This window comes from Halofilum ochraceum, from assembly GCF_001614315.2.
Lineage (GTDB): Bacteria > Pseudomonadota > Gammaproteobacteria > XJ16 > Halofilaceae > Halofilum > Halofilum ochraceum.
Genome location: NZ_LVEG02000004.1, coordinates 114621 through 171226, shown reverse-complemented (window position 1 = coordinate 171226; position 56606 = coordinate 114621). Strand labels below are relative to the sequence as shown.

The 56606-nt window shown below is 66.7% G+C and carries 57 protein-coding genes (2 of these 57 cut by a window edge); 19 read left to right on the top strand and 38 right to left on the bottom strand.

Annotated features, from left to right (window positions below; all coding sequences use genetic code 11):
- The 4 genes from mltF to A0W70_RS04855 all read right to left on the bottom strand — a co-directional run.
- Positions 1–1311 carry the 5' portion of a membrane-bound lytic murein transglycosylase MltF gene (gene mltF, locus A0W70_RS04870; protein WP_067561032.1) on the bottom strand. The gene continues 60 nt to the left of window position 1, outside the view, so 1311 of the gene's 1371 nt are visible here — the first part of the coding sequence; its start codon is at positions 1309–1311; its stop codon lies beyond the left edge, outside the window.
- Between the two features lie 102 nt (positions 1312–1413).
- Positions 1414–3366 (bottom strand): HU family DNA-binding protein, encoded by a 1953-nt coding sequence (locus tag A0W70_RS04865; protein WP_067561030.1) that lies wholly within the window; start codon positions 3364–3366, stop codon positions 1414–1416.
- Positions 3363–3647, bottom strand: a complete 285-nt coding sequence (locus A0W70_RS04860; RefSeq protein WP_067561028.1) for an HU family DNA-binding protein — start codon at positions 3645–3647, stop codon at positions 3363–3365. Before A0W70_RS04860 ends, A0W70_RS04865 begins: the two co-directional genes overlap by 4 nt.
- Positions 3648–3922: 275 nt before the next feature.
- Complete coding sequence (locus A0W70_RS04855; protein WP_067561026.1) at positions 3923–4660, bottom strand: MHYT domain-containing protein; 738 nt, start codon at positions 4658–4660, stop codon at positions 3923–3925.
- A gap of 404 nt (positions 4661–5064) precedes the next feature.
- Between A0W70_RS04855 and A0W70_RS04850 the strand changes: the two genes are divergently transcribed.
- Positions 5065–6417, top strand: a complete 1353-nt coding sequence (locus tag A0W70_RS04850) for an ABC transporter substrate-binding protein (RefSeq protein ID WP_067561024.1) — start codon at positions 5065–5067, stop codon at positions 6415–6417.
- A gap of 520 nt (positions 6418–6937) precedes the next feature.
- Here the strand turns inward: A0W70_RS04850 and A0W70_RS04845 are convergent.
- From A0W70_RS04845 to A0W70_RS04830, 4 genes are read right to left on the bottom strand one after another with little or no spacing between them, the layout of a single operon-like run.
- A complete protein-coding gene (locus A0W70_RS04845; protein ID WP_067561022.1) occupies positions 6938–8209 on the bottom strand; it encodes a branched-chain amino acid ABC transporter permease in 1272 nt (423 codons plus the stop codon).
- Between the two features lie 3 nt (positions 8210–8212).
- The gene (locus A0W70_RS04840; RefSeq protein WP_067561020.1) at positions 8213–9319 is read right to left on the bottom strand and encodes a branched-chain amino acid ABC transporter permease; all 1107 of its coding nucleotides are present in this window, start codon (positions 9317–9319) and stop codon (positions 8213–8215) included.
- Positions 9320–9324: 5 nt separating this feature from the next.
- On the bottom strand, positions 9325–10032 hold the full coding sequence (locus tag A0W70_RS04835; RefSeq protein ID WP_067561018.1) for an ABC transporter ATP-binding protein: 708 nt from the start codon (positions 10030–10032) through the stop codon (positions 9325–9327).
- Entirely contained in the window at positions 10013–10819 is an 807-nt protein-coding gene (locus A0W70_RS04830; protein ID WP_245675811.1) for an ABC transporter ATP-binding protein, read from the bottom strand. Before A0W70_RS04830 ends, A0W70_RS04835 begins: the two co-directional genes overlap by 20 nt.
- A 219-nt stretch (positions 10820–11038) precedes the next feature.
- Here A0W70_RS04830 and ilvD point away from each other — a divergent pair, with 219 nt between their 5' ends.
- From ilvD to argA, 4 genes are all read left to right on the top strand, one after another.
- A complete protein-coding gene (gene ilvD, locus A0W70_RS04825; RefSeq protein WP_067561016.1) occupies positions 11039–12748 on the top strand; it encodes a dihydroxy-acid dehydratase in 1710 nt (569 codons plus the stop codon).
- The gene (gene argE, locus A0W70_RS04820; RefSeq protein ID WP_067561014.1) at positions 12745–13938 is read left to right on the top strand and encodes an acetylornithine deacetylase; all 1194 of its coding nucleotides are present in this window, start codon (positions 12745–12747) and stop codon (positions 13936–13938) included. Before ilvD ends, argE begins: the two co-directional genes overlap by 4 nt.
- A gap of 133 nt (positions 13939–14071) precedes the next feature.
- A complete protein-coding gene (locus A0W70_RS04815; RefSeq protein WP_067561012.1) occupies positions 14072–15235 on the top strand; it encodes a hypothetical protein in 1164 nt (387 codons plus the stop codon).
- On the top strand, positions 15232–16551 hold the full coding sequence (argA, locus tag A0W70_RS04810; RefSeq protein WP_067561011.1) for an amino-acid N-acetyltransferase: 1320 nt from the start codon (positions 15232–15234) through the stop codon (positions 16549–16551). The genes A0W70_RS04815 and argA overlap by 4 nt, the downstream gene beginning before the upstream one ends.
- 181 nt (positions 16552–16732) lie before the next feature.
- On the opposite strand, the gene trxA is transcribed toward argA, so the two are convergent.
- From trxA to A0W70_RS16720, 5 genes are all read right to left on the bottom strand, one after another.
- A complete protein-coding gene (gene trxA, locus A0W70_RS04805) occupies positions 16733–17125 on the bottom strand; it encodes a thioredoxin (protein ID WP_067561009.1) in 393 nt (130 codons plus the stop codon).
- A 393-nt stretch (positions 17126–17518) separates the two neighbouring features.
- Positions 17519–18103: an LON peptidase substrate-binding domain-containing protein gene (locus tag A0W70_RS04800; RefSeq protein WP_070988369.1), complete on the bottom strand. Its 585-nt coding sequence runs from the start codon at positions 18101–18103 to the stop codon at positions 17519–17521.
- Complete coding sequence (locus tag A0W70_RS04795; protein WP_067561607.1) at positions 18096–18713, bottom strand: flavin prenyltransferase UbiX; 618 nt, start codon at positions 18711–18713, stop codon at positions 18096–18098. Before A0W70_RS04795 ends, A0W70_RS04800 begins: the two co-directional genes overlap by 8 nt.
- 194 nt (positions 18714–18907) lie before the next feature.
- Positions 18908–20302 carry a UDP-N-acetylmuramate:L-alanyl-gamma-D-glutamyl-meso-diaminopimelate ligase gene (gene mpl / locus A0W70_RS04790; RefSeq protein ID WP_067561005.1) on the bottom strand — a complete coding sequence of 465 codons (1395 nt, stop codon included), beginning with the start codon at positions 20300–20302 and terminating at the stop codon, positions 18908–18910.
- Positions 20302–20826 (bottom strand): hypothetical protein, encoded by a 525-nt coding sequence (locus A0W70_RS16720; protein WP_067561003.1) that lies wholly within the window; start codon positions 20824–20826, stop codon positions 20302–20304. The genes mpl and A0W70_RS16720 overlap by 1 nt, the downstream gene beginning before the upstream one ends.
- A 132-nt stretch (positions 20827–20958) precedes the next feature.
- On the opposite strand from A0W70_RS16720, the gene A0W70_RS04780 reads away from it, so the two are divergent.
- The 3 genes from A0W70_RS04780 (at position 20959) to A0W70_RS04770 (ending at position 23870) form a co-directional block, all read left to right on the top strand.
- The gene (locus A0W70_RS04780; RefSeq protein WP_070988368.1) at positions 20959–22170 is read left to right on the top strand and encodes a phospholipase D-like domain-containing protein; all 1212 of its coding nucleotides are present in this window, start codon (positions 20959–20961) and stop codon (positions 22168–22170) included.
- 123 nt (positions 22171–22293) lie between these two features.
- Complete coding sequence (gene rnt, locus A0W70_RS04775; protein WP_067560999.1) at positions 22294–22950, top strand: ribonuclease T; 657 nt, start codon at positions 22294–22296, stop codon at positions 22948–22950.
- Complete coding sequence (locus A0W70_RS04770; protein WP_067560997.1) at positions 22947–23870, top strand: response regulator; 924 nt, start codon at positions 22947–22949, stop codon at positions 23868–23870. Before rnt ends, A0W70_RS04770 begins: the two co-directional genes overlap by 4 nt.
- Positions 23871–23888: 18 nt before the next feature.
- Here the strand turns inward: A0W70_RS04770 and grxD are convergent, their stop codons facing one another.
- Positions 23889–24212 carry a Grx4 family monothiol glutaredoxin gene (gene grxD / locus A0W70_RS04765; RefSeq protein WP_067560995.1) on the bottom strand — a complete coding sequence of 108 codons (324 nt, stop codon included), beginning with the start codon at positions 24210–24212 and terminating at the stop codon, positions 23889–23891.
- 242 nt (positions 24213–24454) lie between these two features.
- Between grxD and A0W70_RS04760 the strand changes: the two genes are divergently transcribed.
- Positions 24455–25633, top strand: a complete 1179-nt coding sequence (locus A0W70_RS04760; RefSeq protein WP_067560993.1) for an aspartate aminotransferase family protein — start codon at positions 24455–24457, stop codon at positions 25631–25633.
- Between the two features lie 4 nt (positions 25634–25637).
- Entirely contained in the window at positions 25638–26543 is a 906-nt protein-coding gene (argF, locus tag A0W70_RS04755) for an ornithine carbamoyltransferase (RefSeq protein ID WP_067560991.1), read from the top strand.
- Positions 26544–26995: 452 nt separating this feature from the next.
- On the opposite strand, the gene phoU (A0W70_RS04750) is transcribed toward argF, so the two are convergent.
- The 20 genes from phoU (A0W70_RS04750) to A0W70_RS04655 all read right to left on the bottom strand — a co-directional run bounded on the left by phoU (A0W70_RS04750) (position 26996) and on the right by A0W70_RS04655 (position 44566).
- Entirely contained in the window at positions 26996–27709 is a 714-nt protein-coding gene (phoU, locus tag A0W70_RS04750) for a phosphate signaling complex protein PhoU (protein WP_342670074.1), read from the bottom strand.
- A gap of 122 nt (positions 27710–27831) precedes the next feature.
- Entirely contained in the window at positions 27832–28713 is an 882-nt protein-coding gene (pstB, locus tag A0W70_RS04745; protein WP_083330782.1) for a phosphate ABC transporter ATP-binding protein PstB, read from the bottom strand.
- A gap of 34 nt (positions 28714–28747) precedes the next feature.
- A complete protein-coding gene (gene pstA / locus A0W70_RS04740) occupies positions 28748–29932 on the bottom strand; it encodes a phosphate ABC transporter permease PstA (protein ID WP_067560987.1) in 1185 nt (394 codons plus the stop codon).
- A 10-nt stretch (positions 29933–29942) separates the two neighbouring features.
- Positions 29943–31226, bottom strand: a complete 1284-nt coding sequence (gene pstC, locus A0W70_RS04735; protein WP_083330821.1) for a phosphate ABC transporter permease subunit PstC — start codon at positions 31224–31226, stop codon at positions 29943–29945.
- A 118-nt stretch (positions 31227–31344) separates the two neighbouring features.
- A complete protein-coding gene (locus tag A0W70_RS04730; RefSeq protein WP_342670072.1) occupies positions 31345–32364 on the bottom strand; it encodes a PstS family phosphate ABC transporter substrate-binding protein in 1020 nt (339 codons plus the stop codon).
- A 167-nt stretch (positions 32365–32531) separates the two neighbouring features.
- Positions 32532–33590, bottom strand: coding sequence for a PstS family phosphate ABC transporter substrate-binding protein (locus A0W70_RS04725; RefSeq protein ID WP_083330820.1), 1059 nt, complete (start codon positions 33588–33590; stop codon positions 32532–32534).
- A gap of 189 nt (positions 33591–33779) precedes the next feature.
- Positions 33780–34499, bottom strand: coding sequence for a phosphate signaling complex protein PhoU (phoU, locus tag A0W70_RS04720; RefSeq protein ID WP_067560982.1), 720 nt, complete (start codon positions 34497–34499; stop codon positions 33780–33782).
- Positions 34496–35833 carry a phosphate regulon sensor histidine kinase PhoR gene (gene phoR / locus A0W70_RS04715; RefSeq protein WP_067560979.1) on the bottom strand — a complete coding sequence of 446 codons (1338 nt, stop codon included), beginning with the start codon at positions 35831–35833 and terminating at the stop codon, positions 34496–34498. Before phoR ends, phoU (A0W70_RS04720) begins: the two co-directional genes overlap by 4 nt.
- Positions 35834–35928: 95 nt before the next feature.
- A complete protein-coding gene (gene phoB, locus A0W70_RS04710; RefSeq protein ID WP_067561594.1) occupies positions 35929–36615 on the bottom strand; it encodes a phosphate regulon transcriptional regulator PhoB in 687 nt (228 codons plus the stop codon).
- A gap of 104 nt (positions 36616–36719) precedes the next feature.
- Positions 36720–37052: a tRNA-binding protein gene (locus tag A0W70_RS04705; protein ID WP_067560977.1), complete on the bottom strand. Its 333-nt coding sequence runs from the start codon at positions 37050–37052 to the stop codon at positions 36720–36722.
- An 86-nt stretch (positions 37053–37138) separates the two neighbouring features.
- A complete protein-coding gene (locus tag A0W70_RS04700) occupies positions 37139–38821 on the bottom strand; it encodes a Na(+)/H(+) antiporter subunit D (protein ID WP_067560975.1) in 1683 nt (560 codons plus the stop codon).
- Positions 38814–39095, bottom strand: a complete 282-nt coding sequence (locus tag A0W70_RS04695) for a hypothetical protein (protein WP_070988404.1) — start codon at positions 39093–39095, stop codon at positions 38814–38816. The genes A0W70_RS04700 and A0W70_RS04695 overlap by 8 nt, the downstream gene beginning before the upstream one ends.
- A gap of 25 nt (positions 39096–39120) precedes the next feature.
- Positions 39121–40584 carry a proton-conducting transporter transmembrane domain-containing protein gene (locus A0W70_RS04690; protein ID WP_245675809.1) on the bottom strand — a complete coding sequence of 488 codons (1464 nt, stop codon included), beginning with the start codon at positions 40582–40584 and terminating at the stop codon, positions 39121–39123.
- Positions 40581–42068, bottom strand: coding sequence for a monovalent cation/H+ antiporter subunit D family protein (locus A0W70_RS04685; RefSeq protein ID WP_067560972.1), 1488 nt, complete (start codon positions 42066–42068; stop codon positions 40581–40583). Before A0W70_RS04685 ends, A0W70_RS04690 begins: the two co-directional genes overlap by 4 nt.
- On the bottom strand, positions 42065–42445 hold the full coding sequence (locus tag A0W70_RS04680; protein WP_067560971.1) for a cation:proton antiporter subunit C: 381 nt from the start codon (positions 42443–42445) through the stop codon (positions 42065–42067). The genes A0W70_RS04685 and A0W70_RS04680 overlap by 4 nt, the downstream gene beginning before the upstream one ends.
- Positions 42445–42903 carry a Na(+)/H(+) antiporter subunit B gene (locus A0W70_RS04675; protein WP_067560969.1) on the bottom strand — a complete coding sequence of 153 codons (459 nt, stop codon included), beginning with the start codon at positions 42901–42903 and terminating at the stop codon, positions 42445–42447. The genes A0W70_RS04680 and A0W70_RS04675 overlap by 1 nt, the downstream gene beginning before the upstream one ends.
- A complete protein-coding gene (locus A0W70_RS04670; RefSeq protein WP_217495388.1) occupies positions 42900–43442 on the bottom strand; it encodes a DUF4040 domain-containing protein in 543 nt (180 codons plus the stop codon). Before A0W70_RS04670 ends, A0W70_RS04675 begins: the two co-directional genes overlap by 4 nt.
- A gap of 8 nt (positions 43443–43450) precedes the next feature.
- Positions 43451–43789, bottom strand: coding sequence for a monovalent cation/H(+) antiporter subunit G (gene mnhG, locus A0W70_RS04665; RefSeq protein WP_067560967.1), 339 nt, complete (start codon positions 43787–43789; stop codon positions 43451–43453).
- Positions 43782–44075 (bottom strand): MrpF/PhaF family protein, encoded by a 294-nt coding sequence (locus A0W70_RS04660; RefSeq protein ID WP_217495387.1) that lies wholly within the window; start codon positions 44073–44075, stop codon positions 43782–43784. The genes mnhG and A0W70_RS04660 overlap by 8 nt, the downstream gene beginning before the upstream one ends.
- Entirely contained in the window at positions 44072–44566 is a 495-nt protein-coding gene (locus tag A0W70_RS04655) for a Na+/H+ antiporter subunit E (RefSeq protein WP_067560965.1), read from the bottom strand. Before A0W70_RS04655 ends, A0W70_RS04660 begins: the two co-directional genes overlap by 4 nt.
- Positions 44567–44810: 244 nt before the next feature.
- Between A0W70_RS04655 and A0W70_RS04650 the strand changes: the two genes are divergently transcribed.
- From A0W70_RS04650 to A0W70_RS04615, 8 genes are all read left to right on the top strand, one after another.
- Complete coding sequence (locus A0W70_RS04650) at positions 44811–47669, top strand: monovalent cation/H+ antiporter subunit A (RefSeq protein WP_067560962.1); 2859 nt, start codon at positions 44811–44813, stop codon at positions 47667–47669.
- 1 nt (position 47670) lies between these two features.
- The gene (locus A0W70_RS04645) at positions 47671–48018 is read left to right on the top strand and encodes a Na+/H+ antiporter subunit C (RefSeq protein ID WP_067560960.1); all 348 of its coding nucleotides are present in this window, start codon (positions 47671–47673) and stop codon (positions 48016–48018) included.
- Complete coding sequence (locus tag A0W70_RS04640) at positions 48015–49550, top strand: monovalent cation/H+ antiporter subunit D (protein WP_067560957.1); 1536 nt, start codon at positions 48015–48017, stop codon at positions 49548–49550. Before A0W70_RS04645 ends, A0W70_RS04640 begins: the two co-directional genes overlap by 4 nt.
- Positions 49550–50071, top strand: coding sequence for a Na+/H+ antiporter subunit E (locus A0W70_RS04635; RefSeq protein WP_083330781.1), 522 nt, complete (start codon positions 49550–49552; stop codon positions 50069–50071). The genes A0W70_RS04640 and A0W70_RS04635 overlap by 1 nt, the downstream gene beginning before the upstream one ends.
- The gene (locus A0W70_RS04630; RefSeq protein ID WP_067560955.1) at positions 50068–50337 is read left to right on the top strand and encodes a K+/H+ antiporter subunit F; all 270 of its coding nucleotides are present in this window, start codon (positions 50068–50070) and stop codon (positions 50335–50337) included. The genes A0W70_RS04635 and A0W70_RS04630 overlap by 4 nt, the downstream gene beginning before the upstream one ends.
- A gap of 12 nt (positions 50338–50349) precedes the next feature.
- A complete protein-coding gene (locus A0W70_RS04625) occupies positions 50350–50763 on the top strand; it encodes a Na+/H+ antiporter subunit G (RefSeq protein WP_067560953.1) in 414 nt (137 codons plus the stop codon).
- 150 nt (positions 50764–50913) lie between these two features.
- Complete coding sequence (locus A0W70_RS04620) at positions 50914–51906, top strand: quinone oxidoreductase family protein (RefSeq protein WP_067560951.1); 993 nt, start codon at positions 50914–50916, stop codon at positions 51904–51906.
- On the top strand, positions 51903–52679 hold the full coding sequence (locus A0W70_RS04615) for an endonuclease/exonuclease/phosphatase family protein (protein ID WP_067560949.1): 777 nt from the start codon (positions 51903–51905) through the stop codon (positions 52677–52679). Before A0W70_RS04620 ends, A0W70_RS04615 begins: the two co-directional genes overlap by 4 nt.
- Before the next feature lie 119 nt (positions 52680–52798).
- Here the strand turns inward: A0W70_RS04615 and A0W70_RS04610 are convergent, their stop codons facing one another.
- Together A0W70_RS04610 and A0W70_RS04605 are read right to left on the bottom strand one after the other, a co-directional pair.
- Positions 52799–53632 (bottom strand): anti-sigma factor, encoded by an 834-nt coding sequence (locus A0W70_RS04610; protein ID WP_067560947.1) that lies wholly within the window; start codon positions 53630–53632, stop codon positions 52799–52801.
- Positions 53629–54210: an RNA polymerase sigma factor gene (locus tag A0W70_RS04605; RefSeq protein WP_067560945.1), complete on the bottom strand. Its 582-nt coding sequence runs from the start codon at positions 54208–54210 to the stop codon at positions 53629–53631. Before A0W70_RS04605 ends, A0W70_RS04610 begins: the two co-directional genes overlap by 4 nt.
- Positions 54211–54816: 606 nt before the next feature.
- Between A0W70_RS04605 and A0W70_RS04600 the strand changes: the two genes are divergently transcribed.
- Positions 54817–55371: an EF-hand domain-containing protein gene (locus tag A0W70_RS04600; protein WP_067560943.1), complete on the top strand. Its 555-nt coding sequence runs from the start codon at positions 54817–54819 to the stop codon at positions 55369–55371.
- A gap of 30 nt (positions 55372–55401) precedes the next feature.
- Here A0W70_RS04600 and A0W70_RS04595 read toward each other — a convergent pair whose 3' ends face one another.
- Both A0W70_RS04595 and A0W70_RS04590 read right to left on the bottom strand, forming a co-directional pair.
- Complete coding sequence (locus A0W70_RS04595) at positions 55402–56307, bottom strand: NYN domain-containing protein (RefSeq protein WP_067560941.1); 906 nt, start codon at positions 56305–56307, stop codon at positions 55402–55404.
- Positions 56308–56327: 20 nt separating this feature from the next.
- Positions 56328–56606, bottom strand: partial view of an ATP adenylyltransferase family protein gene (locus tag A0W70_RS04590; protein WP_067560939.1) — the final stretch only. The gene runs 564 nt beyond the window's last position; only the last 279 of its 843 coding nucleotides appear in the window; its start codon lies beyond the right edge, outside the window — the gene reads right to left on this strand; the stop codon is at positions 56328–56330.

Sequence of the window (56606 nt, the reverse complement as noted above, 5' to 3'; positions counted from 1 at the left end):
GGGCTCCGTGCCACGCGCATACCCGTATTTCAGATCATTGTAGTACGCGGGATCGGCCAGCAGCGGGAGCACCTTCTTGATATCCCCCCAACGGTGCGGGTCGAGGCCCTGCTTGCGCGCCAGCGTCTGTGCATCGTGCATGTGCGCGCGCCCGACGTTGTAGGCGGCCAACGCGAGCCAGGTCCGGTCGGGTTCGGTCACCTCCGGCACGAACCGCTGCTTCATGCGGGCGAGGTATTTGGCGCCACCGAAGATGCTCTGGCGGGCGTCAAGGCGATTCTCCACGCCCATCGCGCGCGCCGTGTTCTGCGTCAGCATCATGATCCCGCGCACCCCGGTCGGGCTCCGTGCGGCCGCGTTCCAGTGGGATTCCTGATAGCCCTGGGCCGCGAGCAGCATGTAGGGCAAATCGTATTGCTCGGCCGCCTCCCGAAAGAAGGCATCGTATTGCGGGAAACGCTCCCGGATCCGCCGGATGTAGACCGAGGTGTCGACGTAGTCGAACAGCGCGAAGAAGCCATAGTAGCGCTCGCGCAGATCCTCCAGTTGCCCGCTGTCGCGGAATTCGGCAAGCCAGTCCTCGACGGCACTGGCGAGATCGTCCCGTGCCTGGGGCATGACCCAGCCGAGCTGCTGTTCGCTGGACAGATTGAACGGGGCGATCAGTTCCGGGAAATAGCGCCGGTTGATATCGACGATCGTGGAGTCGGCGACCGTGCAGTCGATCTCGCGTTCCCAGACTTTGCGCAGCAATCGCTCGGTGTCCACCTCGGCGTTGGTCCGCCATGCCAGATCCGGGTGTCCGTCGGCCTTGAGTGCCTCCAGCCGCTCTACATAGCTGCTGTCGGCGATGACCTCGATGTCGAGGCCGATCAGATCCTCCACGGACTCCGGCTGGACGTTATCGCGCCGGCAGACCACCTGCTGCGTCACCGGCTGATAGGCCGGTCCGAAGCGGAACCGGTCGCGGCGGGCCTCCGTCCGCGTGAGCCCGGCGGCCGCCAGGTCCCCCTCGCCGTTCTCGACCGCATCCAGCGCCGCGGCGACCGTGTCCCGGCGTTTGTATTCCACCGTCACGCCGATCGACTCGGCGAACGATTCCACCAGATCGTGCTCAGGCCCGGTGGGCTCGCCGTCGCGGTCGATGTACCACGTCGTCGGGGCATTGCGCGTAATGACGCTCAGCGTACCCACTTCGCGGATTTCCTCGAGCGAGCGCGATGGTGCCTGCTCGGCATTCGTTCCGGAGCGGTCGCAGGCGCTCAGCACCAGGGGCAGAGCGGCGGCGATAATCCAGTGACGGCGGCGCATCGACGGTCCTCCCGATTCAGTTATAGGTCGTCGTTCCATGCGAGCGGGTTCGCATAGCCGGCCGCGACGGATTGCACCGCCGGCCTGACTGCCCGGCGGTATTCAGTCGAGCGGGAATTCGGCTTCGAGCCGAGCCTGAAAGACTGCCGCCAGGGTATCACCCGGATACCCCGCGGCAGTACCGCGCAGCCGCTCGGGCAGGACCGATGCATCGAAATAACGCACGCCGACGAGGGCGTACTGCGGGTTCGCGTCCCCCTGCTCGCGGAAGAACCGGTACAGGAGCAGGTAGCCCTCGGCGATGCTGCGGCGATCGGCCTCGGTCAGCGATCGTGGTTCGCCTTCGAGCGTCGGCAGCCAGAGCCCCTGGCGTACCTCGAGCCGGTCGGGGTTTTCGATATCGGTGTTGTGGTTCCAGATGTGCGGCCAGTAGTACGGATTCACGTACTGACGGTCGGCCAGGTCCCACAAAGTATCACCGCTGCGCACGGTGTAATCACGCCCCTGGAAATACGGCCCGCTTTCGGCGGCGCCTTCGTCAGCGGCACGCGTTCCGGACACGGCCTGACCCTGGCTGGGCGCTTCCGCTGCTGGGCCGGTTGCCCCATCCCCGGCCACCGTCGCGGTTTGCGCGGCTTCGGTGCCGGCCGCGGGGCTATCACCCGCGTCGGGCGTGGCACCGGCATCCCGAGCGGCTTCGCCGCCCGGATCCCCATCCCTGGCCATCCCGCCAGCGGCTTTCGCGGGGTCAGAGGGGGGCGCCGCGGTCTCTTCAGCTGCCTCGGACGAGGTAGCCCTGACTTCGGCGTCAGCACCCGCCTGGCCGCTGGTCGGCCCCGTACCCGCCGCCACGGTTTCCCGGGCTACGGCGCCGCCTTCATCGACCGCACCGGCATCACCGGGGGATTCCGGGTCATCCCGATCGGTGGTTGCCGTCGAGGTCGCTTTCGCCATCTCCGGTGTCGCGGCGGTGGCGGCGTCGCTGCCGCCCGGATCAACGGCCGGCTTCGCCTCGGCCACGGTTCCGCCGACAGTCGCTCCGTCCCCATCGGTCGCGCCCGTATCGCCGGACGCTGCCGGCGCATCCCCGTCAGCGCTTGCCGTCGGGTCCGCCTCCGCCATCTCCTTCGCCGCCCCGGCGTCCCCTTCGACCGCGCCCGGGCCATCGGTCTGCTCCGTGGCGGTCGCTGCGGACTCCGGTTCCCGGGAACCGGCGCCGCCGGACATGGCGGCCGGATCCGGCGTCGCGCTTCCCGTGTTACCGGCCATCTGCCCGGAAGCGACTGGCTCGGGCTCTTCGGCCACGCGGGGAACGGGCGAATCAAAAGGTCGCAACAGCCAGGCGAGACCAGCGACCAGTAACACCAGCAGAAGCACAAGCGCGTAGCGGTAACCGATCCGACGGCGCGCGGTTACCGGGGCGGACGGCGGCTCCGTCGGGGCAGACTCCGTAGTGCGAACCTCTTCCGCCGCCGGCGGCTCATTCGCTGTCGGGGCGCGCATGAGCGCCGCCGGGGACCGGGTGACGCGAGAATCCCATTCCAGATCGGCCGGCACCTGGGGGACCGGGCCCTGGGCGGTGAACTTCCGTTCCGGCATTGCCGCCGCGGCGACCCGATCAGGCGCCATCGGTGGCGGCGCTGCAATGCCTTGCGCCGGGATCCTGCCCGCTCCGCTCCGGATGTTCCGTGCCGCGTCGGCGGCACTGGCGGCAAGCATCGCTTCCCGCGAGGCGTGGGGCTCTCCGATGGGGAGCGCCGGCGCCCGATCCGGTTCGATCCGTTCGCGCAGCGCCTTGGCCGGCCGAAACATGACGCGCCAGCCGGCCGGGATGTCGATCGGCTCGCCGGTGCGCGGATGGCGGCCGCGGCGCGCGGCGACCGGGCGCAGACGGAAGGTCCCGAAACCATGCAGGCGCACGGCACCATCGCGCACGAGACCATCGCGGACCGCCGTCACGAGCGCGCGTGCCGTGGCCTTCAGACGCTCCTGTCGCGCGCGGTCGTCAGGCGCGATCCCCTCGGCGATGCGGCCGTCAAAGACCCGGCCGCTCATTCAGACCGCTCACGGATGGCTGCACGTAGCCCCTCGGCGGGGCGGAAAGTGACCTGGCGGGCAGGGGGGATCTCGATACTCTGGCCGTCCGCGGGCCGGTGACCGCGATGCCCCGGGACTTCGCGCGTCCCGAATGAGCCGAGTCCACGGAATACGACCCGGTCGCCGACCGCCAGGTGATGCGAGATCGCTTCGATCCACGCATCGAGCAGTCGATGGGTCTCGGCCTTGCTGTAGCCCAGCTGGCCGGCGATGTGCGTGACGATGTCGGACTTGTTCATCGATCCCCCCTCCCCTCGGGGTGTGGATCGATTCGAGCCGATGGTCAGTATACCGGACTTCCGGCCAGGGGGCATTGGACTGCCGCCCGCGCCCTGTCCGCTAAAAAAACGCCCGGCAGTGCCGGGCGGAACGGCGGTTTGCAACCGCCTGCGGGAGGGACCATCAGGATACGGTGCACGCCCGCGCTCAGCGGCGGCGGGCAGGGCTGCATCGGATCCATTTACGGTTTCGGCGCATCCGTCGCCCCGGTTTCAGTGCACCCGTCCCGGCGCGATCAGACGCCGGACCCGGGCACTTCCTCGAGCTGGCGACCGAACAGACTGATGATCGCGACCATCGTCACGCAGACCACCGCCAGCGTCACGGCGATACTCATGACCGGTCGGGTCAACGCACCGCTGAAATAATCCGGTGCACTACCGGAGGGCTGGAGCCGCATCGCCGCCATGCCGGTGTAGTGCATGCCGCAGACGGCGAAGGCCATCACCAGTGAACTCGCATGGCGCAGCGCGCCGCGCCAGTGCACCGCGATGCGCAGCGCGGCGATCGAGGCGGCGACGGCGATGCCGATCGACACGGCCACGAGCGCCTGATCGTGGCTCATCTCGGCCGCGATCCGCACGGCGGCCATGCCGGTGTAGTGCATCGCGGCGACGCCGAGTCCCATGACCAGACCGGCCCCCAGCCATGCTGTTGTCCCGTGGAACCGGTGCACGACATACAACCCCGCCATCGTGAAACCGATCGACAACACCAGTGACAGCGCGGTCAGGTTGGTGTCATAGGTCAAGGCTACTTCGGGGCGCCACGCGAGCATGCCGATGAAATGCATGGCCCAGATCGCGCATCCCCCCATCACCAGCGCCGCGAGCGTGAGCCAGCCGAAGCGGATCTCGCCCTCTTCGGTCCGGATATGCCGCGAAATCATAAGCCCCGTGAAAGCGCCCAGAGCTGATACGAGATACGACACCACGATCAGCAACAGGCTGTAGTCGTCGAATGTGTTCGTCATCGAGTTATCCCCCGGTAAATGACGCGCCGCGATGAAACACGGCAGCGGTCGGGCAATGCCCACGGCCCGCACCTGAAGCGTCGGGCATTGCCAGCAAAGGTTGCGCGCAACCTGTTTAGATTGTGCGCAACTATATTGCTCCGGTCAATGCCCGCCCGATCCGTCGCCCCGATCCGGGCCAGCGGCGTGCGCGTGCTGGCGGGGCAGACGGTGCCCGGGCCGGAACCGGCGCGCCCATGAACATGGGGACAGGGGTAGCCGGTCCGGCCGGTTGCCGTACAGGCAGCCTTTGCTATAGTCGAAGTGCGAAGTTCGTCGAAACCACCCGGGTGCACCGCGGCCCGGCAATCGGCAGTCCGCGTGCATCCGGTTCCGCAACCAACTGCAAACCGGGGGGCGGAATCATGACCAACCAACGCAAGAATCCCGATACCCGGCAGGCATCCATCAGTCGCCGGCGTTTCCTGCAGACCACCGCCATCACCGGCGGCGTGCTCGCGGTCGGAGGTACGGCCTCCATCCGCGTGCTGGCGGCACCGCCCACGATCAAGCTCGGCCAGATCGCGCCGATGACGGGCTCGGCCGCCGAATTCGGTCCGTTCTACCGCGACGCCGCCCATCTCGGCGTGAAACACATCAACGCCGCGGCGGAGAAGGTGTTCGGCGGGCCGTTGATCTCCGAGATCATCACGGAAGACACGAACACGCAGCCGACGCCGGCCATCGAGTCGGCCCGCAAGCTGGTCGAGTCCGACGGCGTTCCGGCCTATGTCGGTGCCTGGTCGAGCGGCGTGACCACGGCGACCGCGACCTCCGTGGCGATCCCGAACAACGTGCTGCAGATCTCCAACGGCTCGACATCGCCGCTGATCTCGGTACTGCCCGAGGACGAGGGCAAGGATCTGCTGTTCCGCACGACGTCACCCGATACCTTCCAGGGCGTCGTCGTGGCACAGCTCGCGTCGGGCGAGATCATGGACGACTTCAAGTTCAAGACCGCCTCGACCATCTACGTGAACAACCCGTACGGGCAGGGGCTGTCGAACGCGTTCGCGCGCTCTTTCCAGCTGCGCGGCGGCACCGTCCATGCGCAGATCCCGCACCCCGAACAGGTGCAGCCGACATACAAATCCCAGCTCGCGGCAGCGCTCAAGGACGACCCGGATATCCTGTTCTGTGCCAGTTATCCGGGCCACACGGCGACGTTCTGCAAGGAGTCGCGTGACACCTTCGACTACACGAGCTGGCTGTTCTGCGACGGCAACAAGTCCACGAAGGTGATCGAGGCCGTCGGCGCCGACACCCTCGCGGGCAAGCTCGGCACCGCACCGGGCTCGGATCCTTCCATCCCGGCCTACAAGAACTTCGAGGCGTCGTACGAGAAGGAATACGGCCGCACACGCGTGCCGCCGTTCACCGCCTCGGCCTACGACGCGGCCGTCACGATCGGTCTCGCGGTGGCACGGGCCGTCGCCAACGGGGATACCGACCTCACCGGCCCGGTCATCCGCGACCATCTGCGCCCCGTGTCGAACCCGCCGGGTGACCAGGTCATTGGCGGCAATGCCGATGGCCTGGCCAAGGGCATGCAGATGATCAAGGACGGCACCGACGTGGACTACTCGGGCGCCGCCGGTGCGGTGGACTACAACGATGCGGGTGACGTGAAGACGCCCGTGGAGATCTGGGAGTTCACCGACGCGGGCGAGATCGAGACGATCGATCTGCGCAGCCCGGAAGACATACCCGCCGAATAAGGCCTCGATCGAGGCTGACTGCACGGGACGGGGTCGCGCCGCGACCCCGTCCTTTTTTGTGGCCACCCTGCCCGAGAATCACCGTTACGCAGTGAAACGCCTGAACCACGAATGGCGCTTCAGGGAGAGCGCACGTTTGTGCAGCTGGCGCTGATGGCGTGAGGACCCCGAAAAGGGAAAAGTCGGAACCACGAATGAACACGAATGAACACGAATGTTGTTTGTGGTTCGCAAAGCTCGTCGGAGCTCCGCTGAAACGATGTGGCGCTCAGACGCCGCCTGACGACAAAAAACCCTGACTGCAGGCGGTTTCTGCTTTCAGAGAGTCCGGCGCTATCACGGTTCCAGCGAAGCTCCCCGGAACGGTGCACGCCCCGAAAACCATTCGTGTGCATTCGTGTTCATTCGTGGTTCCGCTCTCGGAATCTAAGCTGGCTACACGGCATCAGCGCAGCTCCCCCAATCCCCGCGGATGATCCACCGATCGTCTCGACCATTCGCGGTTTGCCCCCGGTCGGGGCTACTGTCCGCTCCGCCCGGGTGGGCTGTCGGCGGTTTCGTCCGGGGACGGATTCCGCGCGTGGATGCGGCCGCGGCGGCGGGAGCCGAATGCGTAGCGGGACACGACGGTCTCTTCGGCCAGGATGCCCTGCGGGCGGAACAGCACGATGCCCGCGAGCAGCAGGGCGACGAACAGCCAGCGCAGGTAGTTGGCCCGTTCCGGGAGCTCGGAGTGGATGGCCGCGAGCACCGGTTCCAGCGCCCCGGCGAGGAAGGCCGTGCCGCTCCATACGCCCCAGACGACGAACGCACCCAGCAATGCGCCGCGGTTGTTGCCGCTGCCGCCGAGCATGAGCATCACCCAGACCAGGAAGGTGGCAAACAGCGGGCGGAAGTGGCTGTAGTCGATCGTGATGACGTAATGGGCATAGATGGCACCGCCGATGCCCATGATGATCGCGCCGAACACGAACGACTGGATCCGCACCCACGGCACGTTCTTGCCGCTCATGGCGGTCGAGGATTCCTCGTCCCGGGTGGCGCGCAGCATCCGGCCCCAGGGCGAACGCACGGCGCGCTCGGCCAGCCAGTAAATCGCGACGACGAACAGTGTGACAATGATCAGATAAAAGAAATTGTAGTCACGCTGCTCGAGCGGCCCGAGCAGCCAGATCAGCCATTCCGGTGACCAGCCGCAGCCGTCCTCGAACAGGCACCGCCCGGGCTGGGGGATGCCGCGCAGGGGCTGCGGGCCGTTGGCGAGCCAGCGCTCGTTCTGGAAGATGCGGCGAATGATCTCCGCGATCCCGATCGTGGCGATCGCCAGGAAATCCATGCGCAGACGCAGTACGGGCACAGCGATCAGGAGGGCCACCACACCACTGATGACGGCGGCGGCCGCGATCCCGACCAGAAACGGCATTTCCAGCCCGAACGCCTGCTGGGTGTACTGCGCCATGGTGCCGGTCGGTGCACTCGTGGTGAAAAGGGCCGTCGTGAACGCCCCGACGGCGAAGAAGCCGGCGATGCCGAAATTGAGGTGGCCCGTATAGCCCCACTGGATATTCAGGCCGAGGGTCAGGATCGCGTAGATCCCGGCCATGGTCGCGAAGGAGGTCAGATATGCCAGATTGCCCGGCGTCAGACTGACGGACAGCAGCAGCGCCAGCGCCGCGCCGAGCGCGAGCGCCGCCGCCACACGCAAAGCCGGCCGCAGCGGGATCAGCCACAGGCCGAGGATGACCAGCGGGAAAGCGACGAAACCGGCCTTGAGCAGCGTTTCATGGTCCATGATTCAGCTCCCCGAGCCCCCGAACAGCCCCTGTGGCCGCAGCAGCAGCGTGATGATCATCAACAGGAACGCCACCGCGGGCCCGTAGGCCGGGTTCATGAATGCCGTCGACACCTGCATCGTCACGCCGATCACCAGAGAGCCGACGAGCGCGCCGCGCGGATTGCCGATCGTGCCCATGATCACCGCGGCGAACATCGGCAGCAGAAGATAGAACCCCATTTCGGGGCGCAGCTGCGAGGCGAGCCCGTACATCACGCCGCCGGCGGCCGCCATCGCACCGCTCATGACCCAGCTCCACGCGATCACCCGCTCGGTGTTGATGCCGCGCACCTGCGCGAGTTCGGGATTGTTCGCGGTGGCGCGCATGGCCTTGCCCAGTTTGGTACGCCCCAGCAGCACGTAGAGACCGCCCACGAGCACGAGCGCGAATCCGAGAATGAACATCTGATCCGGCTGGATCCGCATGCCGAACCACAACTCGAGGGCGGGATGGGAGCGCCCCTGGTAATAGAAATGGAAATCAGAACCCCAGATCAGATAGATCATGCTGCGCACGAAGAACGCCATGGCCAGCGAGGCCATGGCGAACAGCACCAGCGAGGACTTTTTCATCCGCAGACGACGATACACGGCACGATCGAGCGCCAGCGCGACCAGACCGACCAGGGGCATGGCGATCAGCAGGCCGAGGACCAGATCCCAGCCGAATGAAAAAGGCCCGAGTTTCGGCGACTGACCCGGCCAGATCCAGACCACGGTCAGCGCGATATAGGCGCCGAGGCTGACGAGCGCCCCGTGCGAGAAATTCGGGAAGCGCACCACGCCGTAGATCAGGGTCAGCCCGATCGCGCCGAGCGCGATCACGCCGCCGAGCATCACCCCCCATGCCGTGAGCGACACCAGGCGCTGGTAACTCACGTCCTGCACCACCGCCGCGATCCAGATCAGCAGGAGTACGAGCACGATGGCGCCGACCATGGCGGCGCGCGTACGCAATGCCGCCTGGATGCGCTCGCCGGTACGCAGCTCGCTCCAGCGGGTCTTTACATGCTCATGCGCGGCCTCGTCCGCGAGGGCCGCCTCGGTATCCTTGTCGGACTGCGGCATTGCCTTCACCCTCCAAGGTAGAGTCGTCCGATCTCGGGATCGTTCAGCAGGTCCTGACCGGGGCCATCGATGCGGTTCTCTCCATTCGCCATCACGTAGCCGCGGTGGGCCATCCGCAGCGACGCCTTCGCGTTCTGCTCGACCATCAGGATCGCGATGCCCTCGCCATTGATCCGCACGATCCGATCGAAGATGACGTCGACCATCTTCGGCGAGAGCCCCGCGGAGGGCTCATCGAGCAGCAGCAGTTCGGGGTCCAGCATCAGGGCGCTGCCCATCGCCACCATCTGGCGCTCGCCACCGGACATCTTGCCGGCGGGCTGATGGCGGCGTTCGGCCAGGCGCGGGAACAGTTCGAAAATCCGCTCCTTGCGCTCGGCGAGACCGCCATCGCTGAGCACGTAGGCCCCCATCTCCAGGTTGTCCTCCACCGTGAGCTCCGTGAACACGTTCGCCACCTGCGGCACGTAGCACATGCGGAGCCGGACGATCTCGTAGGGCTCCATGTGGCTGATGTCGGTGTCCCGGAAGGTGACCGAGCCCCGCCACGGATGGATCTGGCCGAAGACGCACTTCATCAGGGTCGACTTGCCCGCGCCATTCGGGCCGATGATCGAGACGATCTCGCCCGGCTCGATGTGCGCGGAGACGTCGGTGAGCACCTCGACGTCGCCGTAACCGCAGGTGACGCCTTCAGCCTTCAGCAGCGGCATATTGACCACCCAGGTACGCTTCGAGCACGCGCTGGTCGCTACGCACCTCCTCCGGCGCGCCCTCCATGAGATAGCGGCCCTCGCTCATGACGATGACCGGGTCGCAGAGGCTCATCACGAGGTCCATGTCGTGCTCGATCACCAGGAAAGTGATCCCGCGCTCACGGCGCAGGTATTCGATATTGTCCGTCAGGCGCTGCATCAGCGTCCGGTTGATGCCGGCCGCCGGCTCATCGAGCAGTACACAGGCCGGGTCCGCCATCAGCGTCCGGGCGAGCTCGAGCAGTTTCTTCTGGCCACCGGACATGCGCCCGGCCGGTTCCTGCGCCATATGCGTCAGGTCGCAGAATTCGAGCACCTCGTAGGCCTTGTCCCGATTGCGGGCTTCCTGATCACGCACGGTCCCCGGCCGCAGCCAGGCATTCCAGATGTGCTCACCGGACTGGCCGTACGGCACCAGCATCAGGTTCTCGAGCACGCTCATGCTCTGGTGTTCACGCGGGATCTGGAAGGTACGGGCAAGCCCGCGTTCGAAGATGCGATATGGCGGCAGGTTGGTGATGTCCCGGCCGCGGAAATGAACGCGGCCAACATCGGGGCGGATAAAGCCGGTGATGATGTTGAACAGCGTCGTCTTGCCGGCGCCATTCGGGCCGATGAGGCCGGTGATGGTGCCCTGGCGTACGCCGAGCGAGCAGCCATTGATCGCCCGCAGGCCGCCGAAGTCCTTCGTCAGGCCCTGAATCTCCAGCAGGCTGTCGCTGTCGCGGTCCCGGTCGGCGTCCAAGAACAACACCTCCCCCGAGTCAGTCCGACGGGCATAGACCGTGCCCACCGACCCCGGCAATCGGGTGCGGGATCATCATACTAAATGGTTCCCCGGTCCTCATCCCCCTGCCACCACCCCGGCGGCGCGGCCGATGGGATATCCTTGCGCGCGCGAAAGCCCCCCACTACCCTTGACGGGTTTTTCCGTTCCCCCTTCGCCAGGTTCCCGGGAGTACCGATGGCTCAGCAGAAAAAAACGCGCCGCAACGCCGATCCGAGGCGTTTTTCGTCGATCGTGGTCGATGGCCCCGAGCGGGCCGCCAGCCGCGCCATGCTGCGCGCCGTCGGGTTCAGCGAGGACGATTTCGAGAAACCGCAGATCGGCATCGCCTCCACCTGGGGCATGATGACGCCGTGCAACATGCATATCGACGGCCTGGCGGATGCCGCGGTCGAAGGCGCCGACGAGGCCGGTGCGAAGGGCGTACTGTTCAACACGATCTCCGTGTCCGACGGCATCTCGATGGGCACCGAGGGCATGAAGTACTCGCTCGTCTCGCGCGAGGTGATCGCCGACTCGATCGAGACCGTCACCGGCTGCGAGGGCTTCGACGGCCTGGTCGCCATCGGCGGCTGCGACAAGAACATGCCCGGCTGCATGATCGGCCTGGCGCGCATGAACCGGCCGGCTATCTTCGTCTACGGCGGCACCATCATGCCGGGCTGTTACAAGAACAAGGACGTGGACGTCGTCTCGGTGTTCGAGTCGGTCGGCCAGGAGGCCAAGGGCCAGATCACCTCGGACGAGCGCCTCGAGGTCGAGAAGTGCGCCATTCCGGGCGCCGGCTCCTGCGGCGGCATGTACACCGCGAACACCATGGCCTCGGCGATCGAGGCGCTGGGCATGTCCCTGCCCGAGAGCTCCGCGCAGGCGGCGATCTCCGAGGACAAGAAAGCGGACTGCCGGCGCGCCGGCGCGGCCGTGCTTGAGCTCATCAAAAACGATATCCGCCCGCGCGACATCATGACGAAGAACGCGTTCCGCAACGCGATCACCGTCGTGATCGCGCTCGGCGGTTCCACCAACGCCGTGCTGCACCTGCTGGCGATGGCGCACGCGGCGGGCGTGAACCTCAAGATCGACGAGTTCACACGGATCGGCAAGAAGGTGCCGGTGCTGGCCGACCTGCGCCCGAGCGGCCGTTTCATGATGACCGACCTGATCCGCATCGGCGGCATCCAGCCACTGATGAAGATGCTTCTCGACCGCGGCCTGCTGCACGGCGACTGCCTGACCGTGACCGGAAAAACGCTCGCGGAAAATCTCGCGGACGTGCAGCCGTATCCGGAAGGCCAGGAAGTGATCGCCGACTTCGACCATCCGCACAAGAAGGACAGCCACCTGCGCATCCTGTACGGCAACTTGGCACCCGACGGCGCGGTCGCGAAAATCACCGGCAAGGAGGGCACGCGTTTCTCCGGCCGGGCGAAGGTCTATCGCTCCGAGGAGAAGGCGCTGCGCGGCATCCTCGACGGCAAGGTGAAAGCCGGCGACGTCGTCGTCATCCGCGACGAGGGGCCGGTCGGCGGCCCGGGCATGCGCGAGATGCTCTCGCCGACCTCGGCCATCATGGGCCGCGGCCTCGGCAACGACGTTGCCCTGATCACCGACGGGCGCTTCTCCGGCGGCAGTCACGGCTTCGTGGTCGGCCACATCACGCCGGAAGCGGCAGTCGGCGGCCCCATCGCGGCGGTAAAAAACGGCGACACGATCACGATCGATGCCGAGACCAACGAGATAAAGCTCCACATCACGCAGAAGGAACTCAAGGCGCGCCTGAAGGAGTGGACGCCGCCGCGGCCGAAGTACCGGCGCGGTGTACTGGCGAAGTACGCCAAGCTGGTCAACTCGGCCTCGCTCGGCGCGGTCACGGACGCCGACGAATGACCGCGAACGGCAACTGTCCGTCGCTGCGCTCGATGATCGAGCGGCTGATCGCCTGCGACACCGTCAGCAGTTCGGCCGACCCGAACCTCGATCACAGCAACCGGCCGGTCATCGACCTGATCGCCGAGTGGGCGGAGGGCCTCGGTTTCCGCACGGAGCTGTTCGAGGTCCGGGGCGAGAAGGACAAATACAACCTCGTCGCGACCCTCGGTGAAGGGCCGGGCGGGCTGGTCCTGGGCGGCCATGCCGATACGGTGCCGTGGGATGCGCATCGCTGGACCATCGACCCGTTCCGCGCCACCGAGCGCGATGGTCGGCTTTACGGTCTGGGCAGTTGCGACATGAAATCCTTCCTCGCGCTGTCGGTGGAGGCGGCGCGCCGGTTCGCGCCATCGCAACCGGCGCGGCCGCTGCACCTGGTGGTGACCGCGGACGAGGAGACCACCATGTCCGGCGCCCGCGCGCTGGCGGCCGGCGGCGTACTGGAGGCCGAGGCGGCCGTGATCGGTGAGCCCACGATGCTCAAACCGGTCCGCATGCACAAAGGCATTTTCTTCGACCGGGTCCGCCTGGTCGGGTGTGCCGGCCACTCGAGTGATCCGGCTTACGGCAACAGCGCGATCGACGGCATGCACACGGTCATGAGCGCGCTGTACGAACTGCGCGCGGAACTCGCCGCGAAGCATCGCAACGACGCGTTCCGGGTCCCCGGCCCGACACTCAACCTCGGCGCCATACACGGCGGCGACAACCCGAACCGGATCTGCGGCGAATGCGCGCTGTCCTACGATCTGCGCATCCTGCCGGACATGGATCTCGATGAGCAGCGTCAGGCCGTCCGCGACCGCATCCGCGCGGCCGTCGCCGACACAGGGCTCGACGTCCACTTCGAAACCCTGTTCACCGGCACACCGCCGGCCGAGACGGCAGCGGACGCGCCGATCGTGCGCGCGGCGGAGGACCTGACGGGCGAGACCGCGCGCGCCGTGGCCTTCGGGACCGAGGCCGCGTTCTACCAGCGGGCCGGCATGGACGTGGTGATCCTCGGGCCCGGGAGCATCGCCCAGGCCCACCAGCCGGACGAGTTCGTCGCGCTTGAACAGCTCGACGCGGGCGTGGAACTGCTCGGCGGGCTGATCGGCCGCTTCTGCGGGGATGCCGACACGACCAGAACCCGGCAAGCGGGCTGAACCCGCGGTCCGCGGAAGTGGCCAGCATGCCCCGCAGGCGGTGCGTGAAACCCGTATGGCCCACCAGCATATAGACGGAGGCGGGATGCCTGTGCCCGGACACTGCCTCCGGAGCGCATGGATCCTGCTCATCATGAGCCTGTTGTCAGCGGCCAGCGCGCACGCCGAGTCCTTCGCGCAGCGCCCGGGCTTCCAGACCTGGTTCGAGGCGAATCCGCCCGACCCGCAGCGCCCGGGGCCGGCCGAGCGAAGGCTGTTGCAGCGGTATCGCCCGGTACTGAAGGTCCCGGCGGACCATCCGGGGCCGATCGATTTCTATCGCGATTACGTCACTCACGGGACGCTGACCGTCGGTGAGCGGCAATGGCAGGCCGTCGATCGGGCCCTGCTGGCGCGGCATGCCAACGATCCGCGGGCCCGTTTTACGCATGATCCGCCGGCAAACCCGGACCCGCGTCCGGTGGCGTATGGACGTATCGACCGGGCACGACTGGAACCGATCGGCGAACTGGTTTTCCTCACCTGGCACTTCGTGTTCCGGACGTCCGGCCTGCCGGCCGAGATCCCGTTCTGGCAGTCCCTGCTCGCACACGCGGTCGGCGATCCGGACGACTGGCATCAGCTCGATCACTACACCGCGGCGACCCTCGTGCTCGGTCCCGGGCAGATACCGCTTGGCCTGATCCTCCAACAGCACAACACCGTGCGGGCGTACTGGTACGGCCGCGACCTGGATGCCCCCGAGTACGGCCGCCCGCGCATCGCAGCCGCGCGGCGGTCAAACGAACTGTATCCCTGGCGTGCCGAGCCAACGCGCCACCGGGTCGTGCGCTTCCTCGAACCGGACAATCTGCGCTGGCTGGCGAGCGGCAACGGCGATGCCCCGTGGACGGCCAGCCACGACGTCGTCACTGGCGGGCGGGAAGTCGATTACGCACTGCATTTCCTCCCGCAGACCGACCCGTTCTACCGCTTCCAGGGCCAGCTCGGTGCATCGCGCCTGCTCCCCGGCCGCGATGGCCCGCCCGGCGCCGACTACAACACCCTGCCCGCTTTCAAGGACCGGGCGCTCCAGTTCTGCGCCCTGCGCTGGTCCGGCGAGGCCGGGACGGAGCGGCTGGCCACGCTGGAGCGGCTGCTCGCGTCTCCCGCTGCACAGCCTCCACGCGAGCACCTGCTCGACGGCTGCCGGACCTTCATCGAAGCGCGGCTCGATCACGCCGACCCGGCAACGGAGCCGGCCCCGGCGATCGGTTACAATGCGCCGGCCGACCACCAGGGCCAGCCCGAGCAATGAACGACAGCGCCGACCCCAACGGCCACCTCGCGTGGTTCCGCAACGCCTCCCCGTACATCCATGCCCACCGTGGACGTACCTTCGTGCTCGCCTTCGGCGGCGAGGCGGTCGAGGAAACCGACTTTACCGCCCTGATCCACGACATCGCGCTGCTGGCCCGGCTTGGCGTGCGCCTGGTGCTGGTCCACGGTGCCCGCCCGCAGATCGAGCGCCGTCTCGCGACCGCGGGTATCGAGCCGCACTATCATGGCGGTCTGCGCATCACGGCCGAGGCCGACCTGCCACTCGTGTGCGAGGCGACCGGCCGGGTGCGTTACGAGATCGAGGCCACCCTGTCGACCGGGCTGCCGAACACGCCCATGGCGGGGGCCGGTATCCGCGTCACCGGCGGCAACTACGTGACGGCACGCCCGTGGGGCGTGCATGAGGGCGTGGATCATCAGCACACGGGCGTCGTCCGGCGGGTCGACGGCGAGGCGATCACGGGCGCCCTCGATCGCGGCGAGATCGTCCTGCTCTCGCCGCTGGGCTACTCCGCCACCGGCGAGATCTTCAACCTGCACGCCGAGGACATCGCCACCGAAGTCGCGGTGGCGCTGCGCGCGGAGAAGCTGCTGTTCCTGATGGAGGAGGCCGGCGTAACCGACGAACACGGTGATGTGGTCTCGCGCCTGACACCGGCCGGGGCCGACAGCTACTTCGCCGACGATGCGCTGTCGGCCGAGGTCGGCCGTCACCTGGCCAGCGCCGCGACGGCGGTGCGCCGCGGCGTACGGCGCGTCCACCTGGTCGCGCGCGGCGACGGCGCCCTGCTCGCCGAGCTCTATACCCGCGATGGCACCGGCACGCTGGTCACCGCGGAGACCTACGAGGGCCTGCGTCAGGCCCGCGTGGAAGACGTCGGCGGCATCCTCGACCTGATCGAACCGCTCGAGGCCGAGGGCGCGCTCGTGCGCCGTTCACGCGAGCAGCTGGAGCTCGAGATCGATCATTTCATCGTCATCGAACGCGACGGCACCATCATCGCCTGCGCCGCGCTCTACCCGCAGCCCGACGGCGTCAGCGCCGAAGTCGCCTGCGTCGCCGTGCACGACGACTACCGGGGCGGCGGGCGCGGCCGCCAGGTCCTCGACTGGATCGAGCAGCACGCCGCCGAGCGGGGCCTGCAGCGGGTGTTCGTGCTGTCGACGCGCACCATGCACTGGTTCCGCGAACGCGGCTACGAACCGGGCGATGTCGACACGCTGCCGGACGAACGCCAGGCGCTCTACAACTGGCAGCGGAACTCGAAGGTGTTCGTGAAAACGCTGGGCTGAGGGCCAAGGGCCAAGGGCCAAGGGCCAAGATGGCAGTGTGGGCCGGCTTTGCCCGGCGCCCCTGAAACTTCAGATGTACACCGGCATTCGCCGCCGGGGAATGCCGGCATTGCGCGGTGACAGATCCCGGGGTAGTGACGACGCCGCGGACCGCGCAAAGCCGGCCTATGTAGCCGGGGCCTTACCCGTTCGCCTGCTCCTGCTCCCTGGCTTCCTCGGCGCGCTTCTTCAGGTCGGCGCGGACTTCGTCCATGTCGAGATTGCGGACGGTGTCGATGGCCTGTTCGAGGGTGGACTCGGGCATGGCGCCGGCTTCGAGCATGATCAGTTGCTGTTCACGGAAGATCGCGAGCGTCGGGATCGAGCGGATGCCGAACATCTGGGCGATCGATTCCTCCTGCTGGATGTCGACCTTGCCGAACACGATGTCGGGGTGGTTCTCGGCGACCTTCTCGTAGACCGGCCCGAACTGTTTGCAGGGGCCACACCATTCGGCCCAGAAATCGAGCAGTACGATGTCGTTGTCGTTGATGGTGGCTTCGAAATTGTCCTGCGTGAGATCGACGACGGCCATTGCGGGCTCCGGTATGCGATGACAAAAATGGCGCCCCCGGGCGCCTCTGCCCCTTAGATAAGGGCAAGCCGCCCGAGTTCAACCCCTTCCGATCCGACGCCCGTCCGTCTGGTTCTCGCCGGGACGTCAGGCTCGCCAGGGGACGCGAAGAAAACACGGCGCCTGTAGGAGCGGGCTTGCCCGCGAACCGCTGTCCACGCCACCGGTCGTCCGATCGGACCCTCGGGGCAACATACACATCCCTCCCCGGGACGCGCGGGCCGCAGACATGCTCGGTACACATGCCGGGCGGTTCGCGGCCAAGCCCGCTCCTACAGTCCTGGTTTCTCTTTGCGCCCCTTGGCGACCTCCGCGCCTTGGCGAGAACCATCGGACGTGCGTCAGACGTGGCACCTACTTCAGCGCCTGCCGCAACTCCTCCAGCCGCGCGGTCGGGTTGTCGAGTTCGATCAGATACTGGCGCACCCGGTCGTTGAGCGGCAGCAACTCCGTCAGGCGCCCGCCCACCCAGGCGGCGTCGTCCCACTGAGGATCGTCGTACTGGATGATGCCTTCGAGCTGGCGCAGGAGCTGGCCGAGGATCTGCACCAGCGGCGCGAAGCGCTCCGGTACCGGCTCGGCGGGCTCGGGCGGGAGGCGTTCGGCGCGCCCGACCACCAGCTGATTCTGCTCCACCGCGAGTTCATGCACGCGGATCTTGTGGACGCCCTCGACGGTGATACCGAGCAGGCCGTCGGGCTGGCGATCCCAGTCGATGATGCGCACTTCGGTACCGGTGCCGTACGGGAGGGCCGGTTCGCCGGCCTCGCCGCCGCGGCGGATGAGGCAGATGCCGAAACCGCTGTCGTTGCGCATGCACTCACTGATCATGTCGAGATAGCGCGCCTCGAACACGCGCAGTGCCAGACGCCCGCCCGGCAACGCGGGGGTGGACAGCGGGAACAGCGGCAGGCGCTCGATCATTGCGTTGTCACTCATGTTCGAGGCCCCAGCGCGGCGTCAACGTCTGTTCGATGTCCAGGTGATCGAGGATACGGGCGACGACGAAATCGACGAGATCGTCGACGCTCTGCGGGTGATTATAAAACCCCGGATTGGGCGGCATGATGACCGCACCCATGCGCGCCAGGCGCAGCATGTTCTCGAGATGGATCTCCGAGAAGGGCATCTCGCGCGGCATGACGATCAGGCGCCGGCGTTCCTTGAGCACGACGTCCGCGGCCCGCTCGAGCAGGCTGGTGCACAGGCCGCCGGCCACCGAGGCGAGCGTCCCCGTCGTACAGGGGCAGATCACCATGGCATTGGGCGCACCGGAGCCGGAGGCGATCGGGGCGGTCCACTGCTCCATGCCGAGCACCTCGAGCGTGCCCGGGGCATCGGCATGGCGCTGCTCGAAAAATCGCTGCATGTCGGCCGCGCGGCCGGGCACGCTCAGATCGGTATCCATGCCGATCACGACATGCGCCGGGCGCGATACCAGCAGGTACACGTGGCAGCCGGCATCGAGCAGACAGCCCAGCAGGCGCAGGGCGTACTGCACGCCGGAGGCGCCGGTCAGCGCGAGGGCGATGCGGGGCGGCGCACTCATGCGTTCCGCCTGGCGGCACGCCGGATCGCGGGCGGACCAGGCCGGGACAACGGCGTCGGGGAAGGCATGCGGCAATACGGCAATGGCGTCTCCATGGGCGCGGGATCGATCAACGCTTCACGTACCGCGAGCGCGACCGCCTGCGTACTGTAGCAGCGAACCGGGCCATGCATCGGTCCGGTTGCCCGGCGTTTTCAGGCTCCATCGGCCCCTTCCCGCGCGTGCCCTGCCAGTTGTTCCGGCAGTGCCGCGGGCAGCCCCCCGAAGCCCGAGTTGCTCATCAGCAGAACATGATCACCGGGACAAGCCTCCGCGGCGATACGCGCCGCCAGCGCCGCGGCGGACTCGAAGATCGAGACCCGCTCGGAATCGCTCTCCACCAGGGTGCGCGGATCCCAGTCCAGCGGGCGCGAGGCCAGCAGATAGACACGGTCGGCTGCCCCGAGCGCGTCCGCCAGACCGGCGCTATGGACACCCATTCGCATCGAATTCGAAGCGAGATCCAGGGCGGCGATAATGCGCGCCCCGCCCACCCGGGCCCGCAGCCCCGACAGGGTCGTGGCGATCGCGGTCGGGTGGTGCGCGAAATCGTCATAGACCGTTATGCCGTTCGGGGTGCCCCGCACTTCCAGACGCCGTCGCACACCGCCGAAAGCCGACAATGCGGCGCATGCCGCACCCACGTCCGCGCCCGCATGCCGCGCGGCCGCCACGGCGGCGAGGCCGTTGGCCACATTGTGGCGACCAAGCAGGGACCATTCGACGCGCCCCCGCGCGCCATCGGGGCCGCGCACATCAAAGCCACTGCCGTCGGCCGTAACGTCCGCTGCCCGCCAGTCAGCGCTCCCTTCGAAGGTGTCCGGCGCGAACCGCTCGACCGGTGTCCAGCACCCCTGGTCGAGCACCGCTTCGAGGGCCGCATCGCCCGCATGGCTCAGGATCCGCCCGTTGCCCGGCACGGTCCGCACGAGATGATGGAACTGACGCTGGATCGCGGCCAGATCGTCGAAGATATCCGCGTGATCGAACTCGAGATTATTGAGTACGAGGGTTCGCGGCCCGTAGTGGACGAATTTCGAGCGCTTGTCGAAGAAGGCGCTGTCGTACTCGTCCGCCTCGACCACGAACGGCCGCCCCTCCCCGAGGCGGGCCGAGACACCGAAACCGGCGGGCACGCCGCCAATGAGGAATCCCGGCTCCAGGCCCGCTTCGGCGAGGACATGGGCCACCATGCTCGCCGTCGTCGTCTTGCCGTGGGTGCCCGCGACGGCAACCACATGGCGATCGCGCAGCACGTGCTCGCGCAGCCAGGCCGGGCCCGAGGTGTACGGGAGTCCGCGCTCGAGCACCGCCTCCACGGCCGGGTTGCCCCGGCTCAGCGCGTTACCGACCACGACGAGATCGGGCGCCGGCGACAGCTGGGCGGGATCCCAGCCCTCGACCAGATCGATCCCCGCGGCCTCGAGCTGGTCGCTCATCGGCGGGTACACGCCGCTGTCGGCACCGGTCACGCGATCCCCGCGGGCCGCGGCGAGCTGCGCGAGCCCGCCCATGAAGGTGCCGCAGATGCCGAGGACATGGACGTGCATCAGTTGATCTCCTTTGGCGGCGGCAACAGCATCTCCCCGATCGCGGTGGTCACCACGACGTACAGCAATGCGAACGCGAGGGCCGCGCTCATACGGACTTCGAGCGCATGACGCAGGATGTGACCGAGCACGGCCACCGCCCAGACGTAGATCCCCAGCACCAGCAGCACGGAGGCCCCCGCGAGCGGATGCGAGGGATCGCGATCGACCAGGATGGTGTAGAGCGGCCAAGCGAGCAGCGTGAAGATCACGCCGGTGCCGCAGATCGCGGTGAAGGTCTGGCGGAAACGCTCCGTGTGGCCGATCACGCGCAGCGCCCCCTGTACGATCACGAGTTGCAGCAGCAGATCGAGACCGACCCGCGCACTCCCGGTGGTCAGGGGATAAAACGGCTGCAGCGCCAGGGTCGTCGTCAGTGCGAGGGCAAGCACGCAGAGCAGCAGGAGCCCATCCGATGCGGGCAGATCCTGGGGACGCGCGCGCAACCGCACCAGATCTACGAACAGTTGCAGTACACTCGACACAGGCTTCGGGGCTCCGGCTGGATCCGCGTGGCGACGCAAGGTAACCGCCCTGAGGGCGGCGAAGGCGCCAGTGTAAGGAACCTCCGCGCCATGAGCCACGGGCCGAGGATGTACCCGTGCCGACAGGAACGGATGAGAGAACGCAGCGTGGTCAGTGCAGTCCCGCCCTCGACCGGTCCCTGGCGGGCGCGCAACCGCTTCGGGCTGTTCATCCAGGGCCACCGATTCTTCCCCGCCATGATCGAGGCGATCGCGGGCGCGCGCGAACGGATCGCGCTGGAAATCTACTGGATCGAGACCGGCTCGATCGCCACCCGCTTTATCAACGCGCTGAGCGCGGCGGCCGGCCGCGGCGTCGCGGTGTTCGTGCTGATCGATGATTTCGGCAGCTCCGATCTCGATGCGCGCGACCGCCGTCGCCTGACCGCCGCCGGCGTGCATCTCGCCCGCTACAACCCGCTGCGGTTACGGCGAGGCTGGGGCAACCTCGCCCGCGATCACCGCAAACTGCTGCTCATCGATGACCGCTACGCGTTTGTCGGTGGCGCCGGTATCAGTGATGCGTTCGATGGCCCTGACGGCTGGCGCGAGAACATGCTCCGCGTGGAGGGGGAGTGCGTGGCCGACTGGTGGACCCTGTTCGCGAACAACTGGCAGCGCTGGTCCGAGCGCGCCTGCCCGCCGCCGCAGCCCGTGCCGGCGGGCGCTATGCGCGGACGGGTCTTAGCGGGCCCCGGGCGCGTGGGGCGCCGCCCGCTGGAACACACCGCGATCCGCGGTATCAACGAGGCACGCCGGCGCGTGTGGCTGGTCACGCCGTACTTCCTGCCACCGGTCAGACTCCGTCAGGCACTGGTCCGTGCGCACCGCCGCGGCGCCGATGTCCGTCTGCTGATTCCCTCCGGCGAGCACTGCGATCTCCCCGCGGTACAGGCCGCCGGGCAGCGCTGGTACGAGTGGTTCCTGAGGCGCGGCGTGCGCATATTCGAGTACCACGCTCGGGTCTCGCACCAGAAACTCCTGCTCACCGACGAACGCGTGCTGATCGGCTCGGCCAACTTCGACCGCTGGGGCCTGCGCTGGCATCTCGAGGCCGACCAGGCCCTGCAGTCGGGCATCGTCGCCGGGCAGACCGCCGGGATGCTCGAGGGCGACTTCGCGCTCGCCCGTGAACTGCGGCTCGAAGACTGGCGTCGCAGGTCTTTCATCGCACGTCTGCGGGAACGTTTCTGGGCGCGGATCGAGGCACTGGCCGCCCGCTTCGCGCAGGGTCGACGCATCGTCCACGCCACGCGACGACAGACCGGTGGACACCGCGGTCAGACGAGCAGGAACGACCGCTGAATCGGGCTGCCGAATTGCCTTTTGACAGGCTTACCAGCAGACTCATGCGCGGACGCACTCACCCGAACGCGACGGCCCCTGAAGGCGATCGCCGTTCACCAACCACGGGACCGGAAATCACGTATGTACGAACCGGGCAAGGTCACGCCGATGGCCCAGCGATTCCGCGGTTTCCTGCCAGTGGTCGTCGATGTCGAGACCGGTGGTTTCAATCCGCGCACGGACGCCCTGCTCGAGATCGCGGCCGTGACCCTGCGCATGACGGACACGGGCGAGCTGGAACCCGACGAAACGGTCTCAACGCACGTCCAGCCGTTCGAGGGCGCGAACCTGGAGCCGAAATCGCTGGAAGTGACCGGCATCGATCCATGGCACCCGCTGCGGGCCGCGCGCAACGAGCACGATGCTTTGTCGTACGTGTTCCAGCCCGTGCGCCGGGCGGTCAAGGACAACAGCTGCACGCGCGCCATTCTGGTCGGCCACAACGCGTCGTTCGACCTCAGCTTCGTCAACGCGGCGGTCGAGCGCAGCGGCATCCGGCGCAACCCGTTCCATCCGTTTTCCTACCTGGACACGGTCACGCTGGGCGCCCTCGCCTATGGCCAGACGGTTCTCGCCCGCGCTTCGCGTGCGGCCGGTCTGGAATGGGAACAGTCGGAGGCGCATTCCGCGGTATACGATACACAGATGACCGCGCGGCTGTTCTGCGAGGTCGTCAATCGCTGGGAGGCGCTGCATGCGGACGCCAACCGATACGTCTCGACGGAAGAAGAGCAATGAACGCGTTACGGGACCTCCGCCACGAAGACCTCGCGCTCGTCGTCGTCGACGACGCCCGGACCGGGCGCATCTACTTCCTGCGGGCGCTGGAGCAGGCCGGCTACGATGACGTTCGCATCGCCGAATCGGCGAGCCGTGCACTGGAACTGCTAGCGGAGCGGCCGGCCGACGTCGTCATCGCCGATTGGCTGATGCCGGGCATGGACGGACTGCAGCTCACGCAACGGATCCGCGAACGCGACGAGGAGGCGGGGCGCTACACGGCGGTCATCCTGTCGACGGCGCGCGAGGGCGTGCAGGCACTGGTGACCGCGTTCCGCAGCGGCGTGGACGACTTCCTCCACAAACCCTTCGACGCCGAGGAACTGATCGCCCGCGTGTTCGCGGCGGGCAGCCACGCAAACGCGCAGAACATGCTGCTCGAGACGACGGAGACACTGGCCCGGAACCGCGAGGCGCGCAGCGAGCACTGGGCTTCGGACAACGTCACCGGCCTCGGCGGCGCGGATTACTTCGAGGCCCAGCTCACGACCCACCTGATGGAGAGCGCCATGCGCGGCGGCGCGGTCTGCGCGACCCTGGTCGACGTATCAGGGCCTGGCACGGATACCGACAATCCGGCGGTGGCGCTCAGCCGGATCGGCCGGCGTATCGTGCGCGCGGTGCGCCCGACCGATGCCGTCTGCCGGATCGGCGATCAACGCTTCGGGCTGGTCATGTCCGCGCCCGGCGCCGCAGGCTTCCGGGATGCCGTGTTCGCCCGGATCGAACGCGAAGTGGCGGGCCGCCCGATCGGGCGCCCACGCGGGAGCGAACCGGACATTGAACTGCGGATCGGGCACGCCATCTGGGAGGGACCGGGGACGCCGCTGTCCCCGGCCGAACTGACCTCGCGGGCCGAGCGCATGCTGCGCCACTGACCCGCGCGGCGGAGCGGCTCAGGCGGCGGTATCGGCCGCCTGCTGGACCATCTTCTCCAGCTCGCCCTGCTCGTGGAGCTGCATGGTGATATCGCAGCCACCGACCAGTTCACCGTTGATGTAGATCTGCGGGAACGTCGGCCAATCGGCATACTTCGGCAACTCGCTGCGAATCTCCGGATCGGACAGCACGTCAACCCACGCGAATGCGCGGCCGCAGGACTTCAGCGCCTCCGCCGTGCGCGCGGAGAAACCGCACATGGGCGTGTCCGGCGAGCCCTTCATGAAGATCACGACCGGCTGGGATGCGATGTGTTCGCGGATGCGTTCCTGGACGTCCATCAAGACCTCGATACGTTAAAAAGTGGGTTATCCGGGCGATCATCGTAGCACCTGCTCCCGGGTTCGTCATTGCGGCGCAACCGGTTTTTTGCAACCCGCGCGCGCCCCCGTATAATCCATCGTTTCCGCCCTTGACAGGCCCGGCGCGACCTCCAGCCCCGAGGTGCCCGGCCCGAGAGGCGAAGAACGGCGGCCGCCCGCGTGCGGCCGCTTTGCGTTTACGGACCCGCGAGGCTGAAACGATGTCCGACGCCCTGATGAACACCTATGGCCGCCTGCCCGTGACGCTCGTGCGTGGCGAGGGCGCGCGCGTATGGGACGACGGAGGCCGCGAATATCTCGACGCGCTCGCCGGCATCGCCGTCTGCGGCCTGGGCCACGCCCATCCGGCGGTCGCCGATGCGCTGGCGGATCAGGCGCGGACCCTCGTGCATGTCTCCAACAATTACCACATCCCGGCCCAGCAGGAACTCGGACGGCGGATCGCCGAACACGCCCGCCAGGAGCGGGTGTTCTTCTGCAACTCCGGCGCCGAGGCGAATGAGACGGCGATCAAGATCGCGCGCCGTTACGGCCATGATCGCGGTATCGAGACACCGCGTATCGTCGTCTGCGAGCAGGCATTTCACGGGCGCACCCTTGCGACCCTGACGGCGACCGGCAATCCGAAGGCGCAGGCGGGCTTCGGCCCAATGCTCGAAGGCTTCGACCGCGTCCCGTTTGGCGACGTCGACGCCATCCGCGCACTCGCCGGGGACCAGGACGGCATCGTCGCGGTCATGATCGAGCCCGTCCAGGGCGAGGGGGGCATCCGCCCGCTGCCTCCCGGGCGCCTGGCGGAACTGCGCGCGCTCTGTGATGAAAAGGGTTGGCTGCTCATCTGCGACGAGATCCAGAGCGGCATGGGCCGCACGGGCGCATGGTTCGCCCAGCAGCATGAGAGCGTGACCGCCGACGTGACTACCGTGGCCAAGGCACTCGGCAATGGCGTACCAATCGGTGCCTGCCTCGCCCGCGGCGATGCCGGGGAGACGCTGGTTCCCGGGAGCCACGGCACCACCTTCGGCGGCAATCCGCTCGCCTGCCGCGCCGGCCTCGCCGTGCTCGACGCCATCGAGCAGGACGGCCTCGTCGAACGCGCAGCCGTGCTTGGCGAGCGCATGGTGCGCGCCTTCCACCAGGCCCTGGGCGGCCTCGACGGCGTGCGCGAGATCCGCGGCCGCGGCCTCATGATCGGCATCGAACTCGACCGCGATTGCGGCGAACTCATGCGCCGCGCACTCGATGCCGGCCTGCTGATCAACGTCACCGCCGGCAGCACCGTGCGCCTGCTGCCGCCACTGATCATCACCGACGACGAGGCGGACCGCATCGTCGACGGCGTTGCCACTATCGTGCGCGATTTCCTCGCGGAGGGCTGACGCCATGACCGTACGCCACTTCCTCACGCTCGACGATCTGACACCGGACGAGTTCCGGGCCCTGATCGCGCGCGCCATCGAACTCGGCGAGATGCATCGCGCCGGCACGGTCCACCAGCCCCTGGTCGGCCGCGTACTGGCGATGATCTTCGAGAAATCGTCGACGCGGACCCGGCTCTCGTTCGAGGCGGGCATGTGCCAGCTCGGCGGCGACGCGATCTTCCTCTCGCCACGCGACACCCAGCTCGGGCGCGGCGAACCGATCGAGGACACCGCCCGCGTGATCGGCCGCATGTGCGATGCCGTCATGCTCCGCACCGGCCCCCACGGGAACGTCGAACGCTTCGCCGAGTACGCCGGCGTCCCGGTCATCAACGCCCTCACCGACCGCTGTCACCCGTGCCAGCTGTTGGCCGACATGCAGACGTTTTTTGAGCTGCACGGCGACATCGCCGGGCGCACCGCCGCCTGGATCGGCGACGGCAACAACATGTGCCACTCGTGGATCAACGCCGCCCGCCTGCTCGGATTCGAACTCCGCATCGCCTGCCCCGGTGACTTCGAGCCCGATAACGACATCCTGACTCGCGCGGGCGACGCGGCCCGGCTGGTCGACTCACCGGCCGAAGCGGCGGACGGTGCCGATGTCCTCGTTACCGATGTCTGGGCCAGCATGGGACAGGAATCGGAACAGGATCACCGCAGCGCCGCGTTCCGGGACTTCCAGGTCGATGGAATGCTGATGGCTCGCGCCAACGAGGACGCCGTTTTCATGCACTGCCTGCCCGCGCATCGCGGCGAGGAAGTCGCGGCCGAGGTCATCGACGGCCCGCAGAGCGTCGTCTGGCGCGAGGCCGAGAATCGCCTGCATGCGCAGAAGGCGTTGCTGGAGATGTTGTTGGCCCGGTGAGTACGGCGGCTCCTCCAACGTTCGGCCGTCCGCGCCGCACCGACACGGTGACGCTGCTTTTTACGCTGTCATTGCCTCTCGCCAAGGCGCGAAGGGCGCCAAGGGTCGCGAAGAAAAGCGAGCCCTCGCGGAGGCGCAGGGATCGCGGAGTTATGAAGAAAGTGAAAACGGTCCAGGAGAGGATCGGCAACGGTGGCGTTTAACCGGTGTAGGTCGGACTTCCAGTCCGACACGCCGAAGCCTTCGATCTGTCGGACTGGAAGTCCGACCTACGCCAGTTCGATGCCGCTATTACTCGCTTTTCTCCGCGATCTCCGCGATCTCCGCGGCTCTGCGTGAGGACGCCTTTCTCTTTCCTTTGCGACCCTTGCCGCCCTTCGCGCCTTGGCGAGAGGCAGTGACGAAGCCGGCTGGATCCGAAGAATCGAATCCAGCCCACCTCCCAATGGCACTCAGGACTCGTCGCTGTCGTCACCGCCCTGCAGGTCGCGGGTGGCCTTCTCGAGGCTGGTGTGGCGAATGTCCTTGCCTTCGACCATGTAGACGACGTACTCGCAGATGTTGCGGGCGTGGTCGGCGACGCGTTCGAGGGCGCGGGCGCACCACAGGACGGAGAGGACGCTGCGGATCGAGCGCGGGTCTTCCATCATGTGGGTGATCAACTGGCGCACGACGGCGTCGTACTCCTGGTCGATCTTCGATTCCTCGCCGGCGACGCGCAGGGCCGCCTCGGCGTCCATGCGCGCGAACACGTCGAGCGTATCGTGCAGCATGCGTTTGACGTGCTCGCCGAGGTGCTGGATGCCGAACAGCATGGCGCTGTCGGAGTAGCCACCGGACTCGGCGATCTCGACCGCGAAGCGGCCGAGTTTCTCGCCTTCGTCACCGATGCGTTCCAGGTCGGTGATGGTCTTGATGATGGTCACCACGATGCGCAGATCGCTCGCGGTCGGCTGACGCCGTGCGATCACGCGGGTGCATTCCTCGTCGATCTCGACTTCCAGCGAATTGACGCGGAAATCGCCGTCGATCACCTGCTGGCCGAGCGCGCTGTCGCTGTTGATCAGCGCGCGCAGCCCGTCACCGAGCTGCTTCTCGACGAGGCCACCCATGGTCATGACCTTGTTGCGGATATCGTCGAGTTCTTCGTCGAACTCCTGTGAGATGTGCTGGCCCAGCTTGAGGCTGTCGATGACACTGTCCTCCGATCATCGCGGGGCCGCCGCACCGGCCCGTTTCCGGAAATGGTTCGTTTCTGTCCGTTAGATTGTACGCGATCGGCGCGGCGTCAGCCGAACCGGCCGGTGATGTAATCCTCGGTCTTCTTCTCGCGCGGCTTGACGAACATCGTCTCGGTCTCGCCGTATTCGATGATCTCGCCCATGTGGAAAAACGCCGTGTAATTCGCGACGCGCGCCGCCTGCTGGAGGTTGTGGGTGACGATCACGATCGTGTAATTGCTGCGCAGTTCCGCGATCAGTTCCTCGATCGTCGCCGTGGCCACGGGGTCGAGCGCGGAGGCCGGCTCGTCCATCAGGATCAGCTCGGGATTCACTGCGATCGCACGGGCGATGCAAAGGCGCTGTTGCTGCCCGCCCGAGAGCGCCGTCCCCGGCGTGTCGAGACGATCCGCGACCTCTTTCCACAGCCCGGCGCGCCGCAGCGAATGCTCGACGAGCTCGTCCATCTCCGAGCGGTTGCGCGCGAGCCCGTGGATCCGGGGCGCATAGGCGATGTTCTCGTAGATCGACTTGGGAAACGGGTTCGGCTTCTGGAACACCATGCCGATTCGCGAGCGCAGCTGGACGACGTCGACCGAGCGGTCGTAGATGTCCTGACCGTCGATCTCCACCCGCCCGTTCACGCGCACCGATGGGATCAGATCGTTCATCCGGTTGAGGCAACGCAGGAAACTCGACTTGCCACAGCCTGATGGCCCGATCAACGCCGTGACCTGGCGTTCGACCAGTTGCAGACTGACATCGAACAGGGCCTGCGTCTCGCCGTACCACAGGGAGAGGTTCTCGGCGCGACCCTTGATCGCTTTGCCGCCGGCCTTCTGCGCGGATGCAGCGACCTCCGGCGCGGTTTCCGGGTTTGCGCTGTCGTGTCGTGTCACGGTGTCGTTCTCCTCCGCGGCATGCGGGGCTGCGTTGCTCGAAGTGTTCATCGGATATCTCCTCGCCGCAACAGCGTCGCGGACTTCACCAGCGCCGTTCGAACCGCCGGCGCAGGTACACCGCGGTCGCATTCAGGGCGATCAGGACCGTCAGCAGTACGAGAATCGCCGCGGCCGCGCGCTCCATGAAGGCTTGCTGCGGCATGCTCGCCCAGCTGTAGATCTGGGCCGGCATCACCGTGGCCGCATCGGTCACGCTGCCAGGAACGTCGGGGATATACGCCACCATGCCGATCAGCAGCAGCGGCGCCGTCTCGCCCATCGCCTGGGCGAGACCGATGATCGTGCCCGTCAGGATGCCGGGCAACGACATCGGCAGCACGTGATCGCGCACCGTCTGCCAGCGGGTCGCGCCCATGGCCAGCGCACCCTCGCGGATCGAGTGCGGCACGGCGCGCAGGGCCGCCCGCGTGCTGATGATCACGATCGGCAGGGTCATCAGGCCCAGGGTCAGACCACCGGCAATGGCCGACGATCGCGGCACGCCGAAGAAATTGATCATGATCGCGAGGCCGAGCAGCCCGAACAGGATCGAGGGCACGGCCGCGAGATTGTTGATGTTGATTTCCACCGCCTGCGTGAAGCGGTTGTCCGGCGCGAATTCCTCCAGGTAGATCGCGCTCAGCACCCCGATCGGGAACGCGAACGCCAGCGTCAGCGCGAGCACATAGATGCTGCCGACGATCGCGGCCTTAAGGCCGGCCATTTCGGGCAGCTTCGAGTCGCCCTCCGTGAACAGCCAATGGTTGAAGGAATCGCGGAACCGCCCCTGCTCCTCGAGGCGCTCGACACGCTCCCGCACCTCGGCATCGAGCGATCCCGTACCCTTCCGGTACTGGTCGATCTCGGCCTTGGCGAGCACCCACTCCTGGAAGCTTTCGCCAGCAAGTTCGGGATTGTTCTCAAGGCGTTGGGGCAGCACCCGGGTCACGCCCCGGCTGACGATCGAGTTCAGTTCGGGATCGATCGCCTGCCAGGCCTGATCCGGATCCGAGAAATCGATCTCGACCTTGACCTCGGTCTGCGTGAAAGCCGGCCAGGCCGCTGCCACCATGCTCGACAGGAACAGCACAAGGAAGGCGCCGGCCAGACCCAGTGCCGCGATGCAGATACCGCGGAACCGGCGTTCAGCCCGGTGGCGCCGGCGCAGGCGGGCATTGGCGGCCAGTTTGCCGCCGGCGCCCGCGGTGTCCGTATTTTCTTCGCTCATGCGACTCCCCTCACCCGCCGTACTTCTGCTTGAAACGCCGGATCATGATGGTCGATACCAGATTCAGGCCGAGCGTGATGATGAACAGCGCGAGGCCGAGGGCGAATGCCGAGAGGGTCTCGGCGCTGTCGAACGAGGTATCGCCGGTGAGCGCGGCGACGATGCGCACGGTCACCGTGGTCATGCCCTCAAGCGGGTTCCAGGTCATATTCGCCCGCATGCCGGCCGCCATGACCACGATCATGGTCTCGCCGAGTGCCCGCGAGACCGCGAGCAGGAACGCGGAGATGATCCCTGGCGCCGCCGCCGGCAGGAGCACCTGGCGGATGGTCTCGGCGCGCGTGGTGCCGAGCGCGTACGAGCCCTCGCGCATCGCGTCCGGCACGGAGTTGATGACGTCGTCGGACAGCGAGGAGATGAACGGGATGATCATCACGCCCATCACGAGGCCCGCCGCCAGGGCGCTGTTGTAAGACGCCTCCAGCCCGAACAGGCCAGCGGAATCGACCACGAACGGGGCGACATAGATCGCCGCGAAGAAACCGTAGACGACCGTCGGTATACCGGCGAGCACCTCGAGCGTCGGCTTGGCGATGCCGCGGATCCTCGAGGTGGCGTACTCCGCCATGTAGATCGCGGACAGCAGTCCGATCGGCAGCGCAACCAGCATCGCGATGATGGTGATCATGAAGGTGCCGGCGAACAACGGCACCGCACCGAAGCTCGCCTCCGAGGCGCTCTCGGCGCCACGCCCGGCACTCTCGAGGAAGGCCGATCCCGGCGCCCAGGTGGTGCCGGTAATGAACTCCCAGATACTGACCGTGCCGAAGAAACGGATCGACTCGAACAGAATCGAGAGGATGATCCCGAGCGTGGTCAGGATCGATATGAGGGCCGCGCACAGCAGGAAGCGGCGCACGAGCAGATCGAGCGCGTTGCGTGCGCGCAGGCCGGGCCGCAGTGTCCGCCGGCCCCACCAGATACCCACGCCGGCCACGGCGCCCGCGGTCGCGACGATCGACACCTCGACGAAGTTGACCCAGCCGAACAGCTGGATGAATGCGGCGCCCACCGCGACCAACAGGGCCGGCACGACCCCCCAGGAGGTGACATACCAGCCGTATTGATGCGGGCGAGAATGCAGCGTCGCGCCGCCGCCCTGGGCCGCCAGGGCCCAGCGACGGCCGAGATGGTAGCCCACGTAACCGAGCGCTATCGTCCCGGCAAGCAACGTGAAAATGGTGTCGCCGGTATCCACGTCCGCACCGTCTCCTGGTTCCAGGCCCGCGATCATACCCGCCACGCGACGGGCACTCCATCCGGACCTCGTAATCGCAAAAGACCGGGCCGGCAGTGCCGGCCCGGCCGTTCCTGCTTGCGGGCGGGAACGCGTCCCCGCCCACGGCCGACCGTTACTTGAGGTCGGCCAGCTTCAGCTTGCCTCGTTGCTCGAAGCGGGCGCGCGCCTCTGCACGCATCGCCTGGGGCAGCGGGATCAGGCCCTGGCCCTTCAGCAGCCCCTGGTCACCGACCATCTGCTCGCTCAGGAACATGCCGACGTAATCCTCCATGCCGGCCACGCGGTCGAAGTGACTGTTCTTGGTGTAGAAGAACAGGCTGCGCGCGATCGGATACGCCTCGGCGGAGATCTTCTCCGGTGTCGGCTCGACCCCGTCGATCGTCACCGCCTCGATGACGTCGCGGTTCTCTTCGAGGAAGCTGTAACCGAAGACGCCCACCGCCTCGGTATCGTTCTGGATCTTCTGGACGATCAGGTTGTCGTTCTCACCCGAATCGACGTAGGGACCATCATTGCGGACCGTGGTATACGGCTCGTCATAGCCGTCCATTTCCTCGGTGGCCGTCTCCATGACGAGTTCCTCGAAGGCGTCACGCGTGCCCGAGGTCGAGGGCGGGCCGTAGACGGTGATCTCGCGATCCGGCAGCGACGAGTCGATCTGACTCCAGTTGTCGTACGGATTGTCGACCAGTTCGCCGTCCTGCGGCACCTTGGCGGCCACGGCGAGCGTGAGCTGCTCCCGGGACAGATTCAGCGCTTCATTCGCAGTCGTCTGCGCAATCACGATGCCGTCGGCACCGATCACGAACTCGGTGATGTCGGTGACGCCGTTCTCGGCGCAGCGCTCGAATTCACTCGGCTTCATCCGCCGCGAGGCGTTGGTGATGTCCGGCGTATCCAGACCATCCCCTTCGCAGAAGATTTTCAGCCCGCCACCCGAGCCGGTCGACTCGATGACCGGCGTGGGGTGTTCGGTCGTGGCGCCGAACTCCTCGGCCACGTAACTGGCGAACGGATAGACGGTGCTGGAGCCGACGATCCGAAGCTGATCGCGATCCGCGGCCTGGGCAGCGCCGCCGGCAACGACGGCGCCGGCGAGGACGCTGGTCATCAATGCGCGTTTGTTCATCATCCTGTTTCATCCCGTGGTTTGACTGTCTGCAGTCGATTGCGCGGAACTGCAGCCGCCGCGGCGGGCCGTTGCCCTGCGGCGGTGCATCCACGGGGCGCATCCTCGCCGTAGCAGATTGCGCGGTGATGAACCATTGATGACATTCCCGTGACGGCCACCCGGCCGCCTTACTCGAGGTCGCCGGCCTCCAGCGTCTCGCGCTCCGCGAAGCGCTCGCGGATAGCCTCGCGCCGCTCGGCGGGCAGCGGGATCAACCCCTCTCTGCGCAGCAAACCCTGATCGCCGATCATCTGATCGCTGATGAACAACTCTACGTATTCCGTCATGCCGGGAACGCGCCCGAGGTGGCTGTTCTTGGTGTAGAAAAACAGGCTCCGCGCGACCGGGTATTCGCCCGAAGAGATCGCCTCCGGCGTGGGGTTGACCCCATCGATCGTCACCGCCGCGATGACGTCGCGATTCTCCTCCAGGAAGCTGTACCCGAAGATGCCGACGGCCTCGCGGTCGTTCTCGATCTTTTGCACGATCAGGTTGTCGTTCTCGCCCGAACTCACGTACGGACCATCGTCCCGGACCGATGAGACGGGTTCGTCATACCCCTCCATGTTCTCCGTCGCGGCCTCCAGCACGAGTTCCTCGAACGCGTCGCGCGTGCCCGAGGTCGACGGCGGTCCGTACACGGTGATCTCGCGATCCGGCAACGACTCGTCGATCTCGTTCCAGCGCTCGTAGGGATTGTCCACCAGTTCCCCGTCCTGCGGCACCTTCGCGATCACGGCCAGCGTGAGCTGCTCCAGGGTCAGGTCCAGCGCAGGCTTGTCCTTGGCCTGGGCGATCGTGATCCCGTCGGCGCCGATCGCGATCTCCGTGATCTCGGTCACGCCGTTGCCGGCGCAGCGCTCGAACTCGCTCGCCTTCATGCGCCGCGAGGCGTTGGTGATGTCGGCCGTGTCGAGCCCGTCGCCCTCACAGAAGATCTTGATGCCACCGCCGGACCCCGTGGATTCGATCACGGGTGTCGGATGCTCGGTGGTGGCGCCGAACTCTTCGGCGACGTAGCTGGAGAACGGGTAGACGGTGCTCGAGCCCACGACGCGGACCTGGCTGCGGCTGCTGGTCTCGGCCGCATCGCCGTCGTCGCCGCCATTGCCGCCCCCGCCTTCGGTACAGCCCGCGGCGACCGCGGCAATGGTCAGTGGAATCAGAAAGAAAGTCGTGCGTCGCATCGTGATGTACCCCTGCAACATGGATCGGCTGCGTGCACCGGCGGTTCCGGACAGCCATGGATCGTATGACGGAAATGTTACAGGCGTATTACGGGGAGAGCACACCGGCGGCCTCGCCCCCGGAGATCTGCAGGTTGCCGCCGTTGCCGGGCACCCGCGGCCGACGCGAACCACCGTGGGCGGGCCGGGTTACGGCTCCGGAGCTTCCTCCGTGGCATCCGGCCCGGCCCCTGCCGGCCGATGGCGGATATTCCGGCCTTCCTCGACGTAGACGACCGATTCGCAGACGTTGCGCGCATGGTCGGAAATCCGTTCCAGCGCGCGGGCGCACCACAGGGCGTGCAGCGCCCGCTGCATGGTCCGGGGATCCTCCATCATGTAGGTGATGAGTTCACGCATGACGGCGTCGTAATGCCCCCCGACTCGATCGGTCCCATCCAGCACGGCGGTCGCCGCGGCCACATCCGAGCGGGCGAATGCGTCCAGCGATTCGCGCAGGACCTGGCGAACGGTATCTCCCAGGCGTTCCATGCCCTGCAGCAGGGAGGGCTCGGGTGTATTCCCGGCGGCGAACTCGACCGCGAAGCGGCCGAGTTTTTCGGCCTCGTCACCGATGCGCTCGAGATCTGTTCCCGTACGGATCGCGGCCATCAGCAGGCGCAGGTCCGAGCCCGTCGGCTGCCGGCGGGCGATGATCATCGTCGCCTCTTCGTCGATCCGGACTTCGAGGGAGTTGATCCGGTAATCGGCCGTACAGACCCGATCGCCGAGTTCGGCATCACGCGTAATCAGGGCCTCGAGCCCGTCGGCCAGTTGCCGCTCGACGAGGCCACCCATCTCCAGCAGGAGACCGCGCAGGGTGTCGAGCTCCTGATCGTATTCGCTGTGAATATGCCGTTTTTCCGTCATGCGTGCCCACTCCCGCTCAGCGCGCGTGTATCGCGCCCGAGCCGTTCAACCCGCTCGGCCGCGAATGTGCACCGGAAGGTGCTCCCGCGGCCGGGCGTTGATTCGATATCCAGTTCGCCCCCATTGCGGGCGACCGCGTGTTTGACCACCGAGAGGCCGAGGCCGGTGCCGCCGCGCGCGCGCGACCGGCTGGTATCGACCCGGTAGAAGCGCTCGGTGAGGCGCGCGAGATGGCGGCTGTCGATTCCGTGCCCCTCATCGTGCACGGCGAAGACGGCCGCGCCCGCGTCCATCTTCCACTCGACGGTAATGGTCGTGCCGTCGGGCGTATGCTGCACCGCATTGTTGATGAGATTGCCGAACGCGCTCGACAGCTCGCCCGGGACGCCCCGCACGCCGAGATCGGCATCCAGGTCGGTCACGATCCGGTGGCCCCGCTCACCGGCGACGCCTTCGGCGTCACGGGCGAGCCCGGTAATCATCTCGGCAGCGGGGACCAGTTCAGCGGCCGCCGGATCCGGCGGCTCCATCTCGAGCCGCGAGAGCGTCAGCAGATCCTGGACGATGGACAGCATGCGCCGGGTCTGGCGGTCGATCGCGGCGACGCCATCGCGCACATAGTCCGATACCTGCTCGCCCTCGAAAGACTCGATATACCCGGTGATCACCGTCAGCGGGGTCCGCAGTTCATGGCTGACGTTGGCGACGAAATCGCGCCGCACGGCCTCGAGACGGCGCAGCGAGCTGGTATCGCGCGCCATCAGCAGATACTGACCATCACCATACGCGACGATGCGGATATTGAGTTCGACGTTATCGCTGATCGGCGACGGGATATCGATCGGCTCATCGAAGTCGCCCAGCGTGAGGTAGTCGTGGAAGGCCGGGTCCCGCAGGAGGTTGTCGATCCGCTGGCCGTGATCCTGGGGGTTGCGGATGCCCAGCAGGGTGGCGGCGGCGCGGTTGGACCACTCGATCTCGCGCTGCTCCCCCAGCACCACCGCGGCGTCCGGCATCGCCTCCGTCGAGCGGTGGAAGCGGTTGAGCATATTGGTGAGGCGCTTCTTCCGGCGCCGGTTGTGCTGCTGCAGCCGGTAGATATGGTGAACGATCTGATCCCAGATGCCGCTGGAATCGGGCGCATGCTTGAGCGAACCGCCGGTCATGAGCCAGCGCTCGACGAGGTACATCTGCCGCAGGTGCCAGGCGACGTACAGGATCAGGGCACCGAGGAAGGCCAGCGACCAGTGGCCCGTGAGCAACGCGGTCGCGAGCGCAGCGCCCAGCGTGCCCGCAAGGCGCCAGAGCTCGGTGCGCCATGCGTCCGACATCATCGCCCGATACCTCCCGACAACCGGCGGGTGACCGTTCCGGCACTGCACTCTGTCATGCGGGACGACTCCCCATCGCGGAAGATGATACGGCCCATTCAGTCCAGCGAGAAACGATACCCCACACCGCGCACGGTCTGCACGGCCTGGTCGAGACCGTGGGGCTTGAGCAGTTTGCGCAGCCGCAGGATATGCACATCAACCGTGCGTTCCTCGACAAATACCTCGCGGCTCCATACATGATCGAGCAGCTGGGCGCGGCTGTACACGCGCTCGGGGTGGCCCATCAGGAAACGCAGCAGGCGGAACTCGGTCGGACCGATCTCCAGCGGCTCATCGTTGACGAACACCCGGTGGGAGACCGTCGACAGCGTCAGCGGGCCGGCGGTCAGCGTGCCCTCGGCATCCTGGCCGGAAGTGCGTCGCAGGACCGCCCGGATGCGGGCGGCCAGTTCGCGCGGCGAGAACGGCTTGGTGACGTAGTCGTCGGCACCGCTCTCGAGCCCGTGCACGCGGTCGTTCTCCTCCGCGCGGGCGGTCAGCATGATCACGGGCACGTCTTCGGTCAATTCATCGCGCCGGCAGCGGCGCACGAATTCCACGCCGCTGACGCTTGGCAGCATCCAGTCGACCAGCATCAGGTCCGGCACCTGCTCGGAGATGCGGTGATACCCCTCGTCGGCATCGGCCGCCGTGAGCATGTCGAAGCCCTCGCGCGCGAGCACGCGGGTCACCATCTCGCGCACCTCGGCCTCGTCTTCCACCAACAGGATCGTCGCCTGCATCTTCGTCACCTTCGGGTTGGGCATCGCTATTCCACCGCAGTCAAGTGACAGGAAGATGACGGCCGAATGACAAGGCAGCTACCCGCCAGCCGGGATGTTGCGGTTCAGCCGATCGCGGCGCCGTCCTCGACGCCGAAGTCGGGGCGCAGCAGCACCACGCCGTGCTCATCGGAGACCGCGCCGAGGACCAGCACCTCGGATTTCACGCCGGCGATCCGGCGCGGGGGAAAGTTCATCACGGCGACGATCTGCCGCCCCACCAGATCGGCGGTCGCGTAATTGGCGGTGAGCTGCGCCGAACTGGTCTTTTCGCCCCAGGACTCGCCGAAATCGATACGCAGAATATAGGCGGGTACGCGGGCTTTTTCGTTCGGTTTCGCATCAATGATGGTGCCTGTCGCCATCTCGACGCGCTGAAAGTCCTCGAATTCGATCATCCAACCGTCTCCGGTTCCTGAGGGGCATCCGCACATGCGACCGGACGATTGTACGGCACAACGGTCCGGCAGCGCCTCGGGGCCCCTCAGAGCGCGAACAGGACCAGCAGCACCGCCAGCACGATCATGGTCCACAGCGCCATGGAGCCCGTGGGCCAGCTCCGTGCAAGCTGCCCCTCGTGGCCGAAGCGGTCATGACTGAGCGTCAGCGCCGATTGCAGGAGCGCCATGGAACGGGCGCGGAGAGCGCGATCCGCCGAGGTCACGAGATCGCGCGCGCTTATCACGAGCGCCGGGCCGAGACGACGATAGAACCAGTCGGTGTCGAGGCTGATCTTCGGGTCCCCGCCGACATGCTTCAGCAGCAGGAAGAAACCGAGCCCGGTGAACAGCAGCAGCTGCATCTCTTTGAGGAGGTGTCCCGCCGTATAGGCATGGTAGTCCACTTCGTGCGGGAGCAGCGCGTACAGGGCACCCGGGAAGATACCGATCAGGAAACAGAACGCCGCGGCGATACCCATGGCGATCAGCATGTTCGGCGGCGCCTCGCGCGGGCGCAGACCGGAATCCTTGCCCATGAACGTGAAATACGGCAGCTTCAGGCCGGTATGCAGGAACGTGCCGGCCGAGGCCATGGTGAGCAGCAGGAACACCCAGCCCCGGTAATCGACCGCGGCGGCCTCGACGATCATGGTCTTGCTCACGAACCCGCTGAACAGCGGGAAGGCGGAGATCGACAGGCCGCCCACCATGTACAGCACGAAGGTGACGGGCATCCAGCGGTACAGGCCGCCGAGCTCGGTCAGTTTGCTGCGCCCGGTCATGTGCAGGACGGCACCCGCGCCCATGAGCAGCAGCGCCTTGTACAGGATATGCGTGAAGGCATGGGCGGAGACGCCGCTGAGGGCCAGTGACGTACCCATGCCCACGCCGGCGACCATGTACCCGACCTGGCTGATGATGTGATACGCGAGCAGGCGCCGGATGTCGTTCGCCAGCACCGCGTAGACCACCCCGTACAGCGCCATGATCACGCCCAGCCACACCAGGATCTCCGTGCCCGGGAAGCCGCGGACCAGGGTATACACGGCGGTCTTCGTGGTCAGTGCGCTGAGGAAAATGGTGCCGGTGACCGTCGCCTCGGGATAGGCATCGGTGAGCCACGCATGCAGGGGCGGCACGGCAGCGTTGATCATGAACGCGACGAGGATCAGGTAGAACGACCAGCCGCGCGTCTCGAAGGCGTCGAAGGCGATGGAACCGGTGGCCTGATAGTGGGCCAGCAGGCCCGCGAGCAGCAGCATCCCGCCGAACGCGTGCACCAGCATATAGCGCATGCCGGCGCGCCAGGACACGTCGGTCCGGCGCTGCCAGATGAGCCACACGGAGGAGATGACCATCAACTCCCAGAACACGTAGAGGCTGACGAGATCGCCCGCGAGCACGACGCCCAGTGCACCCGATGCGTACACCATGGCGGCCACGTGCTGCACGCGATCCTCCACGTGCAGCGCGTAGATATTGCCGATGATCAGGATGATGCCGAAGACGTAGGCGAACACGAGCGCGAGCTTGTCCACCCGCCCCGGCACCAGTTCCAGCGCACCCAGTTGCAGCTGACCGTACAGGCCGGGTTCCAGCCCGAGGATGATCAGCAGCACGAAGGCCGGCAATGCGATCTGCCACACCTGCCGCGCCCGCCCCTTGAGGACCGCCAGCAGCAGCGATCCCGCGATCAGGACCAGTGAGGGATGAATGAAATCAATCATCGTGGTCCTCCGACTCGCCGTAGTAGTCCTCCTTGCGATACAGGAAGGCGTAGCCGAGGGCCTTGGACACGACGATGATCAGCACGCAGGAGATGAAGCCGTAGAAGGCGGCGAAACCGCCGATGCCGTCCCACGCAAAGCGTTCGTAGGCCGGTTCCTTGAACACGTCGACGATGACCAGCAGTGCCATGATCACCAGCACCGCGTTGCGCAGCGGTCGCCGCCGGGCGACCAGGGCCTCGAGAATCCTGCCTGTGCGAGTGCTTGCGCTCACGATCACTCCGATTCCGGTTCGCCGATCAATTGATGCCCAGGGACAGTAGCCCGTAGGCGTGCCCGGCGAGGAAGAACAGGACCAGCGTCCCGATGGCGGTCAGACACAGCGGCACGACACACAGCATCGGCGCCTCGCGCACGCCGTCGGGCTCGCCCTCGGGCAGCGGGCGCAGGAAGGCCCGCATGACCGGCGGCAGGAGATAACCGATATTCAGCAGCGTGCTGAGCACGAAGGCGGCCACCACCAGGGTCTCGCCGGTATCGAGCGCGCCCATGATCAGGTGCATCTTGCTCCAGATCCCGCCGGTCGGCGGCAGGCCGATCACGCACAGCGCGCCGATGAAGAACGCCAGCATGGTGAACGGCATCCGCCGGCCGACACCGTCCAGCTCGCTCACATTGGATTTGTGGGTCGCCAGGAAAATGGCGCCGGCGCAGAAGAACAGCGTGATCTTGCCGTAGCCGTGCATGAGCATGTGCATGCCGCCACCGATCGCCGACCAGTCGCTCGCCAGCATGGCGCCGACGACGATGTACGACAGCTGGCTGACCGTGGAATAGGCGAGCCGCGACTTGAGATTGTCGCGGTGCAGCGCGACCAAGGACGCGGCGAGCATGGTGAAGGTCGCCACATAGAGCACGAAATCACGCGTCGCCAGCTCCGCGAGGTAATCCAGCCCGAACACGTACAGCGCCACGGTCAGGGCCACGAACACGCCGGCCTTGACGACCGCCACGGCATGCAGCAGCGCCGAGACCGGCGTGGGCGCCACCATCGCCGCCGGCAGCCAGCGGTGGAACGGCATGAGGGCCGCCTTGCCGATGCCGAACATGAACAGCAGGAGCAGCACGGCCCCCGTGCCGGGGTCCACCGCCCCGCCCAGGATGCCGCCGGGGCGCAGGTCCAGCGTGCCGGCCGCATGCCAGGTCCAGATCATCGCCGGCAGCATGAAGCAGACGCTGGTGACGAGCAGCAGCGCGATGTAGGTGCGCCCGCCCTCACGGGCCTTGTCGGTGCCGGTATGGGCCACCAGCGGATACGTGGATACCGACAGGAGCTCGTAGAACAGATACAGCGTCAGCAGGTTGTCGGCGAAGGCGATGCCGGCGGCGGCCCCGAGGGCGATGGCATAACAGGCGAAGAAGCGCGCGAGGTTGCCGTACCCCTCGCCGCGCATGTAGCCGATCGCGTACGGCGTCGCCAGGATCCAGAGGCTGGAGGCGAGGAGCGCGAAGGTGAGGCCGAGCGGCTGCACCGAGAGCGTAATGCCCAGACCGGGCAGTATCTCGACGAGTGTCTGCGGGGGAACGCCGCCGCCGAGAACCGGATCGATCAGACCAAGCACGCCGATGAAAAACGGGATGGGGACCAGCCAGCAGAAGGCATCGCGCAGGCGCGGCGCGCGCGCCGCCAGGGCAATGGCGAGCGCCCCGATGAAGGGGATCAGCACGACCGTAAAGGGACTGAATTGCGGCACGAGCGTCACGGCGTGCCCCCGGGGATGCCGCTCATCAGGGCCTCGGCGGCGGCCGTCGCCGCGCCCACGTTGAGGCGGGTATCAATGCCGAAATAAAAATTCGCGGCCACCAGCACCCAGACCGGGAGCAGCAGGCGCAATGGGGCCTCGGAGACGGCGGGGGCATCCTCGGCGGGGCGCTGGAACCAGGCGGCCTCGACGACGCGCCAGATGTAGATCAGCGCCATCATCGAAGTAATCACGATCAGCGCCACCAGCCACGCATGGCCGGCCTCGACGGCGGCGCTGATGAGATACCACTTGCTGATGAACCCGGCGGTGGGCGGTAGACCGATGAGGCTCACGCCCGCCAGAGCAAAAGCCGTAAGGGTCCAGGGCATGCTTTTGCCCAGCCCGCGGAAGGCCTCGATCCGCACGCTGCCCACCTGGTAGGCGATCGTGCCGAGCGCCATGAACAACGCGGCCTTCATGAGGGCGTGATTGAACACATGGAGCAGCGCCGCGGTCAGCCCGGTCACCGACACCAGACTGACGCCGAGCACCATGTAACCGACCTGCGCCACCGATGAGTACGCGAGCATGCGCTTGATATTCGACTGGTAGATGGCCACCCAGGAGCCGACCACCATGCCGGCGACCGCGAGCGCCATCAGTACGACCGCGAGCGGCAGCGCGACGAAACTGTAGTCCGGCGCGAACACGGTGAAGGTGAACCGCAGCAGTACATAGAGGGCGACCTTGGTGGCGGTCGCGGCGAGGAAAACGGAGATGAAGCTCGGGGCATACGTGTAGGCGTTCGGCAGCCACAGGTGCAGCGGCAGCAGGGCCAGTTTCAGCCCCATGCCCACCACGATGAACGCCAGCGCCACCCGGACCGTGGCCGTGTCACGCAGCTCCGGCAGGCGCTGGGCGAGATCGGCCATGTTGAGGGTGCCGGTCATCATGTAGAGGAAACCGATACCGATCAGCAGGAAGGTCGCGCCCACGGTCCCCATGATCAGGTAGCGGAACGCCGCCAGCAGGGCCCGCCGGTCCTGGCCGTGGGCGATCAGGGCATACGTGGCCAGCGAGGAGATCTCGAGGAAGACGAATACGTTGAACGCGTCGCCGGTCAGCGTGATCCCCATCAATCCGGCCAGCGCCAGCAGGAACAGCGCATAGAAAGGCCCCTGCCGCTCCGGGACCTCCCGATCGACGCTGGTCTTGGCCCAGGGCAGGATCACCGCCGCGACCGCGGACACCAGCAGCGCCACGAAGGCATTGGCGGCATCGATCCGGTACTCGATCCCGATGGGCGGTCGCCAGTCGCCGAAGGCATAGGACAGGGTCCCATCCATGGCCGCCGGCAAGGTGATCGCAGCGATCACCGCGCTCGCGACCGCGGCGGCGAAGGTCAGCAGCCAGGGCCACAGCCGCCCCGGCAGCAGCGCGCACAGCGGCGATGCGATCAGCGGCACGAGCATGCTGAACGGACTCAGTTCGACGATCGTCATCGGGCCGACTCGCTTTGGCGCCCGTCCTCGGCGGCCTCCTGCATGGCGATGTGATCGTCTTCGATGGTGCCGTAGGCCTCGCGGATGCGGATCGCCAGGGCGAGGCCCATGGCCACGGTGGCCACGCCGACGACGATCGCCGTGAGGATCAGGACATGGGGTAACGGGTTCGAGTACACCGTCACGCCTTCACGCAGGATCGGTGTCGACCCGCCGATGATCTTGCCGGCGGATATGAAAAGGATGAAGACGGAGGTCTGGAAGATGCCCAGGCCCATGAGCTTCTTGACCATGTTCCCGCGCGCGATCACGCCGTAGAAGCCGATCATCATCAGCGCGACCACGACCCAGTAGTTGAAGTAGCCCAGCCACTCCATCACCTGCCCTCCTCTTCTTCCGCGGCATCCACCTGGTCCCACCAGCTGCGGCGACGGGCGAAGAGCGTGAACACGAGCATGATCACCGAGGCCACCGTGATGCCCACACCGAGCTCCACCAGGATGATGCCCGCCTGCTGAGCGGCATGGGGATCGGACAACAATGGATAGAAATCCAGGAAATGCCCGCCGAGGGCGACACCGGCGAGCCCGACCAGGCAGTACAGCAGCACGCCGAGCGCCGACAGGACGTACATGAGCCGCTCGGGGATCACGCGCAGCGCCGCGTCCAGGCCATAGATCAGGACGAAGAGAATCCAGCCCGCGGCAAACAGGACACCGGCCTGGAAGCCGCCGCCCGGCGAATACTCGCCATGGAACTGGACGTACAGGGCGAACAGCAGGATCAGCGGAATAACGAAACGCGCGACGACGCGAAGGATGCCGTTCTCTCTCACGGATCGTCCTCCCCATCGCGCTCACGCGCGCGCCGGCCAGGCGGGCGCACCGACAGCAGGGCGAACACGCCGAGGGCGGCGGTGAAGATCACGAACGCCTCACCCAGGGTATCGATCGAACGATAACTGGCGAGCACCGCGGCCACCATGTTCGGTATGCCCATATCTTCATAGGTGTGCTCGGTGTAGTAGCTCCCCACATGGCCGTGCACCGGGTTGTTCGGGTTACCGAACTCCGGCAGATCCAGGGTCGCGTACAACAGCCCCGCACCGGTCACGAGGACCACCGCCAGGGCAAGCAGGTTGTGGCCCGGCGCGGGATGCTCCTGGCGCTGCGCCAGGGTCAGCACGGCCAGCACCAGGATGGTGCTGATGCCGGCGCCGACCGCCGCCTCCGTCAATGCCACGTCGCCGGCGTCCAGCACGGTGAACAGCGCGGCGGTCAGCAACGAATAGATCGCGAAGAGCATGGCCGCCGCGAACAGGTCACGGACGCGGATGACGGCGACCGCCACCACCACGAGGAAGACCAGCAGCACGATGTCGATCAGGTATTGGATGACTCTGCTCCGTCGCGCTTCTCCGCATCGCCCTCGGGATGCAGGCCGTCCGCGATCGCGGCTCGGGCCAGCGCGTGGGTCGCGGTCGGTGTCGTAAACAGCAGAAACAGCAGGATCAGCAGCAGCTTGATCGTCAACAGACTGAACCCCGACTGGAGGATCAACCCGCCGACGATCAGCAGCGCGGTGAGCGTATCGGTGATCCCGCCCGCGTGGAGCCGGGTGTAGAAATCCGGGAAACGGACCAGCCCGACACCACCCGCGACGGCGAAGGCACCGCCGGCCAGCAGCAGGAACCACGACAGGACATTCACCAGCTCAGCCATCGGTGATGTCCTTCTCTCCGGCCTCGGCCAGATTGCCCATCTTCACGAGCTTGAGCACCGTAACGATGGCGATGAAGTTGATCAGTGCGTAGACCAGGGCGACGTCGATCAGGTCCGAATGGCCCGTGATGTACGTAATCAACGCCACAACCAGGACGGTTTTCGTGCCGAATACGTTCACGGCCACGATCCGGTCATACACGGTCGGCCCCAGCAGGGCGCGCACCAGGGCCAGCGCCATCGTGAGCAGCACGGCCAGCGTGGTGATCACCAGCACCGTGTTCACGGGCGGCCTCCACCGGCTGAGCGCGCACCCTCGAGCCAGAGAATCCGCTCGGCCATCGCGCCGCTTTCGAGATCCTCCGCGCTGGCCGGAGTCAGTGCGTGGACCGTCACTTCATCGCGTTCCAGCAACAAAGTGACCGTGCCCGGTGTCAGGGTGATCGAATTGCCGTACGTGACTTTGCCGAGCGCGGTCTTCTGCGGGACCGGAACACGCACGACCCGGGGATTGACGCGCGACGGCTGCAGCGCGCAGGCCGCGACCTGGAAATTGGCGAGAATGATCTGCCAGAGCAACCATAGCCAGTACACCGGGAGTCGCCACGAATAGAGCACGGGGTTGTGCTCCACGCCGACCACATCCATGCGGCGCGAGATCCAGACCACCAAGGCGACGGACCCCGCACCGAGCCCAAGGATCAGTGGCTTATAGACCCCGGAGATGCCCAGCCAGAGCAGGGCGAGGACTGTGGCGAGAGAGGCGGCGTATCGCATGGCGGCGGAGTCTACCAACAGTGGTCAAGGACTGACAGGTCGCTTGACCGACTACCGGGCAGACGGGATACTCCAGTCGCAACTAAGAATAATGAGGACTCGTTATCCTGTTTCGTTCGTCCTCCCCGTTCACTGACGGCAGCCTCCGACGGCTCGCTATACCCCTCCGGCCCGGCGGGATCGGCACGATGAGCGCGCGGTGCTTGGTCCCCGGCGCGGCCGATGGCAAAGGGATCGCGCGGCCGTGAGTCTCGCGCTCATCGTCATGCTGCCGTTCCTCGGCGCCGTCCTGCCGGCGCTGATGATCCGGTCCGGGCGCGCCGCCTGTGCGCTGTCCGCCGCCTGGGTGACGATCCTTGCGCTCGGTCTCCTGCTCACCCACGTCCCCGCCGTCATGCGCGGCGAGGTCATCCAGATCGGCTGGGAATGGATCCCGGCGCTGGGCCTCAACGTCAATTTCTTCCTGGACGGCCTCGGCCTCCTGTTCGCCGGCCTGATCCTGGGTATCGGCCTGCTCATCATGATCTACGCCCGGTTCTACCTGGCGAAAGAGGATCCGATGGGCAACTTCTACACCTATCTCCTCCTGTTCCAGGGGGCGATGGTCGGGATCGTGCTGTCGGACAACATCCTGCTGCTGCTGATCTTCTGGGAACTGACCAGCCTGACCTCGTTCCTGCTGATCGGCTACTGGCGCCACCTGCCCGAAGGGCGCCAGGGTGCGCGCATGGCGCTGATCGTCACCGGCAGCGGGGGTCTTGCGCTGATCGCCGGCATGCTGCTGCTGGGGAATATCGTCGGCTCCTACGATCTGACCGACATCCTCCAGCACGATCCGTACGAGATCCACAATTCACCGCTGTACGTACCGGCGCTGCTGCTGATCCTGATCGGCTGCTTCACCAAGAGCGCCCAGTTCCCGTTCCATTTCTGGCTGCCGCACGCCATGGCGGCGCCGACACCGGTCTCCGCCTACCTGCACTCGGCGACCATGGTGAAGGCGGGCGTATTCCTGCTGGCCCGCCTGTGGCCGGTGCTGTCGGGTCCGGACATCTGGTTCTACCTCGTGGCCACCACCGGTCTGATCACGATGGTCGTCGGGGCCTACATCGCGCTGTTCAAGGATGACCTGAAGGGCCTGCTGGCGTTCTCGACGGTGAGCCATCTCGGCATGATGACGATGCTGCTCGGTTTCGCCACGCCGATGGCGGCGGCGGTCGCCGTGTTCCACATCATCAATCACGCCACCTTCAAGGCAGCGCTGTTCCTCAACGCCGGCATCATCGACCACGAGACCGGTACGCGCGACACCAAACGGCTCGGCGGTCTGCTCCTGCTGATGCCCATCACGGCGACCCTGGCCGTGATCGCCGGCGCGTCCATGGCCGGCATACCCCCGCTCAACGGCTTCCTCTCGAAGGAGATGATGCTGGAAGAGGTCAGCCACACGGCATGGCTCGGCCAGGGCTGGCTGCTGCCTTTGGCGGTCACCGCCGGGGCCCTGCTGTCGGTGGCCTACTCCTTCCGCTATGTCGTCCATGTCTTCTTTGGTCCTCAGCGCGACGACTACCCGCGCAAGCCGCACGATCCGCCGGCCGGTCTGTGGCTGCCCCCGGCGTTCCTGGTGGGCCTGGTGGTGCTGATCGGTCTGTTCCCGGACGTCATCGCGGGCGATCTCGTGCGCGCCACCACGGGCGCGGTCACACAGGGCGGCGCGCCCGATGTGCACCTCTACCTGTGGCACGGTTTTACGCCGGCGCTGCTGATGTCGGTCATCGCCGTCGCCGGCGGCGCGATCGCGCTCTGGCGTTATGACCGCGTGCGCGCCTGGTGGTACGCCGGCCCACACCCCGAGGCCAAGGCACTGTTCGATCGCGTGGTCGCGGCCGCGGTCGCCGGCAGCAAACGCCTGGTGCTCGGTCTGCACAATGGCTCCCTGCAGCGCTATCTCGCGCTGCTGATCAGCGCCGCCCTGGTGCTCGGGTTCACCGGCTTCTTCGGCGCGACGCACGACAGTGGTGAGCGCGCGCTCCTGTCCGCGTCGCCCGTGGCCGTGATCATCTGGCTGGTCCTGCTCGCCGCCTGCGCGATGGTCATCCGCTATCAGCGCGACCGGCTGCTCGCGGTCATCGGCGTCGGCGTCGTCGGCCTGATCGTGGCCGCGATGTTCGTCTACTTCTCCGCGCCCGATCTCGCGATGACGCAGATCTCGGTCGAGGTGGTGACGACCATCCTGATCCTGCTGGCACTCTATTTCCTGCCCAAGGAAACGCCGGTGGAGAGCAGCCCTCTCCGGCGGCGCCGCGACGCGCTGCTGGCCGGCCTGACGGGCCTGGGTACCGGGGGCCTGGCGTGGGCGGTGATGACGCGCGACTTCACCAGCCTGTCGAGCTTCTATCTGGAGAACGCCCACGATCTCGGTGGCGGCGATAACGTCGTCAACGTCATCCTCGTGGACTTCCGCGGTTTCGATACCTTCGGCGAGATCATCGTGCTCGGCATCGCCGGTTTGACGATCTTCGCCCTGCTGCATGCCATGACCCGGGGCGAGCTCTATCGCCGGCTCGGGGCGTGGCAGCTCGACATGACCAAGTCGGCGGACCGCCATCCGATGCTGATGGTGGTGATCACGCGGGTCATGCTGCCGCTGGTGCTGCTCGTCGGCGTGTATATCTTCCTGCGCGGGCACAACATGCCCGGCGGGGGCTTCATCGCGGGTCTGGTCGTGGCGATCGGGCTGATCATGCAGTACATGGCCAGCGGCTATGGCTGGGCGGCCCAGCGGATGACCATCAACTACCACGCCTTCATCGGCGGCGGCGTACTGATCGCGGCGGTCACCGGGATCGGCGCCATGATTCTGGGCTATCCCTTCCTGACCGGCGCCTTCGACTACTTTTACCTGCCCGTGATCGGCAAGTTCGAGGTGGCGAGCGCGCTCGGCTTCGACATCGGGGTGTTCCTCACCGTCGTCGGCGGCGTGATGCTGGCTCTCGCCCACCTGTCCGACCTCGGGCGCTGGGTCAGTCACGCGCCGGTCAACGAACAGCCGATGGATGCCCTCCCGGGCAGCGAACGGCGCGCCGGCGAGGGAGGGGAATAGCATGGAGTTCCTGGTCGCCTCCGCTATCGGCATCACCATGGCCGCGGGCGTGTACCTGCTCCTGCGCGCCCGCACGCTCCCCGTGGTGCTGGGCCTGACGCTGGTCACCTATGCGGTCAACCTGTTCCTGTTCATCACCGGCCGGCTCACCATCGACCAGCCCCCGGTACTGCACCAGGGTCACGAGAACTTCGCCGACCCCCTGCCCCAGGCGCTGGTGCTGACCGCGATCGTGATCTCGTTCGGCATGACCGCCGTCATCGTGGTCATGGCGCTCAAGGCGTACGTCGAGTCCGACAGCGACCACGTGGACCTCCACCCGGACGACCACGGGGAGGCGGATTCGTGAACCACTGGATCATCCTCCCGCTGCTGCTGCCGGCGCTGGTGGCGCCGCTGATCGCGCTGGCGGTGCGCCACGACATCGTCCTGCAGCGAATCTTCTCCGTGTCCTCGACCGTGATCCTGCTGGTGCTGGGCGCGATTCTCATGTGGTCCACCGCCGCCGAGCCCGTACAGAGCTACCATCTGGGCAACTGGATCGCGCCGTTCGGCATCGTGCTGGTGCTGGACCGGCTGGCGGCCATGCTGCTGGTCCTCACCGCCGGCCTCGGTCTGGCGGTGCTGCTCTACGCCATCAACGGCTGGGACGCCGAGGGCCGGCATTTCCACCCGCTGTTCCAATTCCAGCTGATGGGGATCAACGGTGCCTTCCTGACCGGCGACCTGTTCAATCTGTTCGTCTTCTTCGAGGTGCTGCTGATCGCCTCCTATGGCCTGATGGTCCACGCCGGCGGCGCGGCCCGGATGAAGGCGGGCGTGCAGTACGTCACCATCAACCTGGTCGGTTCGGGCCTGTTCCTGATCGGCGTCGGGCTGATCTACAGCGTCACGGGCACGCTCAACATGGCCCATCTGGCGACCGAGGTCGGCCGGGTGGATGCGGCCGACCGCGCCCTGCTGGAGATCGGCGGCCTGCTGCTGCTGCTCGTGTTCGCGGTCAAGGCGGCCCTCGTGCCGGTACAGTTCTGGCTGCCCGGGACCTATGCGAATGCGCCGCCCCCCGTAGCAGCGCTGTTCGCCATCATGACCAAGGTGGGCGCCTACGCCATTATCCGCGTCTATACCCTGATTTTCGGCGCCGACGCGGGCGCAAGCGCGAATCTGGCAGGCCCGTGGCTGCTGCCGGCGGCGCTCGTGACCATGGTCATCGGCATGGCCGGCGTGCTCGCCGCCCGGCGGCTGGGTGAGGCGGTCGCCTTTGCCGTGATCGGGTCGATGGGGACGCTGCTGGCCGCGGTCTCCGTGTTCACGCCGGAGGCGATGTCGGCCGCCCTCTACTACCTCCTGCACTCGACGGTAGCGGGTGGCGCGCTGTTCCTGATCGTGGATCTGGTCAATCAGCGCCGCACGGGGTACACCGATCTCCTGCGCGCGGCCCCGCCCTTCGCCCACACCGGCTTCATCGCGGCACTGTTCCTGCTCGGGGCGATGGCGATGACGGGCATGCCGCCGCTGTCCGGTTTCATCGGCAAGCTGCTGGTCCTCGACGGCGTGCGCGAATCCTCGTACGCGGTCTGGATCTGGGGTCTCGTACTGGTGACCTCCCTGCTGGCGATTGTCGGATTCGCCCGGGCCGGCACCACGGTGTTCTGGAAGAGCGCGGCGGTCGGCGGTTATCTGGAACCGGCCCGCCCGCTGGCGCCGGCCCTGCCGTTCGTCGCGGTCGGCATCCTGCTGGGCGCGTCGATCGTGCTGACGGCCTTTGCCGGCCCGGTCACCGTCTATCTCGACACGGTCGCTGAACAGCTCTACAACCCGACGGGATACATCGAGACCGTGCTGCCCACGAGCGGGCATCCGGAAGGAGTGCGTCCCTGATGGCCGGTCACGAAATGGACGATCGCAGTTTTCTCCAGCGCTGGCTGCCGCATCCGCTGCTGACCCTGGTGGTCGTGGTGATGTGGATGGCGCTGCTCAATGATTTCAGCAGCGGCGGCCTGGTCGTCGGGCTGGTGCTCGGGATCGTGATTCCGATCCTCACCAGCCACTTCTGGCCCGATCGGCCGGCGATCCGCCACTACGGCAAGGCGATCGCCTTCGTCGGCCTGCTGCTATGGGACGTGATCGTGGCCAACATCCAGGTCGCGTGGCTGATCGTGTTCCGGCCCGCCTCGGCGCTGCGCGTGCGCTGGGTGGCGGTGCCGATCGAGATGAAGACGCCCGAGGCGATCACACTGCTGTCGGCGACCATCACGATGACCCCGGGCACCGTCACCAGCGACATCTCGGCGGACGGCAGGAGCCTGCTCGTCCATTGCCTCGACGCCCCCGACGTCGTCGCGGCCGTCGAACAGATGAAGAACCGCTACGAGCGGCGCATCAAGGAGTTCCTCGAGTGATTGGCTACGCCCTGTTGTTCGGCTTTTTCGCCGCTTCTCTGGCGCTGGTGCTCAACATCTGGCGGCTGGTGGCCGGGCCGACGCTGATGGATCGCGTGCTGGCATTCGACACCATGGTGATCAACGTCATCGCCCTGATCATGTTCTGGGGCATGCAGCAGGAGACCACGCTGTACTTCGAGTCGGCCCTGCTGCTGTCGATGTTCGGCTTCATTTCGACCGTCGCCTTCTGCCGCTTCCGTCTGCGCGGCGACATCATCGAATAGGAGGGGAAGGGCATGGCATTCCTGTTCGACCTGTTGATCGCCTTCCTCATCGTCGTCGGCAGCGTATTCCTGCTGGTCGGCTCGGCCGGCCTGATCAAGCTGCGCGACCTGATGACACGGCTCCATGCGCCGACCAAGGCGACGACCCTGGGCATCGGCAGCGTCCTGCTCGCTTCCATGGTTCACTTTATCGTGGTCCGCGGTGCCGTCTCGGTGCACGAAATCCTGATCATGGTATTCCTCTTCCTGACCGCCCCCGTCACCGCCCACTTTGTCGCCAAGGCACATCTGCACGAGCACATGCGCGACGGTTCGGAACTCCCGCCGACGGAACGCGACTCCGGGTGGAGCACCTTCGATCCAGGCCCCGGCGCACCCGGTGAGAGCGGCACGCGCCCCGGGCCGCGTGGCGACGCGGAGGATTGACGCACGCCCGAGGGCGGCGCGCCCCGGCTCTCGTTCACACCTCTCCCCGCGAGCACAATCCTTATGCCATCACCCGCGAGTTCGCGGTTGACGGGACCTGTCATCGGCTCAAGACTGAGAGCGATTGAGCCTGCAGGAGGGTGACGTACCGTGACACAGGCGATCCGCATCCACGAACTCGGCGGCCCCGGGGTACTGCAGCCGGAATCGGTGCAGGTCGGGCAACCGGGCCCGGAAGAGCTTCGCATCCGGCACACGGCGATCGGTCTCAATTACATTGACGTGTACTTCCGCACGGGTGTGTACGCGGGCCCCGATCTGCCCTTCGTGCCCGGGATCGAGGCAGCTGGTGTAATCGAGGCGGTCGGCGACGACGTCTCGGAATTCGCGATCGGCGACCGGGTCGCCTACGCCTCCGGGCCGCTCGGCGCCTATGCCGGGACCCGGCTCATGCCGGCGGACCGCGTAGTGGCACTGCCCGGGAATGTCGACGATCGGACCGCGGCGGCTGTGCTGCTCAAGGGCATGACCGCACAGTATCTGCTCAAACAGACGCGCCCGGTCGGCCCCGGCGACACCATACTGTTCCACGCGGCGGCCGGCGGCGTTGGCCTGCTGGCCTGCCAGTGGGCGCACCACCTCGGGGCCACCGTGATCGGCACGGTCGGCTCGCACGAGAAAGCGGAACTCGCCCGCGCGCATGGCTGTGATTACCCGATCGTGTACACGGAGGAGGACTTCGTCGAGGCGGTCCATCGGATCACGGAGGGTGCCGGCGTGCCGGTCGTGTACGACTCGGTCGGCCAGGCGACCTTCATACGCTCGCTCGACTGCCTCGCTCCACGCGGGCATATGGTCAGCTTCGGGCAATCGTCCGGTACCGTCGAGCCGTTCAGCATCGGCATCCTCAGCCAGAAAGGCTCACTCACGCTCACGCGGCCGATCCTCGGCACCTATACCGCCGAGCGCGCCGACCTGGTCTCGACGGCCGATGATCTGTTCGATGTCATCGAGCGGGGCATCCTGAAGATCGAGATCGGCCAGACCTTCCCGCTGCGGGACGCCCGCCGTGCGCACGAGGCGCTGGAGTCGCGCGCGACCAAGGGCTCCACGCTGCTGCTGCCCGAGGAAGGAGACGCATGAACCCGCTGCGGGCGTCCGTATGCACCTACAACCTCTGGAACACCGAGCGCTGGCCCACGCGTGAACCGGCGCTGCGGCAATTCCTCGAGCGGTTCTCTCCCGACATCCTCGGGGTGCAGGAACTGCGCGCCGACACGCGTGACTGCATCGATGAGGTGCTGGCGGGGCACGAACGCGTGGATGACGATTTCTACGGCTGGACCTGCGAGAGCAACCTCTGGTGGCGCGCGTCGCTGTTCGAATACGGCGGTCACGGCACGGTCGATTACGGCAGCCATGAGGTCACGCGACGCCTGTTCTGGGTTCGGCTCGCGCGGCGCGACCGTCAGGGCACGGTGGTCGTGGCGACCGCCCACCTGACTCACACGAGTCATCCGGATGAGGCCGCAACCGGGCGCTCCCCGCGCATCGATCAGACCCGGGCGATCGTCGACGCGATGGACAGCATCGTTTACGACGGGGAGCCGGCTTTCGTGATGGGCGATTTCAACGACGCCTACCACCCATCGCGCATCCTGCACGAGGCCGGCTACGTCTCCTGTTTCGCCGCGCTCTCGCTGCAGCCGCCGGCGACCTTCCCCGCAGTCCCGACCGCGAATCCGGATCCAAGCGCTCACCAGTACAACGCCTGCTTCGACTGGATCACCGCCAACCGGCATGCCCGGCCACTCGCGGCCCACTCGCCGCACTGCTACCACGGCGACGTCTCACCGTCGGATCACTGGCCGGTCGTGGCAGTGTACGAATTGCCGGACGGGGATATGCGGCGCTGACAACGATCGCGGAAACGCGACCGATTAATCAAAAACCCGGGTTCACGCAAAGCCGCGGAGCGCGCGGAGAGAGATAAAAGGCACGCCTGCCTCAGCCCTCAGCCCTTGGCCCTGCGATTTCAGGAGCTTTTCGCGTCGGGCTTGGCCACCCAGAGGATGGGGTCGCGGTCGGAGACGACCACACCGCCCGGTGGTTCCAGCGTGACGGCGAACAGGGCCGCCTGGCGGACGGGCAGCTTGTTCTGGATCGGAATCACGACCTCGCCGGCCTCGTTGCGCCGGGCATCGAACACGCCACCGTCAACCGGGTAGTCCTCGCTGCGCGTGGCATCGAAGACCCAGAGCTGGTACTGGTGCTCGTTCGGGTCGTTCTCCGGAATACCCTTGAAGGTCATGAAGCCCTGCTGGCGCTCGTCGCTCCAGACGACATACCCGCCACTGAGCTTCTGCGCGCGCGGATGCTCCGTGTTACTCCAGTTCACCCGGACCACATCGGAGGCATTGGCCATCAGCGAATCGCGCGCCGCTGTCAGGTCTCCCGGTCCGCGTTCATCCATACGCGGCCACCAGCCCGTCACCGCCAGAACCAGAGCCGCAGCCGCGGCGATCCAGCCCGCCGTGGCGGCTCTGCGGGCCGGGCGCGGCTGCGCGTGCAGGGGGCGCACGTTGTCGCCGCCATATGCGCGGTCGCCGCCCTCCTCGCGCGGTGCCGGGGCACCCGTGTCCAGCGTTCGGCGCGCCCGTGCGGCGACGTCCGAAGGCATCGATTCCTCGGGGGCCCCGGCAGCGACCCAGACCGAGGCCGCCGCGAGATCGTAGCCTTCGGGGTCGTCATGCCCCAGCCGGGCAAGCAGCGTCTCGAGTTCGGCCGTCTCCGCGGGATCGAGCCCGTCGACGGCACGATCGAGCAGGAGTTCGTCGAGCCGTTCGCGTTGCGGTTGATCCGCGTTCAACTCGACGCCCCTCCGCTCTTACCGACATCCTCGTCGTCCGACATCATCTCGCGCAGACGGATCAGGCCACGGCGCATGTGGGTCTTGACGGTCCCGAGCGGGGTGCCGGTCGCCTCGGCGATCTCGCGCTGCGTCAGGCCCTGGGCCACGCTCATCTCCAGCACCCGGCGCTGGTCGTCGCTGAGCGACTGCATCGCCTGTGCGGCCTGCTGCGCGTCCCAGCCGCGCTCCCCGGAATCGCCGGGATGCTGCAGTTCCGAGGACGGCCCCGCGGCCATGGGCTCGACCTCGCCACGGCGCTTGTCGCGGCGCAACCGGTCGATCAGCCGCCGGCGCGCGATCATGCTGATGAACACACGCTCGGAGGCACGCGCGGACCGGTAGCGGTGCGCGCTCTTCCAGACATCGGTGAGGATTTCCTGCACGGCGTCCTCCGCATCCGCTCGCGACCGGCAGAACCGCAGGGCCAGAGACCATACGAGTCCGCCGTACGCATTGATCACTTCCTGCGCCGCGCCGGCATCACCGTCGGCGAGGCGCAGCAGAATGCCGTTTTCCTCTTCGGTCGCGGCCGTCATTGACGACGCCCCGGGAAACGGCGGGCACGGCTTGCGGAACGACAAACGATCCTGGTCATCGCTGCGTTGGACATCCTGGACAAGTTGGATCGCAGTCTCACCTTGCCTGAATACGGAGTCAAACGCCGTACGAAACCATTTCGATGGCCGGGCCGCCGCTCTAGCCGTCAAAGCCGCGGCGGGAGCGCGCAAACCGTTCACGCCAGCCATTTCGTGCCTCACGCGAAAGCGGATGCTACGCGGATGAAAAATTGAAGTCATGCCCTCGATAAGGCGCAATTAAGATCGTACACAATTGATTAGTGGGCAAATTTTCCCGGCAAGACTCAAGCCGGCTTGATTGCACCGATTCGCGTTTCGCCCAGCGATCATCAGCCGAAATCGTTCACGAGCGGATTGGTCATGGAAATGCGTTCGTTCGTAGCGCCGGACGGCCCGGCCGCCCGGCCGAAGGCGGCAACCGGGCGGCTTCGTCGGGGCACCAGGGCTGATTGACAGTCCCCGTGAAGCCGACTACATCCTGATACTGACAGTGGCATCGATGCCCCGTGACCCCGGGGAGTGCGGCTCGAACCACGACGCCCACTCCCGGATAACGGAGGCAGCATGAAAAGGTGGATCGGTCTTGCCGCGATTCCGCTTCTCGCCGGATGCCAGACGATGCCATTCGGCGGCGATCCAGCGTTCAGGGACCATGACACCGACGGTGACAACGTCATCAGCAGGCAGGAGGCCAACACGTCGCCGCGGCTGGGGAAACACTTCGCGCGCATCGACACCAACGGCAGCGGCGGCATCGACCCGCGCGAGTACGCGGCCGCGATGACCTATATCGCCGGCATCGATTTCAAACGGGTCGATATCAACGACGACGGCGTGATCAGCCGCAGCGAAGCGCGCGCGATGCCCGCGTCGCTCAAAGAGGCGTTTGCGCGCGTGGACACCGACGGTGATGACAACGTCAGTCCCGCCGAGTATCGGGCGGCGACCGTCAACCTGCTCGAGGGTCTGGATTTCGCGACCCTCGACCGCGACGGCGACGGCGTGATCGGCACGGACGAGGCCCATCGGGTCCCGGAACTGCGGGCCTCGTTCGGGCGCATCGATACCGACAACGACGGACTGATCAGCAAAAAGGAATTCGCGGCCTCCCAGCGCTGACGGAGATCGAGGCCTCGCCCGCGGGTGCGTTCAGTCTTCGGTGGAATAGTTCTGGATGATATAGCCACCGGATTTTTCGTCGTGCTGCAGGGTCAGCAGCCCGCGTTCACGGGCTTCCTCGAGCAGTTGCCCGAAACTCCGGTAACCGTGGTAACTCTCGTTGAAGCCGGGCTTGCGGCGTTTAAGCGCCTGCTTGACCATCGACCCCCAGACCTTGTCTTCCTCGCCGCGCTCGCGGAACAGGTCCTCGACCGTGGCAAGCACCAGATCCAGCGCCTCCTGTTTACGGTCATCGGCACCGCCATCGTCGGTGGCGGTATCGGCTGCATCCGCGGCACTTTCCGCCGCCGCCTCGGCCGCGGCTTCGGCCGTGTTTTCGGCCCCTTCCGTTTTCGCGCTTTTCTTCTTCGACGCCGTCTTCTTGCCGGACCGGCGCTTGCGCCGCGACGGCTTTTCGGAATCCCGTACCAGATCGTCGTAGAAAATGAATTCATCGCAGTTGGCGATCAGCAGATCCGAGGTCGAACTCTTGACCCCCACACCGATGACCACCTTGTCGTTCTCGCGCAGTTTGCTCACGAGCGGCGAGAAATCGGAGTCACCGCTTACGATCACGAAGACGTCGACGTGCGATTTCGTGTAGCAGAGATCGAGGGCATCGACGACCATGCGGATATCGGCTGAGTTCTTCCCCGACTGGCGTACATGCGGGATCTCGATCATCTCGAACGAGGCCTCGTGCATCGCCGGCTTGAAGTTCTTGTAACGGTCCCAGTCGCAGTACGCCTTTTTCACCACGATATTGCCCTTGAGCAGCAGGCGCTCGAGAACCTTGTTGATATCGAAGGCGGCGTAGCGCGCGTCGAGCACGCCCAGGGCGATGTTCTCGAAATCGCAGAACACCGCCATGCTGCTGGTCCGTGTGTTGTTCGCCATGATCGGCTCCAGAAAAGGGTTCAGCGACCGGCGGCCGCCGCGAGCAGGGCCAGCGGACCGCGCGCGCGCACGGTCTCGGCCTGCATGTCGTCGGCCGCGAGCATCCAGCCCGCATAGCCGAGTGCATTGATGGCCACGCCCGCGATCGACTCCTCGGCCCGTGGAACGGCCCAGATACGGTCGCGGGTCGCAAGCAGGTTATAGGGCGCCGGCGCCCCCGCCCCCGGAGCGCACCCGATCGATTCCAGCAGGCGGGTATAGCAGCGATGGAATTCCCGCGCGCCCACCACCGGTTCCGC

Excerpts from the sequence above, each read along its gene's own strand:
- A0W70_RS04865 (WP_067561030.1), bottom strand. The coding sequence starts at position 3,366 with ATGAGCGGCCGGGTCTTTGACGGCCGCATCGCCGAGGGGATCGCGCCT.
- A0W70_RS04860 (WP_067561028.1), bottom strand. The coding sequence starts at position 3,647 with ATGAACAAGTCCGACATCGTCACGCACATCGCCGGCCAGCTGGGCTAC.
- A0W70_RS04855 (WP_067561026.1), bottom strand. The coding sequence starts at position 4,660 with ATGACGAACACATTCGACGACTACAGCCTGTTGCTGATCGTGGTGTCG.
- A0W70_RS04850 (WP_067561024.1), top strand. The coding sequence starts at position 5,065 with ATGACCAACCAACGCAAGAATCCCGATACCCGGCAGGCATCCATCAGT.
- A0W70_RS04845 (WP_067561022.1), bottom strand. The coding sequence starts at position 8,209 with ATGGACCATGAAACGCTGCTCAAGGCCGGTTTCGTCGCTTTCCCGCTG.
- A0W70_RS04840 (WP_067561020.1), bottom strand. The coding sequence starts at position 9,319 with ATGCCGCAGTCCGACAAGGATACCGAGGCGGCCCTCGCGGACGAGGCC.
- A0W70_RS04835 (WP_067561018.1), bottom strand. The coding sequence starts at position 10,032 with ATGCCGCTGCTGAAGGCTGAAGGCGTCACCTGCGGTTACGGCGACGTC.
- ilvD (WP_067561016.1), top strand. The coding sequence starts at position 11,039 with ATGGCTCAGCAGAAAAAAACGCGCCGCAACGCCGATCCGAGGCGTTTT.
- argE (WP_067561014.1), top strand. The coding sequence starts at position 12,745 with ATGACCGCGAACGGCAACTGTCCGTCGCTGCGCTCGATGATCGAGCGG.
- A0W70_RS04815 (WP_067561012.1), top strand. The coding sequence starts at position 14,072 with ATGAGCCTGTTGTCAGCGGCCAGCGCGCACGCCGAGTCCTTCGCGCAG.
- argA (WP_067561011.1), top strand. The coding sequence starts at position 15,232 with ATGAACGACAGCGCCGACCCCAACGGCCACCTCGCGTGGTTCCGCAAC.
- trxA (WP_067561009.1), bottom strand. The coding sequence starts at position 17,125 with ATGGCCGTCGTCGATCTCACGCAGGACAATTTCGAAGCCACCATCAAC.
- A0W70_RS04800 (WP_070988369.1), bottom strand. The coding sequence starts at position 18,103 with ATGAGTGACAACGCAATGATCGAGCGCCTGCCGCTGTTCCCGCTGTCC.
- A0W70_RS04795 (WP_067561607.1), bottom strand. The coding sequence starts at position 18,713 with ATGAGTGCGCCGCCCCGCATCGCCCTCGCGCTGACCGGCGCCTCCGGC.
- mpl (WP_067561005.1), bottom strand. The coding sequence starts at position 20,302 with ATGCACGTCCATGTCCTCGGCATCTGCGGCACCTTCATGGGCGGGCTC.
- A0W70_RS04780 (WP_070988368.1), top strand. The coding sequence starts at position 20,959 with ATGAGAGAACGCAGCGTGGTCAGTGCAGTCCCGCCCTCGACCGGTCCC.
- rnt (WP_067560999.1), top strand. The coding sequence starts at position 22,294 with ATGTACGAACCGGGCAAGGTCACGCCGATGGCCCAGCGATTCCGCGGT.
- A0W70_RS04770 (WP_067560997.1), top strand. The coding sequence starts at position 22,947 with ATGAACGCGTTACGGGACCTCCGCCACGAAGACCTCGCGCTCGTCGTC.
- grxD (WP_067560995.1), bottom strand. The coding sequence starts at position 24,212 with ATGGACGTCCAGGAACGCATCCGCGAACACATCGCATCCCAGCCGGTC.
- A0W70_RS04760 (WP_067560993.1), top strand. The coding sequence starts at position 24,455 with ATGTCCGACGCCCTGATGAACACCTATGGCCGCCTGCCCGTGACGCTC.
- argF (WP_067560991.1), top strand. The coding sequence starts at position 25,638 with ATGACCGTACGCCACTTCCTCACGCTCGACGATCTGACACCGGACGAG.
- pstB (WP_083330782.1), bottom strand. The coding sequence starts at position 28,713 with ATGAACACTTCGAGCAACGCAGCCCCGCATGCCGCGGAGGAGAACGAC.
- pstA (WP_067560987.1), bottom strand. The coding sequence starts at position 29,932 with ATGAGCGAAGAAAATACGGACACCGCGGGCGCCGGCGGCAAACTGGCC.
- pstC (WP_083330821.1), bottom strand. The coding sequence starts at position 31,226 with ATGATCGCGGGCCTGGAACCAGGAGACGGTGCGGACGTGGATACCGGC.
- A0W70_RS04730 (WP_342670072.1), bottom strand. The coding sequence starts at position 32,364 with ATGATGAACAAACGCGCATTGATGACCAGCGTCCTCGCCGGCGCCGTC.
- A0W70_RS04725 (WP_083330820.1), bottom strand. The coding sequence starts at position 33,590 with ATGCGACGCACGACTTTCTTTCTGATTCCACTGACCATTGCCGCGGTC.
- phoU (WP_067560982.1), bottom strand. The coding sequence starts at position 34,499 with ATGACGGAAAAACGGCATATTCACAGCGAATACGATCAGGAGCTCGAC.
- phoR (WP_067560979.1), bottom strand. The coding sequence starts at position 35,833 with ATGATGTCGGACGCATGGCGCACCGAGCTCTGGCGCCTTGCGGGCACG.
- phoB (WP_067561594.1), bottom strand. The coding sequence starts at position 36,615 with ATGCAGGCGACGATCCTGTTGGTGGAAGACGAGGCCGAGGTGCGCGAG.
- A0W70_RS04705 (WP_067560977.1), bottom strand. The coding sequence starts at position 37,052 with ATGATCGAATTCGAGGACTTTCAGCGCGTCGAGATGGCGACAGGCACC.
- A0W70_RS04700 (WP_067560975.1), bottom strand. The coding sequence starts at position 38,821 with ATGATTGATTTCATTCATCCCTCACTGGTCCTGATCGCGGGATCGCTG.
- A0W70_RS04685 (WP_067560972.1), bottom strand. The coding sequence starts at position 42,068 with ATGACGATCGTCGAACTGAGTCCGTTCAGCATGCTCGTGCCGCTGATC.
- A0W70_RS04680 (WP_067560971.1), bottom strand. The coding sequence starts at position 42,445 with ATGGAGTGGCTGGGCTACTTCAACTACTGGGTCGTGGTCGCGCTGATG.
- mnhG (WP_067560967.1), bottom strand. The coding sequence starts at position 43,789 with ATGGCTGAGCTGGTGAATGTCCTGTCGTGGTTCCTGCTGCTGGCCGGC.
- A0W70_RS04655 (WP_067560965.1), bottom strand. The coding sequence starts at position 44,566 with ATGCGATACGCCGCCTCTCTCGCCACAGTCCTCGCCCTGCTCTGGCTG.
- A0W70_RS04645 (WP_067560960.1), top strand. The coding sequence starts at position 47,671 with ATGGAGTTCCTGGTCGCCTCCGCTATCGGCATCACCATGGCCGCGGGC.
- A0W70_RS04635 (WP_083330781.1), top strand. The coding sequence starts at position 49,550 with ATGGCCGGTCACGAAATGGACGATCGCAGTTTTCTCCAGCGCTGGCTG.
- A0W70_RS04625 (WP_067560953.1), top strand. The coding sequence starts at position 50,350 with ATGGCATTCCTGTTCGACCTGTTGATCGCCTTCCTCATCGTCGTCGGC.
- A0W70_RS04615 (WP_067560949.1), top strand. The coding sequence starts at position 51,903 with ATGAACCCGCTGCGGGCGTCCGTATGCACCTACAACCTCTGGAACACC.
- A0W70_RS04605 (WP_067560945.1), bottom strand. The coding sequence starts at position 54,210 with ATGACGGCCGCGACCGAAGAGGAAAACGGCATTCTGCTGCGCCTCGCC.
- A0W70_RS04600 (WP_067560943.1), top strand. The coding sequence starts at position 54,817 with ATGAAAAGGTGGATCGGTCTTGCCGCGATTCCGCTTCTCGCCGGATGC.
- A0W70_RS04595 (WP_067560941.1), bottom strand. The coding sequence starts at position 56,307 with ATGGCGAACAACACACGGACCAGCAGCATGGCGGTGTTCTGCGATTTC.